54 protein-coding genes and 1 pseudogene (1 of these 55 cut by a window edge) are annotated in these 56,189 nt (G+C 70.1%); 13 read left to right on the forward strand and 42 right to left on the reverse strand.

Annotated elements, in window-relative coordinates; genetic code table 11:
- Positions 1–136 precede the first annotated feature (136 nt).
- The 8 genes from ACNPQM_RS05700 to ACNPQM_RS05735 all read right to left on the reverse strand — a co-directional run bounded on the left by ACNPQM_RS05700 (position 137) and on the right by ACNPQM_RS05735 (position 9,080).
- Positions 137–1,393: a M20 family metallopeptidase gene (locus tag ACNPQM_RS05700; protein ID WP_418083120.1), complete on the reverse strand. Its 1,257-nt coding sequence runs from the start codon at positions 1,391–1,393 to the stop codon at positions 137–139.
- The gene (locus tag ACNPQM_RS05705) at positions 1,390–2,136 is read right to left on the reverse strand and encodes a trimeric intracellular cation channel family protein (protein WP_418083222.1); all 747 of its coding nucleotides are present in this window, start codon (positions 2,134–2,136) and stop codon (positions 1,390–1,392) included. The genes ACNPQM_RS05700 and ACNPQM_RS05705 overlap by 4 nt, the downstream gene beginning before the upstream one ends.
- A gap of 130 nt (positions 2,137–2,266) precedes the next feature.
- Positions 2,267–4,051, reverse strand: a complete 1,785-nt coding sequence (locus ACNPQM_RS05710; protein ID WP_418083122.1) for a CocE/NonD family hydrolase — start codon at positions 4,049–4,051, stop codon at positions 2,267–2,269.
- A gap of 18 nt (positions 4,052–4,069) precedes the next feature.
- Positions 4,070–5,011: an MBL fold metallo-hydrolase gene (locus tag ACNPQM_RS05715; protein ID WP_418083123.1), complete on the reverse strand. Its 942-nt coding sequence runs from the start codon at positions 5,009–5,011 to the stop codon at positions 4,070–4,072.
- A gap of 34 nt (positions 5,012–5,045) precedes the next feature.
- The gene (locus ACNPQM_RS05720) at positions 5,046–5,969 is read right to left on the reverse strand and encodes an alpha/beta hydrolase (protein WP_418083124.1); all 924 of its coding nucleotides are present in this window, start codon (positions 5,967–5,969) and stop codon (positions 5,046–5,048) included.
- 4 nt (positions 5,970–5,973) lie between these two features.
- Complete coding sequence (locus ACNPQM_RS05725; protein WP_418083125.1) at positions 5,974–7,086, reverse strand: FAD-dependent oxidoreductase; 1,113 nt, start codon at positions 7,084–7,086, stop codon at positions 5,974–5,976.
- Positions 7,087–7,099: 13 nt separating this feature from the next.
- Positions 7,100–8,056 (reverse strand): phosphotriesterase family protein, encoded by a 957-nt coding sequence (locus ACNPQM_RS05730; RefSeq protein ID WP_418083126.1) that lies wholly within the window; start codon positions 8,054–8,056, stop codon positions 7,100–7,102.
- A gap of 49 nt (positions 8,057–8,105) precedes the next feature.
- Positions 8,106–9,080 carry a phosphotriesterase gene (locus ACNPQM_RS05735; RefSeq protein WP_418083127.1) on the reverse strand — a complete coding sequence of 325 codons (975 nt, stop codon included), beginning with the start codon at positions 9,078–9,080 and terminating at the stop codon, positions 8,106–8,108.
- Positions 9,081–9,328: 248 nt separating this feature from the next.
- Here ACNPQM_RS05735 and ACNPQM_RS05740 point away from each other — a divergent pair, with 248 nt between their 5' ends.
- From ACNPQM_RS05740 to ACNPQM_RS05755, 4 genes are read left to right on the forward strand one after another with little or no spacing between them, the layout of a single operon-like run.
- The gene (locus ACNPQM_RS05740; RefSeq protein WP_418083128.1) at positions 9,329–10,501 is read left to right on the forward strand and encodes a cytochrome P450; all 1,173 of its coding nucleotides are present in this window, start codon (positions 9,329–9,331) and stop codon (positions 10,499–10,501) included.
- A complete protein-coding gene (locus ACNPQM_RS05745; RefSeq protein ID WP_418083129.1) occupies positions 10,498–10,686 on the forward strand; it encodes a ferredoxin in 189 nt (62 codons plus the stop codon). The genes ACNPQM_RS05740 and ACNPQM_RS05745 overlap by 4 nt, the downstream gene beginning before the upstream one ends.
- Entirely contained in the window at positions 10,683–11,825 is a 1,143-nt protein-coding gene (locus tag ACNPQM_RS05750) for an NAD(P)/FAD-dependent oxidoreductase (RefSeq protein WP_418083130.1), read from the forward strand. Before ACNPQM_RS05745 ends, ACNPQM_RS05750 begins: the two co-directional genes overlap by 4 nt.
- Positions 11,826–11,835: 10 nt before the next feature.
- On the forward strand, positions 11,836–12,759 hold the full coding sequence (locus ACNPQM_RS05755) for a LysR family transcriptional regulator (protein WP_358859961.1): 924 nt from the start codon (positions 11,836–11,838) through the stop codon (positions 12,757–12,759).
- Positions 12,760–12,765: 6 nt separating this feature from the next.
- On the opposite strand, the gene ACNPQM_RS05760 is transcribed toward ACNPQM_RS05755, so the two are convergent.
- From ACNPQM_RS05760 to ACNPQM_RS05795, 8 genes and pseudogenes are all read right to left on the reverse strand, one after another.
- The gene (locus ACNPQM_RS05760) at positions 12,766–13,374 is read right to left on the reverse strand and encodes a TetR/AcrR family transcriptional regulator (RefSeq protein WP_358859962.1); all 609 of its coding nucleotides are present in this window, start codon (positions 13,372–13,374) and stop codon (positions 12,766–12,768) included.
- Positions 13,375–13,467: 93 nt separating this feature from the next.
- Positions 13,468–14,136: a 3-oxoacid CoA-transferase subunit B gene (locus ACNPQM_RS05765; protein WP_418083132.1), complete on the reverse strand. Its 669-nt coding sequence runs from the start codon at positions 14,134–14,136 to the stop codon at positions 13,468–13,470.
- Complete coding sequence (locus ACNPQM_RS05770) at positions 14,136–14,828, reverse strand: 3-oxoacid CoA-transferase subunit A (RefSeq protein ID WP_418083133.1); 693 nt, start codon at positions 14,826–14,828, stop codon at positions 14,136–14,138. The genes ACNPQM_RS05765 and ACNPQM_RS05770 overlap by 1 nt, the downstream gene beginning before the upstream one ends.
- Positions 14,829–14,854: 26 nt before the next feature.
- Positions 14,855–14,989: pseudogene (locus tag ACNPQM_RS05775) on the reverse strand (3-oxoadipyl-CoA thiolase); the annotation flags it as partial.
- Entirely contained in the window at positions 14,986–16,254 is a 1,269-nt protein-coding gene (locus ACNPQM_RS05780; protein WP_418083134.1) for an FAD-dependent oxidoreductase, read from the reverse strand. The pseudogene ACNPQM_RS05775 and the gene ACNPQM_RS05780, both read right to left, overlap by 4 nt.
- A 13-nt stretch (positions 16,255–16,267) precedes the next feature.
- Positions 16,268–16,903: a maleylpyruvate isomerase N-terminal domain-containing protein gene (locus ACNPQM_RS05785; protein ID WP_418083135.1), complete on the reverse strand. Its 636-nt coding sequence runs from the start codon at positions 16,901–16,903 to the stop codon at positions 16,268–16,270.
- The gene (locus ACNPQM_RS05790) at positions 16,900–17,727 is read right to left on the reverse strand and encodes a fumarylacetoacetate hydrolase family protein (protein ID WP_358859967.1); all 828 of its coding nucleotides are present in this window, start codon (positions 17,725–17,727) and stop codon (positions 16,900–16,902) included. Before ACNPQM_RS05790 ends, ACNPQM_RS05785 begins: the two co-directional genes overlap by 4 nt.
- 2 nt (positions 17,728–17,729) lie before the next feature.
- Positions 17,730–18,899: a cupin domain-containing protein gene (locus ACNPQM_RS05795; RefSeq protein ID WP_418083136.1), complete on the reverse strand. Its 1,170-nt coding sequence runs from the start codon at positions 18,897–18,899 to the stop codon at positions 17,730–17,732.
- 69 nt (positions 18,900–18,968) lie between these two features.
- Between ACNPQM_RS05795 and ACNPQM_RS05800 the strand changes: the two genes are divergently transcribed.
- Together ACNPQM_RS05800 and ACNPQM_RS05805 are read left to right on the forward strand one after the other, a co-directional pair.
- Positions 18,969–19,745, forward strand: coding sequence for an IclR family transcriptional regulator (locus ACNPQM_RS05800; protein WP_418083137.1), 777 nt, complete (start codon positions 18,969–18,971; stop codon positions 19,743–19,745).
- Between the two features lie 209 nt (positions 19,746–19,954).
- Entirely contained in the window at positions 19,955–21,601 is a 1,647-nt protein-coding gene (locus ACNPQM_RS05805; protein ID WP_418083139.1) for an MFS transporter, read from the forward strand.
- A gap of 119 nt (positions 21,602–21,720) precedes the next feature.
- Here ACNPQM_RS05805 and ACNPQM_RS05810 read toward each other — a convergent pair whose 3' ends face one another.
- From ACNPQM_RS05810 to ACNPQM_RS05820, 3 genes are all read right to left on the reverse strand, one after another.
- Positions 21,721–23,313 (reverse strand): MFS transporter, encoded by a 1,593-nt coding sequence (locus ACNPQM_RS05810; protein WP_418083140.1) that lies wholly within the window; start codon positions 23,311–23,313, stop codon positions 21,721–21,723.
- 185 nt (positions 23,314–23,498) lie between these two features.
- Positions 23,499–23,969, reverse strand: coding sequence for a MarR family winged helix-turn-helix transcriptional regulator (locus tag ACNPQM_RS05815; protein ID WP_418083141.1), 471 nt, complete (start codon positions 23,967–23,969; stop codon positions 23,499–23,501).
- A 508-nt stretch (positions 23,970–24,477) separates the two neighbouring features.
- On the reverse strand, positions 24,478–24,645 hold the full coding sequence (locus ACNPQM_RS05820; RefSeq protein ID WP_418083142.1) for a hypothetical protein: 168 nt from the start codon (positions 24,643–24,645) through the stop codon (positions 24,478–24,480).
- Positions 24,646–24,823: 178 nt separating this feature from the next.
- Here ACNPQM_RS05820 and ACNPQM_RS05825 point away from each other — a divergent pair, with 178 nt between their 5' ends.
- The gene (locus ACNPQM_RS05825; protein ID WP_418083143.1) at positions 24,824–26,131 is read left to right on the forward strand and encodes a protein kinase domain-containing protein; all 1,308 of its coding nucleotides are present in this window, start codon (positions 24,824–24,826) and stop codon (positions 26,129–26,131) included.
- A gap of 299 nt (positions 26,132–26,430) precedes the next feature.
- On the opposite strand, the gene ACNPQM_RS05830 is transcribed toward ACNPQM_RS05825, so the two are convergent.
- From ACNPQM_RS05830 to ACNPQM_RS05845, 4 genes are all read right to left on the reverse strand, one after another.
- A complete protein-coding gene (locus ACNPQM_RS05830; protein WP_418083144.1) occupies positions 26,431–27,789 on the reverse strand; it encodes a class I SAM-dependent RNA methyltransferase in 1,359 nt (452 codons plus the stop codon).
- A 101-nt stretch (positions 27,790–27,890) separates the two neighbouring features.
- A complete protein-coding gene (locus ACNPQM_RS05835; RefSeq protein WP_418083145.1) occupies positions 27,891–29,936 on the reverse strand; it encodes an APC family permease in 2,046 nt (681 codons plus the stop codon).
- Between the two features lie 120 nt (positions 29,937–30,056).
- Entirely contained in the window at positions 30,057–31,094 is a 1,038-nt protein-coding gene (locus ACNPQM_RS05840) for a 1-aminocyclopropane-1-carboxylate deaminase (RefSeq protein WP_418083146.1), read from the reverse strand.
- A gap of 63 nt (positions 31,095–31,157) precedes the next feature.
- Complete coding sequence (locus ACNPQM_RS05845; protein WP_418083147.1) at positions 31,158–31,850, reverse strand: GntR family transcriptional regulator; 693 nt, start codon at positions 31,848–31,850, stop codon at positions 31,158–31,160.
- Between the two features lie 306 nt (positions 31,851–32,156).
- Here ACNPQM_RS05845 and ACNPQM_RS05850 point away from each other — a divergent pair, with 306 nt between their 5' ends.
- Both ACNPQM_RS05850 and ACNPQM_RS05855 read left to right on the forward strand, forming a co-directional pair.
- Positions 32,157–32,825: a potassium channel family protein gene (locus ACNPQM_RS05850; protein ID WP_358860377.1), complete on the forward strand. Its 669-nt coding sequence runs from the start codon at positions 32,157–32,159 to the stop codon at positions 32,823–32,825.
- Entirely contained in the window at positions 32,825–33,502 is a 678-nt protein-coding gene (locus ACNPQM_RS05855; protein ID WP_037701202.1) for a potassium channel family protein, read from the forward strand. Before ACNPQM_RS05850 ends, ACNPQM_RS05855 begins: the two co-directional genes overlap by 1 nt.
- An 84-nt stretch (positions 33,503–33,586) precedes the next feature.
- Here the strand turns inward: ACNPQM_RS05855 and ACNPQM_RS05860 are convergent, their stop codons facing one another.
- From ACNPQM_RS05860 to ACNPQM_RS05915, 12 genes are all read right to left on the reverse strand, one after another.
- The gene (locus ACNPQM_RS05860) at positions 33,587–34,348 is read right to left on the reverse strand and encodes a DUF3159 domain-containing protein (protein ID WP_358860378.1); all 762 of its coding nucleotides are present in this window, start codon (positions 34,346–34,348) and stop codon (positions 33,587–33,589) included.
- A gap of 3 nt (positions 34,349–34,351) precedes the next feature.
- Positions 34,352–34,759: an OB-fold nucleic acid binding domain-containing protein gene (locus ACNPQM_RS05865; protein ID WP_345514291.1), complete on the reverse strand. Its 408-nt coding sequence runs from the start codon at positions 34,757–34,759 to the stop codon at positions 34,352–34,354.
- Positions 34,760–34,887: 128 nt separating this feature from the next.
- Complete coding sequence (locus ACNPQM_RS05870; RefSeq protein ID WP_358860379.1) at positions 34,888–35,580, reverse strand: response regulator; 693 nt, start codon at positions 35,578–35,580, stop codon at positions 34,888–34,890.
- Between the two features lie 52 nt (positions 35,581–35,632).
- Positions 35,633–38,176, reverse strand: coding sequence for an ATP-binding protein (locus tag ACNPQM_RS05875; protein WP_418083148.1), 2,544 nt, complete (start codon positions 38,174–38,176; stop codon positions 35,633–35,635).
- A gap of 259 nt (positions 38,177–38,435) precedes the next feature.
- Positions 38,436–39,185 (reverse strand): ABC transporter ATP-binding protein, encoded by a 750-nt coding sequence (locus ACNPQM_RS05880; protein ID WP_418083149.1) that lies wholly within the window; start codon positions 39,183–39,185, stop codon positions 38,436–38,438.
- Positions 39,186–39,354: 169 nt separating this feature from the next.
- Positions 39,355–40,023, reverse strand: a complete 669-nt coding sequence (locus tag ACNPQM_RS05885; RefSeq protein ID WP_358860405.1) for a potassium-transporting ATPase subunit C — start codon at positions 40,021–40,023, stop codon at positions 39,355–39,357.
- Positions 40,024–40,039: 16 nt separating this feature from the next.
- Positions 40,040–42,184 carry a potassium-transporting ATPase subunit KdpB gene (gene kdpB / locus ACNPQM_RS05890; protein ID WP_418083150.1) on the reverse strand — a complete coding sequence of 715 codons (2,145 nt, stop codon included), beginning with the start codon at positions 42,182–42,184 and terminating at the stop codon, positions 40,040–40,042.
- The gene (kdpA, locus tag ACNPQM_RS05895; protein ID WP_358860382.1) at positions 42,181–43,845 is read right to left on the reverse strand and encodes a potassium-transporting ATPase subunit KdpA; all 1,665 of its coding nucleotides are present in this window, start codon (positions 43,843–43,845) and stop codon (positions 42,181–42,183) included. The genes kdpB and kdpA overlap by 4 nt, the downstream gene beginning before the upstream one ends.
- Positions 43,846–43,852: 7 nt before the next feature.
- Positions 43,853–43,942, reverse strand: coding sequence for a K(+)-transporting ATPase subunit F (gene kdpF, locus ACNPQM_RS05900; protein WP_358860383.1), 90 nt, complete (start codon positions 43,940–43,942; stop codon positions 43,853–43,855).
- A gap of 333 nt (positions 43,943–44,275) precedes the next feature.
- A complete protein-coding gene (locus ACNPQM_RS05905) occupies positions 44,276–45,049 on the reverse strand; it encodes a DUF3710 domain-containing protein (RefSeq protein ID WP_358860384.1) in 774 nt (257 codons plus the stop codon).
- Between the two features lies 1 nt (position 45,050).
- A complete protein-coding gene (gene dut / locus ACNPQM_RS05910) occupies positions 45,051–45,584 on the reverse strand; it encodes a dUTP diphosphatase (RefSeq protein ID WP_358860385.1) in 534 nt (177 codons plus the stop codon).
- Positions 45,584–46,168: a PaaI family thioesterase gene (locus ACNPQM_RS05915; protein WP_358860386.1), complete on the reverse strand. Its 585-nt coding sequence runs from the start codon at positions 46,166–46,168 to the stop codon at positions 45,584–45,586. The genes dut and ACNPQM_RS05915 overlap by 1 nt, the downstream gene beginning before the upstream one ends.
- A gap of 58 nt (positions 46,169–46,226) precedes the next feature.
- On the opposite strand from ACNPQM_RS05915, the gene ACNPQM_RS05920 reads away from it, so the two are divergent.
- A complete protein-coding gene (locus ACNPQM_RS05920) occupies positions 46,227–46,685 on the forward strand; it encodes a DUF3093 domain-containing protein (RefSeq protein WP_358860387.1) in 459 nt (152 codons plus the stop codon).
- 115 nt (positions 46,686–46,800) lie between these two features.
- Here the strand turns inward: ACNPQM_RS05920 and ACNPQM_RS05925 are convergent, their stop codons facing one another.
- The 4 genes from ACNPQM_RS05925 to ACNPQM_RS05940 all read right to left on the reverse strand — a co-directional run bounded on the left by ACNPQM_RS05925 (position 46,801) and on the right by ACNPQM_RS05940 (position 50,392).
- A complete protein-coding gene (locus ACNPQM_RS05925; protein ID WP_418083151.1) occupies positions 46,801–47,781 on the reverse strand; it encodes a hypothetical protein in 981 nt (326 codons plus the stop codon).
- 12 nt (positions 47,782–47,793) lie between these two features.
- On the reverse strand, positions 47,794–48,090 hold the full coding sequence (locus ACNPQM_RS05930) for a DUF4193 domain-containing protein (RefSeq protein WP_003965732.1): 297 nt from the start codon (positions 48,088–48,090) through the stop codon (positions 47,794–47,796).
- 406 nt (positions 48,091–48,496) lie between these two features.
- Entirely contained in the window at positions 48,497–49,732 is a 1,236-nt protein-coding gene (locus tag ACNPQM_RS05935; RefSeq protein ID WP_358860389.1) for a sensor histidine kinase, read from the reverse strand.
- Positions 49,733–49,738: 6 nt separating this feature from the next.
- Positions 49,739–50,392 (reverse strand): response regulator transcription factor, encoded by a 654-nt coding sequence (locus ACNPQM_RS05940; protein ID WP_358860390.1) that lies wholly within the window; start codon positions 50,390–50,392, stop codon positions 49,739–49,741.
- Between the two features lie 360 nt (positions 50,393–50,752).
- Between ACNPQM_RS05940 and ACNPQM_RS05945 the strand changes: the two genes are divergently transcribed.
- Positions 50,753–50,926, forward strand: coding sequence for a hypothetical protein (locus ACNPQM_RS05945; RefSeq protein ID WP_358860391.1), 174 nt, complete (start codon positions 50,753–50,755; stop codon positions 50,924–50,926).
- A 100-nt stretch (positions 50,927–51,026) separates the two neighbouring features.
- Here the strand turns inward: ACNPQM_RS05945 and ACNPQM_RS05950 are convergent, their stop codons facing one another.
- Positions 51,027–51,845 carry an inositol monophosphatase family protein gene (locus ACNPQM_RS05950; RefSeq protein ID WP_418083152.1) on the reverse strand — a complete coding sequence of 273 codons (819 nt, stop codon included), beginning with the start codon at positions 51,843–51,845 and terminating at the stop codon, positions 51,027–51,029.
- A gap of 219 nt (positions 51,846–52,064) precedes the next feature.
- Positions 52,065–53,192 (reverse strand): ferrochelatase, encoded by a 1,128-nt coding sequence (locus ACNPQM_RS05955; protein WP_418083153.1) that lies wholly within the window; start codon positions 53,190–53,192, stop codon positions 52,065–52,067.
- A gap of 178 nt (positions 53,193–53,370) precedes the next feature.
- On the opposite strand from ACNPQM_RS05955, the gene ACNPQM_RS05960 reads away from it, so the two are divergent.
- Entirely contained in the window at positions 53,371–54,618 is a 1,248-nt protein-coding gene (locus ACNPQM_RS05960) for an MFS transporter (RefSeq protein ID WP_418083223.1), read from the forward strand.
- Complete coding sequence (locus ACNPQM_RS05965; protein WP_418083154.1) at positions 54,575–55,897, forward strand: D-arabinono-1,4-lactone oxidase; 1,323 nt, start codon at positions 54,575–54,577, stop codon at positions 55,895–55,897. Before ACNPQM_RS05960 ends, ACNPQM_RS05965 begins: the two co-directional genes overlap by 44 nt.
- Before the next feature lie 16 nt (positions 55,898–55,913).
- Here the strand turns inward: ACNPQM_RS05965 and ACNPQM_RS05970 are convergent, their stop codons facing one another.
- A protein-coding gene (locus ACNPQM_RS05970) for a hypothetical protein (protein WP_418083155.1) crosses the window boundary here: on the reverse strand, positions 55,914–56,189 show its end. The gene runs 840 nt beyond the window's last position; only the last 276 of its 1,116 coding nucleotides appear in the window; the start codon falls outside the window, past its right edge; its stop codon occupies positions 55,914–55,916.

The following is a 56,189-nucleotide window of genomic DNA, read 5'->3' on the forward strand; positions in this document are numbered from 1 at the left end:
GCTCAGATGGGGAACAGGGTGGTCGGCACCCTGAGCGTCAGGCGAGCGTCACGGGTGTTACAGGGTGACTCTGCCGGGCGAACCGCTCATGCCGGTACCTCGTCGGTACCGGCACGCCGGAAACGCCGAGTCCGCGTCAGCTGCCGAGCCAGGCGAGCGCAGCCACCGTCATGGCGCTGACGCCGGTGTCCAGGGTGGGTTGAACGACGGGGGCGAAGGCAGGGCTGTGGTTGACCGGGACGTCCTGGGCGATGGTGCCCTTCTTGGCTGCCTCGGCATACAGCTCCGCGTCGATGCCTCCGATGCCCCAATAGGTGAACGGCGCGCCGAACGCCTGGGGAATCTCGCTCATGTCCTCGCTGGCGGTCTGCAGGTCGACGGTGTGCGCGTCCTCGCCGAAGTGGGCGGCGAACGCCTCGGCGACGCGTCGGGTCGCTTCCTCGTCGTTGACGGTGGGTGGGAAGGCGGCCGTTCGCACGATCTCGGGTGCCTTCGGCGACCCGGACGCCTCGCTCTCGGTCCGGACCATGCGTTCGATCGCCTTCAGGACCTGGCTGCGCGTGTCATCTTCGTAGGTACGGACGTTGACCTCGATGACGGCGCTGTCGGGGATGACGTTGGGGCCGGTGCCGGCGTGGATGCTGCCTACGGTGACGACGGCGGGGGTGGTGGCGGCGAGTTCCCGGGAGACGATTGTCTGCAGGCGGACGACGATCATGGCGGCCATCACCACGGGGTCGACGGCGGCCTGGGGCATGGAGCCGTGAGCCCCTCGGCCGTGGACGGTGATGCGCAGGCTGTCCGCGGCCGACAGGAGGGGCCCGGGGCGGGTGCCGACGTAGCCGGCCGGATAGGGCAGGACATGCTGGGCGAGTACCACGTCAGGCCGGGGCGCCCTTCCCGTGAGGCCGTCGTCGATCATGGCGCGGGCGCCGTCGCCGTTCTCCTCCGAGGGCTGGAAGAGCGCCACGAACGTACCGCGCCAGGCGTCCTTGGCCTGGGCCATCAGCTGTGCGCAGCCGAGCAGAGCGGTCACGTGCACATCGTGCCCGCAGGCGTGCGTGACCGGCTGCCCGGTTCCGTCCGGGCCGGTCAGGGTCACAGTGGAGGCGTAGGGCAGACCGGTCTGCTCGCGTACCGGAAGGGCGTCCATGTCCGCGCGGGCCATGACGGTGGGTCCGTCGCCGTTGGCCAGTACGCCGATCACGCCCGTGCCGCCGATGCCGTCGGTGACCTCGTAACCGAGGTCCCGCAGAGCGTCGGACGCCTTCCTCGCCGTGCGGTGCTCCCGCAGGCCGAGTTCAGGATGCCTGTGCAGATCCCGGTAAAGGTCCTCGAGATCGGAGCGGATACCGGCGAGACGGGACAGCACTGCACTGTTTCGGTCGGTCACGGCGTCTCCTTGCGCGGGTGGGACTGCTCTTCTTTCCCGTTCGGGGCGGCGGCGTCGGTGCTGTGCCGCAGCATCGCGGCCGGCTTGGACCGGGGCTGCCAGTCCAGGCTGGTGGGCAGGTTCCAGCCGAACCGCACGGCAGTGAGCCGGAAGGCCAGGGCCAGGGTGATGCCCAGGCCGACGCCGATCGCCGGCACGCCGAGGTACACACAGATCACCGTGGTTCCGGCGACCGCAAGGGCGACGGTGGCGTACAGACCGTTGCCGCCGAAGACAGCCGGCACCCGGCCGAGGACGACATCGCGCAGGGCGCCCCCACCGACGGCGGTCACGGTGCCCAGAAGGACGGCCGGAAGCCATCCCAGACCCACGGCGAGCGTCTTGTTGACCCCGGTGACCGCCCAGAACCCGAGGACTGCGGCGTCGAGCGCGGTGAAAAGCCGGGTCCAGGACGCCTCGCTGATCCTGATGAGAAAGACCACCACGGAACCGGCGACGGCGGTCGTCAGGTAGGCGTAGTCGGTCAGCGCGACCGGCGTACCGTGCTGCAGCAGTACGTCCCTGATCATGCCTCCGCCGAGACCGGAGATGATGCCCACCACCAGGAACCCGAACAGGTCCAGGCCGGCCGTGCGGGCCACGGCGCCTCCCAGCAGCGCGCACGAGAAGACACCGGCAAGGTCGAGATAGCGCGTCGCGACCGTGATTCCGGCGGGGATCAGGGAAGCCGACATCACACTCATGGTGGACACGATGCCGAGCCTAGTGACCCGGTGTCCGCACGGCACGCGCAGGCCGCCACGGACAGTTGCCGTCCGTGCCGCCCACGCGGCCGCCGGGGGTACGGCGGTCCCCCGGTCTGCGTCGGCCTCGTCAGGAGCCGCTGCGCCGGTCTCCGTCTTCGTTGCGCGCGGAGCCCGATCGCGTCACGTCCGGCGCCGTGACCGTCGTGAACGGCAGCACCAGCCGGGAGGGGTGTGCGGCGTCGCGGTAGATCTTGTGGGTGACGGGGCGGCCCACCGGCAGGTGGAAGGCGTCCGGCGGCAGCAGCGCGTTGTGCGCGTCGGCCAGCGGCTCGTCGTTGGAGAGCTCCGCGACCAGTTTGTGGCCCGGCAGGAACGTCGCCGCGAACGGGTAGACGCGCAGCACGTACTCCTCGATCTTCCCCGGCTCGACCGGCACCGCGCGGGTGTGCGGGTGGTAGGGGTCGCCCTCGGTGGTGCGCCCCTCGTCGAGCTCGCGGTGCGAGGCCTTGAGGTAGGCGGTCGTGATGAGCTGTCGCTTGCCTCCCGGGGCCTCGTCCCACATGCGCAGGATGAAGTTGGTGTCGGGCTGGTCGATCTCCGCGAAGAGGTGCGCCGCGCCCTGGCCGATCATCTCGGTGGGCTCGGTGAACGGCTCGGTGCTCCAGCTGAGCATCTCCACCTTGTCGGTGACCGTGAGCGGCGCCTGGTAGAAGCCGTCGGGGACGGCGTGCTCGGCGCCCATGGGCTCGGGCTCGAAGGAGAGCTTGTGGCGCGGGCGGAGGTAGAGCGGCTTGTGCTCCACGTCCTTCGGCGGCCACTGGGCCCCGGTGACGTACTGGCGTGAGCCCTCGACGTGCACGGTGACGGCGGGCTCGTCCATGATCCCGTTGTCGATGCCCTTGATCCAGTAGTCGTACCAGCGGAACATCTTGTCGTGCTCTTCGATGAAGGGGCGCGACTGCATGGGCGGGTACGGGCCGATGTCCAGCTTCTTGGGGCCCTTGAGGCGGTTGAAGACCTCGATGGTGCCGTCCATCGTCCAGCCGCGGCCCTGGTCGATCTGGAGCCAGACCGGGATGTCGATGTTCGGCGCGAGGGTGACGGGGTTGCGCTCCTCGTACCACTCGCCGTCGACCTCGTTCATCACGATGTCGAACCAGGCCTCGTGGTTCTTCGGGTAGTTCAGCACGTGGACCAGATTGGGCCAGGCGGCCACGTCCGGGTCCTGCAGGCGCTCGGCGACCCGCTTCTTGATCTCTTCGGGCGAGCAGGTCTCGAGCATGCGGGACTTGACGCCGTCGGTGAAGGCCCAGCCGGAGTCGCCGCCGCGCCCCTCACGGGCGGCGCGCGGCATGAACCACATGACGCCGCCGTGGTAGGTGGTCTCGTAGAAGTCGTAGTGGCCGCCGCTGACGAAGATGGCCTTGAGGCTCGGCGGACGCTCGGCCGCCGCCAGCACCTGCATCGAGCCGAAGTAGGAGATGCCGATCATGCCGACGTTGCCGTCGCACCACGGCTGCGCGGCGACCCACTCGATGAAGTCGTACGCGTCCTGGCCGAGCGAGACGCCACCGGCATTGTAGTTGCCGATGTGCTCGCCCTCGGAGGCGCCGGAGCCGCGCAGGTCGCCGATGACGTGGACGTAGCCCTCCTGGACGACGCGCGCGATGTCGCCGGCCTCGATGCAGCCGTCCCACATGGGGCTCGGCCGGCGCTGCGGCGGGGTCGTCAGGGCCAGGGCCTGGAGCTCCTTGCCGTACGGGCTCAGGGCCACCAGCGCGGGCCGCGGTGTGTCGTCCGCACCGCTGTACGCGTCGGCCACCAGCGTGACGCCGTCGCGCATCGGCACCTGGAGATCCTTGCGGACGGCGATCGACTGCTCGCCCGCCCGGATCGTGTGAAGGTCAGTCATGGGTGTGAAACTCCTGTGTTACGCGTTCTGTTCGAGGTGCGTGCGGTAGCCGGCCATGGAAGTGAAGAACGGCGACGGCTCGAGCGCGGGGTCACCGGTGTAGCCGAGCTCCTCGGCGGCACGGGCGAACGGGGAGTACGGCGAATCCGTCTCCCGCAGGCCCGCCTCCAGGCATCCGCAGGCGGCCGCGGCGACACGGGCCTCGATGTCCAGGCTCTGGGTGATGGCCTCCTGGGCCTGCGCCTCGTCGAGCTCGACGCCGTACGGTGTGCCGTCGACGCGGCGGTAGGGGTGTCCCAGGTAGAGGTGAAACGGGCGGATCTCGTCCCGCAGGTACTCCAGGCCGGCGCGGTAGGCGACCGGGTCCGTGTAGCCCGGGAAGCCGTTCGCCGCCCCGTGGACCTGGACGGCGTCTCCGGTGAACACCGAGCGTTGTCCGTCGACGACGTAGGCGACCGATCCGGGTGTGTGGCCCGGTACGGAGTGCACCGACACGGTGACATCACCGCCGAGGGAGAGGGTCTCGCCTCCCTTGACCAGCAGGGAGGGCTCCATCTCGCCGGAGATGACGGCCTCCGTGGCGGCCGTCACCTTCGCCTCGCCCTCGGGGTCGTCCAGGTACCGGCCCCGTCCCGCGAGGTACTCCTCCACGTGGGCCCGGCGCGAGCGGAGCATCGGTGCGTCGGACTCGTGGATGACCACCTGGGCGCGCCGCCCGGTGAGCTCCCACAGGGCGTACGCTCCGCCGACGTGGTCGATGTGACCGTGTGTCAGCAGGATCCAGCGCACGTCCTCGATGCGGCGTCCGATGGCCTCGAGCGCGGGAGCCATCCCTTCGGCGGGCGACGAGGCGATGCCGGTGTCGACGATCGCCGGCTCGGGTGCGTCGATGAAGAAGCTGTAGAGACCGAACCGGCCCCAGGGCGAGACCAGGGGGTGGACGGTGACTGGGTGCGTCATGCTTTCCTACTCCGCTCGTGCACGGGCCGGCCGGTCAGCTGCGGCCGAGGAAGTCGCGTGTCTGCGTGAAGACCGCGTGATACTCCGGGATCCAGGAGAAGTGCTGGACGAACCCGTGGCCCGCTCCCTCGTACCGGCTCACTGTCGCTTCCACACCGGCTTCGCGAAGCCGCTCGCCGTACAGCTCGCCCTCGTCGCGCATCGGGTCGTGCTCGGCGGTGACGACCAGCGCGGGCGGCAGACCGGTGAGGTCGGTCCGCTTGATCGGCGACACCAGCGGGTCCGCGGGGTCGGCGCCGCTGTCGAGGTAGAAGGCGTTGAAGGGCTTCAGCCCCGCCGTCTCCAGGCCGTAGCCCACCGCGTTCTCCCGCAGCGACGGGTAGCGGTCGACGTCGAAGTCCAGGTCGAGCGAGGGGTAGTAGAGGATCTGGTGGGTGATCCGGTCGAAGCCGTCGTCGTGCGCCCTGGCGGCGACCGCGGCGGCGAAGGTGCCGCCGGAGCTGTCACCGGCGACGGCGAGGGTCGTACCGTCCCAGGCCAGGCCCGTACCCTCCTCGGCGGCCCAGCGCACGACCGCGTAGCAATCGTCGAGACCGGCCGGGAAGGCCGCCTCGGGCGCCAGGCGGTAGCCGACGGAGACGACCTTGAGCCCGGTCTCCTTGGCCAGCGAGCGCGCGACGTGGTCGTGGGTCTCCAGGCTGCCGAGGAAGAACGCGCCGCCGTGGAAGTAGACCAGCACGCCGTAACTGTCGGCCTCGACAGGGGTGTAGATCCGCACCGGTACCTCGCCGGAGGCCGTCTTCGCCGTCACGTCGTCGACCGCGTGGAGCGGCAGGGGCTCCTCCAGAGGGGTGACGTGCGCCTCGTCCGCGGCGCGCATGGCGACCGGGTCGAGCGGGCCCTCGGGCGGGGCGGGCAGGCTCGCGATGAATTCGGCGATCTCGGGATGCAGCGTCATGGTGTCACTCCTGCCCGGCAGCGGCGGGCTTCTGGCCGGGGAAGACGTCGTTGATCTCGTCCTCGGTCCACCCCTGGCGCGAGATGCGCTGCAGCTCGTCGGTCACCGGCTTGCGGGTGGCCTGGTACAGGGCCAGCGCCTCCTTCACGGAGTCCGCCTGCCGCAGGGCGTCGGCGAGCGCGCCGCCGTCCTCGATGGCCGAGTTGGCGCCCTGGCCCTGGTGGTGCAGCATCGAGTGGGCCGCGTCGCCGACGAGGACGACGGAGTCCGATTGCCACGTGTCGACCGGGTCGATGTCGTAGACGGCGCGAATGTTCACGGTGTCCATGTCGAGGTCGCGCGTGATGCTCACGAGACGCTCGTCGAAGCCCTCCACCGTCTTCAGCATGTCGTCCTTCGAGACCTGCGGGTTCCAGGTGCCGTCCGGGCAGAGGGCGGTGATGTCGAACGACACCTGGCCCCGGTGGCGGAGCGGCAGCAGGTAGATCTTCGTGCCCTTGCCGATGTACATCCGAAGGTTGTCGTCGACGACCATCCCGTGGGCGGCGTCGACGGGGATGACCGCGCGGTAGGCGTGCTCGCCCGAGAACACCGGGCCCTTCTCGCCGAACAGCTGCCCCCGCACCACCGACTTGATGCCGTCGGCGCCGACGACCAGGTCGGCCTCGACGGTCTTGCCGCCCGCGAAGGTGAGGACGGAGCTGTCCCCCTTGTCCTCGATGCTCTCGAGCTTGTGGCCGAGGTGCACCATGCCCGCGGGGAGGACGCCCAGAAGCGCGTCGATGAAGTCGCCGCGGTGGATCAGGTGGGTATGGGTCTGCTCGCCGTCGACCGGCCACGTCTCTTTCATGATCGGGTCGCCGGTGGCCGTGAGGATCTCGAAGTACTCGCTCGGCGAGGTCACCTTCGCTATCGCGTCGAAGATCCCCCACTGGCGGAACCGGTTCATGGTGACGGGACGCAGACCGATACCGGCGCCCACCTCCCGGATCTGGTTGGCCTGCTCGTAGACGTCGACCTCGGCGCCGAGCAGGCTCAGGGCCTTGGCCGCCGCAGCGCCGCCGTATCCCGCTCCGACGATGGCGATCTTCAGGTTCTTCAGGTCTGAGGACTGCATGGTGGTTCTCTCTTTACTTCTGCAGGGTGAGGAAGTCGGCGGGGTTGTCGACGAAGACCGTCTTGATGGCGGCCTCGTCGAGACCGGCGGCGCGGAGGTCCGGGATGAGGTCCTCGAAGATGTAGTTGACGGTGTGGCCCTTGACGCCCGGCCAGCCCAGCGGGCTGCAGTTGGCGTCAGCGGAGGCGAGGACCTGCTTCAGCCGCCGGCCCCCGTCGATGAACCGCAGGAAGTGGTCCAGCCGCTCCTTGCGGGGGCGGGCCCAGAACGGCGGGTCGGGCAGCTCGGTCTCGTAGCCGAAGGTGTCGAAGCCGATGCGGCCGCCCTTCTCCGCGATCCAGACATCGCGCGTCCTGTCGGCGTTCACGCCGTCGTCGACGTGCCCGAACAGGACGCGGTCCAGCGGCAGGCCCTCCTCGTCGAAGACGGCGATCGCGTTCTCGGCGTCGATCGCGAGGTGGGTCAGGATCGGCACGCCCGTGGTGAGCGAGGCGCGGGCCGCGGCGCGGTAGATCCGCTTGTCCAGGTCCGTCATGCGGCCGCCGCGGCTGACACCGACCTTGATGACACCGGCGAGGCCGCCGGTGCTGCCGATGCCGACGGTGATCTCGTGGACGAACTGCCGCATCAGATAGTCCACGTCGGCGTTCGCGAAGTGCGGCAGGGCGGTGTCGCCGCCGACGAAGCCGGTGCAGGCGACGATGTGGACGCCGGTCTTCGCGGACAGCGACTTGTAGTGGTCGACGTCACGGCCGTTGCAAATGCCGGTCGCGTCGACGAAGGTGCCGCCGCCGTACTCGTGGAACGCGCGCAGCTTCGGGACGGTCTCCTCGTACCGCTGCTCGGGGGTCTTCCACCACTTGGTGTCCAGTTCGGAGCCGGGCATGCCGTACCCGATGTGCTCGTGGACGGCCACGAGTCCCAGCTCCTCGGCCGGGACCGGCCCCAGGACCGTGTTCACTCTCGACACAACACTCACCTTTGAGTAAGAGACTTGATGGTCGTTCGTGCCGGCGCGCTCAGCGCACCGACAGCAGGTCGCGCGGGTTCTCCACGAGAATCCGCCGCGCGTCCTCGTCGCTGAGACCCTGTGTCTTCAGGAGCGGGACGAAGGTGGTCAGGACATAGCTGTACGGCAGGTCGTTGCCGGGGTGTCCCTTCGTCACGCCGGTAGCGCTGCTCGACAGCAGGATCCGGTCGGCGAAGCCGGCCTTCACCAGGTCGGCGACCAGAGCGGCACGCTCGGCGTCGGTGACGTGTTCCCCGTCCTCCACGCCGACGTGGTCGAGGGCGACGTAGGCGCCTCGCCGGGCGACCTCCAGGGGTGCTCCGGCGGCGACGGCGTCCTTGCGGTCGAGTCCGCCAACGACCACACGGTCGGCCGCCAGCTTCTCGTCCAGGACGACGTCCAGGTCGTGCAGGGCGTCGCTCCCGTAGCGGATGGAGACCGCGACGCCAGTGGTCAGAGCGGTCCGGGCCGCACCCCGGAACAGGCTCTCGTCGGTCGCGGTCATGCCCTCGCGGGTCGCGGTGGTGGCCACCAGGCCCGCCGCGCCGCGGCGCTCCACCCGCGGGACCACCATGCCCTCGGTGACCTCCTTGGTGAAGAGGTCGGCGAACTTCTCGGCCGGCCACGGCGTCGGCGGGTTGGTCTGCGGCGTGAGGAAGTAACCGCCAAGCAACTCCTCGGGGCCCTGCCCCGTCGAGGCGACGATGTGCACGCCGGTCGTGCGGGCGAGGGTCTCGTACAGCCGGACGTCCCGGCCATGGAACATGCCGGTGCTGTCGACGATCGTGCCGCCGCCGTGGGCGCGGAAGTCCTTCAGCTTCGCGGCGAGGGTCTCGAAGATCTCGGCGCGGTCGATGGTGATGTCGAAGGCGTGCTCGGCGCCGGGCACCACCGACAGCAGCGCCCCATGGACCGAGACGACACCCAGCTCGGCGGCCGGCACCGGGCCCAGGACGGTGTTCACGGTGTTGCTTTCGACGCTCATGCCTTGCCTCACATGTCCGGTGTGGGGTGCCTGCGCACCCTGTGGCTGCGGTCACGGTAACCATTCGCTTTACATGCCGTCAATGAAATGAACGCCACGAAAAAACAATTCGCTGAGGGTTGCGCGAACGCGACCTTCCTCCTTGCGCGCGGGTATTGTCGAGTGCATGACACATGCACGGTGTGCATGTAGGACCATGTAAAGCATTCACTTGTTCGATATGGGGGGCGGACACTTCACTGTGGGGCATGAGCACCCCGCCTACCTCCGACGTCGACCTCTTCGCCGACGAAGTCGTCCTCGATCCCTACCCCGTCTACGCCGAACTCCGGGAACGGGGCCCCGTCGTCCACCTCCCGGAGAACGACGTCTACGCGCTGACGCGGTACGACGCCGTCCGTGGCGCCCTCGCCGACTGGGAGTCGTTCTCCTCGACCTCGGTCGCATTCAATCCGATGGCCAACGAGGCGCTCACCGGCACTTCGCTCGCGTCCGACCCGCCCGTGCACACCCAGCTGCGCGCCACGCTCACCGAGAATCTCTCCCCGCGTGCGCTGCGCGGTCTCAAGGCCGGGATCGAGACGAAGGCGGACGCCCTCGTCGCCGAACTCGTCGAGAAGGGCTCCTTCGAGGCCATCGACGCGCTAGCCCGGGCCTTCCCGCTGGAGGTCGTCGCGGACCTGATCGGCTTCACCGGTCACGTGCGCGACAACATGCTCCGCTGGGGACAGGCCGCCATGCAGGTCCTCGGCCCCATGAACCAGCGCACGGCCGAGAACTTCCCCGTCGCCGGCGAGCTCTACGCCTGGTGCTCCCAGGTCGAGGCCGACGACCTCGCGGAAGGGTCCGTGGGCCGCGGCATCTTCGAGGCCGAGGCCCGCGGCGCCATCCCGGCGGACACGGCCGGCCACATCATCCACCAGTACCTCGGAGCCGGCGTCGACACCACCATCGCGGCGATCGGAAACATCGTCGCCCTCTTCGCCCGGCATCCCGGCCAGCTCGCCCTGGTCCGCGAGAACCCGTCATTGGTCCCTGCGGCGTTCAACGAGGTGCTGCGCTTCTGGGCTCCCGTCCACGCCTGGGGCAGGCGTGTCACGAAGGACGTCACGATCGAAGGGACGGTCGTCCCGACGGGCGCACAGGTCGCCATCCTGTTCGGCGCCGGCAACCGCGACCCCCGGCACTACGAGAACCCGGACGCCTTCCTCGTCGAGCGCAATCCGGTCGACCACCTGTCGTTCGGCTACGGCCCGCACGGCTGCGCCGGCCAGGGGCTCGCCCGTCTGGAGGCCCACGCCGTGATCGAGGCGCTCTCCCGGCGTGTCGAGCGCCTCGTCGCCGGACCCGAGGTCCGCGTCCCCAGCAACACCACCCGGAGCATCGAGGAGCTCCCCGTCCTGGAGGTGATCCCCGCATGAAGATCGTCCTTGACCGCCCCCGCTGTGAGGGCCACGGCCTGTGCGAGGAGGCCGCGCCGCAGCTCATGCACCTCGACGACGAGGGCGAACTGGTCCTGGACCGCGAGGAGGTCGGTGAGGCCGACGCCGCCCTGGCGAACGCCGCCGTCCGGGTGTGTCCGGTCGCGGCGCTGAGGGTCGCATGAGCACCGGCACCCTGAAGCGCGTCGTCGTCGTCGGCAACGGGATCGCCGGGCTCACCGCGGCCGACACCCTCCGCGAGGCCGGTTTCGACGGCGAGCTGACCATCGTCGGCGACGAACGGCACCCGGCATACAGCCGCCCGGCCCTGTCGAAGGCGCTCCTTCTCGACGGTGACGACATGTCGTCGCACGAGCTGCCGCCGGCCGGCCACGGGGCGATCGAGCTGCTCGGCGTGCGGGCGACAAGCCTCGACCTCGACCGCCGGCTCGTCACGCTCGACGACGGTACGGCGCTGCCGTACGACCGCGTCGTGCTGGCCACCGGTTCCCGGGCTCGACGTCTCTCCGATCTGGCCGGGGAGCTCACCCTGCGCGGGCTCGACGACGCGCTGTCCCTGCGCGGCCGGCTGGCGGCCGGGCCGTCGGTCGTCGTGGTCGGCGGCGGCCCGCTCGGCATGGAGATCGCGTCCTGCTGCCTGGCTGCCGGCTGCGAGGTCACGCTCGTCTCCCAGGGCGCGCCGCTGATTCTCCAGCTCGGCCCGTATCTCGCCGACGTGTTCGTCAAGGCCGCGCTGGGCCAGGGGCTCACCGTCGTGGAGACCGCGGCGGCCCGGCTCGAGGGGAGCGACGGAAGCACCCGGGTCGTCCTGGACGAGGGCGGGGTCCTCGAGGCCGAGGTGATCCTCACCGCCGCCGGCGACGTGCCCAACATGGAGTGGCTCGCCGACTCGGGACTCACCGCCAAGGGCGCCATCCCGGTCGACGCGCGCGGTCTCGTCCGCCCCGACGTGGCGGCCGTCGGCGATCTCGCGGCCTTCCCCACCCCGCAGGGCCTGCGCCGCATCCCTCTGTGGAGCAGCGCGATCGAGCAGGCGAAGGTCGCGGCGCGGGCACTCGTCCGCGGCGACGAGGCTCCGCCGTTGCAGTTCCAGCCGTACTTCTGGACGGAGCAGTTCGGTCTGAGCCTGAAGGCGGTGGGCAACCTGCCGGTGCAAGGGAATCCGGAGTACGTCGACGGAGGACCCGGCGGCGGTCCGGCGCTGATGCGCTGGTCGCACCAGGACGGCACCGGTGACGCCGTGGCGCTCAACTACCGGATCCCGATCCCCCGGCTGCGCCGGATGACCCGGGCGGCCACGTAGGGTTCGTCGCATGAGCGCAGAGGAACGGGGCCCCACGGGTTCGGGCCTGGACCGGCTTGCATCGGTCAACCTGAACCTGCTGGTGCCCCTCCTCGCGCTCCTGGAGGAACGTTCGGTGACCAGGGCCGCGGAGCGGGTCGGTCTGTCCCAGCCGGCCATGAGCCACGCCCTGACGAGAATGCGGCGCATGCTGGGGGACGACCTCGTCGTCCGGCAGGGGAGCGGGGTCACGCTGACTCCGCGCGCACTGGAGTTGGTGGGGCCGCTGCGCAGTGCCCTGCAGCAGACGGCGCGCATCGTGAACTTCCCCCTCTTCGACCCCGCGACGGACCGGCGGCTCATCACGGTCGCCATGACGAACAGCACGGCGTTCGTCGTGGGGCCGCGGCTGACCCGGCTCGTCACCGAGCGCGCTCCGCACGCCACGCTGCGGCTGCGGACGATCACGGTGCCGACCGAGGCGACCTTCACCGATCAGGGCGTCGACGTCGTGCTCATCTCCGAGGGGCACTTCTCGCCGTATCCGCGCGAGCGCCTGTACAACGACCGCTGTGTGGTGGTGGCCTCCCCGGACACCCCACCGGACGCCGACGCGCTCGAACTCCTGACGACACAGCCGCACATCGTCGTCGACACCGACCGGCGGGTCTTTCCCTACTCCGTGCTGGAGGACAAGGGCATCCCCTATCGGGTCGGCCAGCTGAGCTCCGACTTCCTGCTGGTGCCCTTCCTGGTCGCCCGCGCCGGCGGCGTCGCTCTCCTGCGCTACCAGGTCGCCGCCGCCATGCGCACGCTCGCCGACCTGCGGATCGAGGAGTTCCCCTTCCCGCTTCCCGGACTCGGGATCGACATGGTCTGGAACCCCCGGCTGGCCGATCAGCACTTCGTCGAATGGCTCCGGGCGCTGCTCCTCGACGTCGCGGCGGGGCTCTGACCCCGGTCAGCTCAGCAGCCGCACCCAGCTGGCACCGAGCTCGTCGAGCATCTTGTCGCGCGTGATCTTCCAGTCGGCACCGTCCCAGTGCTGGGCGACATAGTCGAGCTGGGACATGGCGAGAACGCCCCGGAAGTGGCGTTGGTGGGGTTCGAGGCGCCCGGCCGCCGTCAGCCCGTCCTCGATGTCGCTGATGGCCTCCTCCAGCCACCGCTCGACCAGGTCGGGGAGTTCCGGATCGATCACCGCGGCATCGCGGCCGATGCGGATGATCGGCCGGATGGCCGGCCAGCTCTCGGCGGTCCGCCGCAGCCACGCCATGATCGCCTCCGGCGTCCCCTCGGCGACAGTGGCCACCAGATCCCGCGCCGTGGAACCGTGTTCGGGAGAGCGGACGCGCTGCAGCACCTCGTTGAGCTGCTCGTCGATCAGTGCCCTCATCAGCTCACTGCGCGAGGGGAAGTACGCGTAGAAGGTCACGCGCGTGGTGCCCGCGGCGGTCGCGATGTCGTCGACCGTGGTGGCTGCGTACCCCTTCGTCTTGAACAACTCGAGTCCCGACTCCAGCAGCAGACGGCGGGTCATCTGCTTCTGTGCCTCACGAAGGTTCGCCATGCCCGAGATCCTAACGCCGTCACTGCACGGCGAACGCACACACCGGACATTTGCTTTACGCACCACATGTGATCTTTATCTGCTGTAAGGGATTCAGGCGTGCAACTTCACGGAGAGCCGCTCCCTCAGTTCCGCCACCGTGAGGCCGTACGTCTCCAGGACCCGGACCCCGTCCGGGCCGACGACAAAGACGCCGTGGTCGGTGTAGACGCGGTGGACACAGCCGGGTCCGGTGAGCGGGTACGTGCACGCGGGGACCAGCTTGGGGGCGCCGTCCCGGGTGAACAGCTTCATCATCACCAGGACCTGCCGTGCTCCGACGGCAAGGTCCATCGCACCGCCCACGGCGGGGATGGCATCGGGGTCACCGGTGTGCCAGTTGGCCAGGTCACCGTGCTGGGACACCTGGAACGCCCCGAGGACGCACACGTCCAGGTGGCCGCCGCGCATCATCGCGAAGGAGTCGGCGTGGTGGAAGTAGGCCGCCCCCGACAGCTCGGTGACCGGCACCTTCCCGGCGTTGGTGAGATCGGGGTCGATCTCGTCGCCGGTCGCGGCCGGGCCCATGCCGAGCATGCCGTTCTCGGTGTGCAGCACGATCCCCGCGTCCGGCGACAGGTGCTCGGCGATCCGGGTCGGCTGCCCGATGCCGAGGTTGACGTACGAGCCGGTCGGAATGTCGCGTGCGATGCGGGCGGCGAGTTCGTCGGTGGTGAGCGGGCCCCGGCCGGTGTGCTCCACGGTGGTGGCTGCGGTCGTCATCAGCGGGCTCCTTGCACGGTCAGCCGGCGGGCCTCGGCCCGCACCAGGCGGTCGACGTAGATGCCCGGGGTGACCACGGTCTCCGGGTCGATCTCCCCGACGGGCACGATCTCGGTGACCTGGGCGACGACCGTGCCGGCCGCGGTGGCCATGACGGGGCCGAAGTTCCGGGCGGTCTTGCGGTAGACGAGATTGCCCGTGCTGTCCGCCCGGTGCGCCGAGACCAAAGCCACGTCGCCCTTGATCGGGTACTCCAGGACGTGGACGCGTCCGTCGATCTCCCGCGTCTCCCTGCCCTCCGCCAGCGGGGTGCCGACGCCGACCGGGCTGTAGAAGGCACCGATGCCCGCCCCGGCGGCCCTCATCCGCTCGGCGAGGGTGCCCTGCGGTACGACCTCCAGCTCGACCCGGCCGGCCCGGTACAGGTCGTCGAAGACATAGGAGTCGCTCTGCCGGGGGAAGGAGCAGATCACCTTGCGCACCCGGCCGGCCTTCAGCAGCGCGGCCAGGCCCACGTCCCCGTTGCCGGCGTTGTTGGACACCACGGTCAGGTCGCCGGCGCCCTGCCGGATGAGGGCGTCGATGAGGTCGAACGGCATGCCCGCCAGACCGAATCCGCCCACCAGGACCGTCGAGCCGTCCGCGATGCCCGCCACGGCCTCGTCGGCCGTGGCGGCGATGGTCGTGGTCATCCCTGGCTCACCTCGTCGGTCACGTTCTCCAGGCCCGGCGCCTTGGCCAGCAGGCCGGTCAGCGCGGTGGCGGCGAGGTCGTCGGGGCGCGCCCCGGCGAGGGCCCCGTTGAACCGGCCGAACGGGGTGCGGGCCGCCGCGTACAGGTAGGCGTCGCTCATGCAGCATCACCCGCAAGCACCGATTCCTCGACGGCCGCCGAGGACAGCGGAACCGGCGTGAACATCTCCGGCTCCTCGTCCGGCGTCAGCGCGGTCGGCCCGTACAGCCAGTCGGTGAATGCGTAGTCGTAGGTGTCGCGGGCGCGCAGCAGCACGTTGCGCTGCGCGCGGGCGACTCCGTCGAGGTGCCACAGCTCGCCCCACTTGCGGGAGGTGGTCAGCACGCGGCGGCAGTGCTCCGGGCGGACGGCCTCGTAGGCGGCGAGCGCGGTGCCCCAGTCGACCGTGCCGTCCTCGGCACGGTTGCGGGCGACGTGCTCGCCCAGCACCCAGCCGTCCTCGAGGGCCATGATCGCGCCCTGTGCGATGTACTGCAGCGGTGGGTGCGCGGAGTCACCGAGCAGCGCGATCCGGCCCTGCACCCAGTTCATGACCGGGTCACGGTCGAACATCCGCCACCACTTGTCCCGCCACATGAACGGCAGGCCGTCCTGGACGAAACCGCAGGTCTTGGCGAAGGCGGCGTCGAGCTCGTCGGGCGTGCCCCAGTCCTCCCGGCCGGCCAGCGCCTTGGGCGACTCGAAGACCGCGACCTGGTTGAGCATCTCGCCGCCGCGCAGGCCGTAGTGGACGAAGTGGCAGCCGGGGCCGACGTACACCACGACCTCGCTGAGGTCGACGGACTTCACCCGCGGCTGCTCGGCGGGGACGGTGCCGCGGTAGGCGACGTACGCCGAGGAGACCGGCTGGTCGTCGACGAACAGCTTGCGGGCCGGAGAGTGCAGGCCGTCGGCCGCGATCACCATGCCGGCCTGGTGGGTCTCGCCGGAGGCGACGGTCACACGGGCGCCGCCGTCGGTGTTCTCGTACGAGGTCACGCGTGCGGCGTTGATCAGCTCGACACCGGCGCGTTCGCAAGCACGCAGCAGCAGGCCGTGCAGGTCGCTGCGGTGGATGACCAGGTACGGGTAGCCGTAGCGCCTCTCCAGGGCGCGCAGGTCGAGCCGGGTCAGCTCGTCGCCGTCGACGGCGTCGCGCATGACCATCGCGTCCGGGACGACGCCGAGGCTCTTGGCCTCCTCCAGGAGACCGTAGTCGTCGAGGATGCGGGTGCAGTTGGGGGCGAGCTGGATGCCGGCGCCGACCTCGCCGAAGGCGGGGGCGCTCTCCAGCAGGCGGACGCTCTGGCCCTGGCGGGTCAGCGAGAACGCCACGCCGAGGCCGCCGATGCCGCCGCCGACGACGATCACATCAGGGTGTGACATGGGATGCACTCCTTTACAGCCACGGGCCGAGCTCGGGGGCGTCGGCAAGCGAGTGGGGACGGCCGGCCAGCCAGGCGGTGACCTCGGACAGCGGGCCGTCGGGGAGCTCGGTCAGCCCGCGTTTGGCGCTGATCTCGGCGACCAGGGCGGTCAGGAAGCCCTTCGGAAGGTCGGCGAAGGTGACGACGTCGGTGCCGAGGTCGACGGCGTGGACGCACACCTCGCGGGCGCGCATCCACGGGAGTTCGGTGGCCGGGACGGTACGGCCCTGCGCGGTGACGACCTTGTGCTGCCACTGCTCGTCGGTGAGCCCGTCCAGTCCCTGCGCGAGCCGGTGCGCGGAGCCGGTCAGCCAGGATCGGAGCTCGTCGGCCGACAGGGTGGGGCCCTTGGCGATACCGGCGGCGCGCTCCTCGGCGGAGGCGTACATCGGCGTCTCCTCGCCGGTGGCCGCCCAGTGCACCAGGTTGCACAGGGCGTCGGCGTTGGCGGCGATGTGCGCCACGAGGTGCCCCCGGGTCCACTCCGGCAGCACGCTCGGGGCCGCGAAGCCGGTCTCGTCGAGGCCCGCGACGGCGTCGAGCATCAGCTCGGTGCCCGTGCGGGCCCACGCGCGCGCGTCGGCGAAGGTCCGCGTGACCTCGGTCATGCCGCGACCACCTTGTTGGTGCAGGCGCCCAGGCCGGCGATCTCGGTGACGACGGTCTGGCCGGGGAGCAGGAACACCTTGGGGTCGCGGGCGTTGCCCACGCCCGCCGGGGTGCCGGTGGCGATGATGTCGCCCGGGCGCAGGGTGATGACGGTGGAGATGTACTGCACCAGGAAGACCGGGTCGAACAGCAGCGTGCCGGTGTCGTCCTGCTGCATGACCTGGCCGTCGACGACCGTCTTCACTTCGAGCGCGGGGCGGACGCCGCCGACCTCATCGGGGGTGACGACGTAGGGGCCGACCGGGGTGGAGGCCTCCCAGATCTTGCCCTGGGTCCACTCGATGGTGCGGAACTGCCAGTCACGCACCGAGATGTCGTTCATGACGGTGAAGCCCGCGATGGCGTCCGCGGCCTGCTGCTCGTCGGCGCGGCGCACCTGCTTGCCGATCACGACGGCCAGCTCGACCTCCCAGTCGAACGCCTCGGTCTCGGCCGGCTTGACGATGTCGTCGTGCGCGCCCAGCAGGGTGTCGGCGAACTTCGGGAAGAGCGTCGGGTAACTCGGCAGGTCCCGGCCCATCTCCTTGATGTGGTCGGTGTAGTTGTGGCCGACGCAGACGACCTTGGACGGGTTCGGGACGACCGGCGCGAAGTCCGCCGACTCGGCCGGGTAGGTGGTGCCGGACGCGGCAGCGGCCCTGGCCTGCCAGCCGTCCTCGGCGAACAGCTCGCCCAGGTCGGGGTACCCGAGGTCGACAAGGGTCTCGCCGTCGAGGCGGACCGCCCGGGTCCCGTCGGCGGTGCGGATGGTGGCGAGCTTCATGGTCAGGCGTCCTTCTGGGTGCGGTCGTTGCGGTGGAGCTTGAGCGCCTCGAAGACGGGCGCGTCGGAGAAGCGGAAGAGGTCGAGGGCTCCCTCGTCGGAGTCGGTCGTGCCGGCCTCGGACCTGGCGGCGAACGGCTCCCAGGACGGGACGACGAACAGGTCGCCGCGGGTGACCGTCCAGGACTTGTCGCCGACGCTCACCACGCCGGAGCCGTCGAAAACCTGGTAGACCGACGACCCGGTCTCGCGCACCGGCGCGGTCTCCGCGCCGCGGGCGATGCGGTGGAACTCGGCGCGAATGGTCGGCAGCACGTCGGAGCCGTCGTGCGGGTTGGCGTAGCGCACCGCGGCGTGGCCGGGCTCGACGGTGCCGCCGAAGCCCTCTTTCTCCAGCAGCAGTTGGTCCCGCAGGGCCGCGTTGGTGTACTCCCACTTGTACGACAGCAGCGGGCTGCCCGGCGTGGCGGGTACGGCCGACAGCGGGCGCAGGCCGGGGTGGCCCCACAGGCGCTCGGAGCGCGACCGCTCGGGGGTGATCCGCTCCGCGTCGCTGATCTCGTCGCGGCCGAACTCGAAGAACTGCGCCTCGGTGACGTACTGGAAGGGGATGTCCAGACCGTCGATCCAGGCCATCGGCTCGGAGGTCGCGTTGTGGTGGGCGTGCCAGTTCCAGCCGGCCTGCGGGAGGAAGTCACCGCGGTTCATCGGCACCGGGTCGCCGCCGACGACCGTCCACACACCCGAACCCTCGACGACGAAGCGGAAGGCGTGCTGGGTGTGGCGGTGCTCGGGGGCGTCCTCGCCGGGCATGAGGTACTGGATGGCCGCCCACAGCGTCGGGGTGGCGAAGGGCCTGCCGGCGAGGGTGGGGTTGGCCAGCGCGATGGCCCGGCGCTCACCGCCGCGGCCGACCGGGACCAGGTCGCCGGCCTGCGCGGCGAGTTCCCGCAACCGCTCCCAGCGCCACAGGTGCGGCACGGCGCGCGAGCGCGGGTGGGCCGGCATCAGGTCGCCGATCTCGGTCCACAGCGGGACAAGGAGTTCCTGCTCGAAGCCCCGGTACAGCTCTTCGAGCGCCGGGGTGACCTCGGGCTGCCCCTCTACGGAGACGGCCTGGAGCCGGACCGGGGAACCGGTGGCGGTGTCTTGGGCTATGGAGGTCTCAGTCACGGCATCAGCGTGCGCCGCGTCTGGTGAGGGAACATGGAGATTCTGGAGAGCAGAATCAGGGGACCCGCCATGGACAAGCCGCTGAAGACACCGCCGCCCTACCCGATCGCCAGCGTGGACCACGCGCTGCGGGCGGCGACCATCCTGCAGATGGAGGGCGGCGCGACCGTCTCGCAGATCGCCGAGCGGCTGGGCGTCGCCCGGTCCACCGCCCACCGGATCCTGGCGATGCTGGTCTACCGGGACTTCGCCGTGCAGGACGAGGACCGCCTCTACCGCGCGGGACCGGTGCTGGAACTCGCCGCGCACTCCCAGTCCCTGGTCTCACGGCTGCGCGCGGCGGGCCTGCCCCACCTGCACCGGGTCGTCGATCTGCTGGACGAGACCACGAACCTGATCGTGCGCACCGGGGACACGGCCCGGTTCATCGCCAGTGTCGAGTGCCGGCAGGCACTACGGGTCGGCTCTCGGGAGGGCATGGTGTTCCCGGCACACCGCACCACGGCGGGATTGCTCCTGCTCGCCGACCTCTCCGACGAGGAACTGGACGAGGTGTACGCCCCCGAGCGCTACCGCGACCGTCCGGCCGACCGACCGGACCTCGCCCGCCTGCACACAGAGCTGAAACGGCTGCGGCGCAACGGGTTCGCCGTCAACAAAGAACGGTCCGAGCGGGGTCTGATCGCCGTCGGCGTACCGGTGCGTGATCGGAACGGCACCGTCCTGGCCGGCCTGTCGGTGTCGATGCCCGGCGTGCGCTACGACCCGCACCGCCTGCAGCCTCTGGTGGCGACTCTGGACGCCGCCGCGCGCGCCCTGGAGACGGACCTGGCCGAGCGGTTGTGAGCCCTCGGGTCGCCTTACATCAAGACCATTCATTTTAAGTTGCGCGTATTTCATTGACGCGACGTAAAGCGAAGTGTCATTCTCCACGACACCACGCCGGACTCGCGACGTGCCCCCTCCCCCACCGCGTGCGCCGAGCCGAGCGCTTTCACGCTCTCGGGGCTCCCGTTTCCGGGACGCCCGCCTTTCCCCAGCCAGGGAGAACAGCAATGACACTCAACAACGGGACGACCACGCCCCAGGGCCCAACCGCGGGGGCCGCCCGGAGACCGGGCTACGCGGGAACACTGGCTGCCGCCTGCGGTGCGGTCTTCGTGGCCCAGGTCGCGAACGCGCTGCCGGCCTCGCTGCTCGGGCTCTTCCAGCAGGACCTGAACACACACGGATCCCAACTGACGTGGATCACCGCCGCGTTCATGATCGCGGTGGTCTGCTTCGAGTTCACCTTCGGTGTCCTCGGTGACCTCTTCGGGCGGCGAAGGCTCGTCGTGGCCGGCACGGCCCTGGTCGCCACGGGCAGCACCGTGGCCGCGCTCGCGCCCACCGTGCAGGTGCTGTGGATCGGCGCCGCCCTCAACGGGCTGGGCGCCGGCGCCATGTTCCCCGGCTCGCTCACCGCGATCACCGCCGTCACCCGCACCCTGCGGGAACGGGCGCACGCGGTGGCACTCTGGAGCGGTTTCCTGTCCGCCGGCGCCGCCGTCTCACCTCTGCTCGGCGGCATGTTCGCCAAGGTCGGGTCGTGGCGTGGTTCCTTCGGGGTGCTCGTCGGACTCGCCCTGGTCAGCATGGTGCTCACCCTGGTGCTGGCCACGGAGTCGAATGCGCCCGAGGGCCGCACATTCGACGTAGCCGGTCAGATCACTTTCGCCGTCGGTCTCATCCTGGTGCTGTACGGAGCCGTCGAGGGGCCCGAGTCGGGCTGGACCACCCTTCCCGTCATGCTCGCCTTCGTCTTCGGCATATGCTTCCTCGCCGGATTCGTCGTGGTGGAGCTGGGGGCCGAATCCCCGATCCTCGACCTGAGGCTGTTCCGCAACCGGGCCTTCACCGTGTCGTCCGTCGCCGCGGTCATCGGCATGCTCGCCTTCCTCGGCGCCTGCTTCGCGATGAGCATGTGGCTGGGTCCCGTGCAGCACCAGGACCCGATCCGCGTCGGGATCCCCTTCCTGCTCCTCCAGGGGCCCGCCTTCGTACTCATCCCGGTCGTCTCGCGCCTCCTGCACCGGGTCGCCGCGTCCTGGCTGCTGACCTCCGGGTTCGTCCTGATGGCGGTCGGCTGCCTGCTGTTCACCCGGCTGGACGTCACCCACCCGGGACTCGGCGCGTTCGTCGCCCCCGCCCTGCTGATCGGCGTCGGTTTCGCCCTGACCGTCAGCTCGGTGACGGCCGTGGCGCTGAACAGCGTGCCCCTGCACCTGGCTGGCATGGCCAGCGCCACCACCAACATGCTGCGCGACCTCGGCTTCGCCCTCGGCCCGGTCGTTGTCAGCGCGGTCGCCCTCTCCAACGCGGGGTCGGCGTTTGCGGCGAACCTGTCCGGCGCGGACCTGCCGGGCGGTCAGGAGGCAGCGGCACGCGAGATCGCCGGGGCCGGAGGGCCCATCGCCGTGAACAGCCTGCTGCCCGGCGCCCCGGGATCCGCGGCGCACGGTCTGGCCCTGGACGCCCTGGGCAGCGGCTTCAGTACCGCGTTCCTGGTGTGCGGTGTGGCAGCCGCCGTCGCCGCGGTCCTGACCGCCTTCGGCATGATCGGGCTTCACGCCCGCCGTTCCGCCGAGGACGAGGCGCCCGCACCGCCGGCTCCGGGAAGCGACGGCGGAGCGGAATCGGCTCCGGCCGTCCTCCATCCCTGACCTCAGCGACTTCTCAGGACGTCACCGGGGCGATCGACGCGCACCACCCCGTCTGCCGCACACCGGGCGCGGCAGACGGGCGGTGTGCCCGGCTTCGGCCCACCTCCCCCCACCCGTCATCAGCCGTCGGTGGCAGGCGAGTTGGCGCCGCGGCGCAGGCCAGCGGCGGCGAGCAGGGCACCCGCGACGCACAGGACGGCGGTGACGAGAACGGCGGCGTGCACCCCGTTCATGAAGGCGTTGCCACTGCCCTCGGCAACGGCGGCCTTCAGCTGTGCGGGCATGCTGCCCGTGACCGGCGCCACGCCCATCGCCACGGCGTCCTTCGCCGCCTCGAAGCCATGTGCCGCAGAGGCCTCCGCTCCGGCGCCGGTCAGCTCGCCGACGAGCGTGGAGCCCACGCGGCTGCTGATCAGCGAGACCAGCACGGACGTGCCGAGGGCGCCGCCGATCTGCAGCGCGGTGGACTGCAGGCCGCTCGCCACACCCCCGTCCTTGACGGGCGCGTTGCCGACGATCGCGTCCGAGGACGCCGACATCACCATGCCCACACCCAGACCGAGCAGTACGAACGGCGGCCACATGGCCGCGTACGAGGAGTGCGCGTCCCAGGTCAACATCCACAGGGACGCCACCGCCTCCAGCAGCATGCCCGCCGGCATGGACAGACGTGCGCCGAACCGCCCGGTCAGCGCCGCGCCCAGCGGTGCCGCGACCACGGAGGCCAGACTCAGCGGCAGGGTACGCACGCCCACCTCGACCGGGGTCAGGCCCCGGACGTTCTGCAGGTACAGCATCAGGAAGAAGATGACGCCGAGCAGCACGAAGAAGTTGATAGCGGTGACGAGGGTGCCGATGGTCAGCGCCGGGCTGCGGAACAGCCGCATGGGCAGCAGCGGGTGCCGGACACGGGTCTCGTACCAGCCGAAGAGCACCAGCAAGACCAGCCCGGCGGCGAGGGAACCCAGCGTTCCTCCCGAGGTCCAGCCCCAGCTCTCGCCCTTGATCACGCCGAAGACCACGGCCACCAGGCCGAGCGCCAGCAGGATCACGCCGGCGATGTCGAAGCGGTGGCGGCCGGTGGATTCCTTGCTCTGCGGCAGTACGAACGCGCTGAAGACCAGGGTCGCGACACCGATGGGCGCGTTGATGTAGAACACCGACTCCCAGTTGACGTGCTCGACCAGCAGGCCGCCGACGACCGGTCCGAGCGCGGTCGAGCAGGAGGCCACCATCGCCCACAGGCCCACCGCCAGGCCGAACTTCTCCGGCGGGAAGACCGCACGCAGCAGGCCGAGCGTGTTGGGGATCAGCAGCGCGGCGCAGAGTCCCTGCAGCGCACGGAAGGCGATCACGCCTTCGACGGAGCCGATCAGGCCGATCATGACGGAGGTCACGACGAAGCCCGCGACTCCGGTCATGTAGTACGTGCGCCGCCCGAACCGGTCACCCAGCTTGCCGCCCAGGATCAGGGCGGCGGCCATGGCGATGAGGTAGGAGTTGGTGACCCACTGCAGGTCGGCGGTGGACGCGTGCAGGCTGCGGCCGATCTCCGGGTTCGCGATCGAGACCACGGACCCGTCGAGGTTGACCATGAAGAGACCGATCGCGACAGCGATCAGCGTCAGCCACGGATTGGAGCGCGGGCCCCGCTCGGTGCGCAGTGGCGACGCAGTGGGCAGGGTTGAGTGGTCCACGGAGGTGGAGGGCATGCAAGTGCCTTGTCTGTGGTGAGAACGTCGACAAGTCGACGCGATGGATCAAGGCCTTCGGCACGGGCGGAGACACGGCGGCGTGCGGCCACCAACGGGGGGAAGGGCGGCGGGGCAACGGCGTGGTCGACGTGCGGGCTGCGCACGGGACCGAGCGCTCGCGCCGGAGAACCGGTGCCGGAAGGTCAGTCGGCGGAGTAGAAGCGCCGGGTCAACGCCAGCAGCGCGCCACAGGCCGAACCGAGGGCGTCCTGCTCCCCGTCGGTGAGGGTCTCCAGCAGACGCGCCATGTGGGCTTCCTTCAACCCCTGCGCTTCTGCGAGTCGCTCCGCGGCCAGCGCCGTCGGGTGCAGATGAGCGACCCGCTTGTCAGCAACGTCCCGTCTGCGTTCCAGCAGCCCCAGCTCGGCGAGCTGGGAGACAAGGGCACTGACGTTGTTCGGCTTCATCAACAGGGCGTCCGCCGCGTCACGGACCGTGATGCCCGCGCGCTCCTCGACAAGCCGCAGCAGAGCGAGCTGCCCCTCCGACAGCGTCGGGTGCGGGAAGTCCAGGGCCACCCGCCGCTCGAGCACCCTGTTCAGCACAGGCAGAACCGCCACGAGCACGGAGGCCACGTGGTCGTTCTGCCGGCCGGAGGTGGGGGAGTCGAGCACACATCGACTATAGGTACGATCACATACCTATGTCAACATACAGAACTCCTTGCCGGAGCCAACGGAGCACAGCGGTCGGCCGCCCGCCGACGGCGGTACGAAGCCGCACGGCCCTTGTCGGCCGGATCCAGAGCGACCAGGCGCGCCGTTTGCCTCGTACGCGATCGGTCCTCGTACGAGAACGGCGGACGCCGCTGATGTTGAGGACAGATAGCCGGTGGCGGCCACGACGACGCCGATGCCGCGATGGACGGCGGTGTCATTCATGCGATTCCTCACTGGCACGGGTGACGGCGCATGCGACTCCCGCCGCCCCTCCCCCGATACGAACCACTGCGCGAATCCCGGACACCGGCCCGCCCACCGCTCGCACGTAACCGCCTCCGTGTGCTCGGCAGTCTCCCGAGCAGCGGCCCCACCTACCCCTGATCCTCCGTCTTCCCGATCAGCAGCGCGATCCGCCCGCCGAGAGTGATCAGGTCCTGGATGAACCGCTCCAGATACTGGATCAGCGGTCCATGTACGTGAGGAACGCCTCGACTTCGATGTCGTGCAGATCAATGGTGCGCCGGCGCGGCCCCATGAAGACACGGGCGTTGTCGGCGAGGTCGGCAAAACGCGCGGACAGGGCGACGTGAGCCTTCGCCGGATCCGGCTCGTCCTCCGCCGCGATCACCAGCAACGCCCGCAAAAAAGCGCGGCCATGCCGACGACCGATCTTGGCGGCTCGTCAGGTCCCTCCTGCCACGGCCGGTAGGCTGGGGCGGCTGCGGCCCCCACCGTCACCCGAGCCCACGTGGTGAGTGACCTCCTGCGGCGGTCGAGACGTCTCACGGCATGAGGATGAAGCACAGGTGCTGATAGCGGGCCGATACCGGCTGCACGATCCGATCGGACGCGGCGCGATGGGAGAGGTCTGGCGAGCCTTCGACGAGACCCTCGGCAGACCAGTGGCCGTCAAACTCCTGCTCCCCCAGGACACGGACCCGACGGCCGCCTCACGTTTCCGCCTGGAGGCACAGACCGCGGGGAGCCTCAACCACCCCTATGTGGTGGGCGTCTTCGACTTCGGCGAGCACGAGGACCGTCTTTTCCTGGTGATGGAGCTGGTTGAGGGCGACAGCCTCGCCCGGCACCTCACCACCGCCGGCCCGTTGCCCGCCGAGCAGGTGGCGCGGATCGCCGCGCAGGCCGCCGCCGGGCTCGCCGCCGCCCACCAGCAAGGCGTCGTGCACCGCGACATCAAGCCCGCCAACCTCCTTCTGGACGCCGACGGTTCGCTCAAGATCGGTGATTTCGGAATCGCCCGTTTCGTCGACGATCCGGCCGCCGCCCTCACCACGACGGGACAGATCGTCGGCACGAGCCTCTACCTCGCCCCCGAGCGTGCCCTCGGCCGGCCCGCCGGTCCGGCCTGCGACGTGTACGCCCTGGGCTGTGTGATCTACCAGCTCCTCACCGGCCGCCCGCCGTTCCAGGCCGATACCGCTGTCGCGATCCTCCACCAGCACCTGGACGCCTCCCCCGTGCCGCCCCGGCAGCTGGGCGCGGACATTCCGGCCGCCTTCGAGAACTACCTCCTGGCTCTCCTCGCCAAGCAGCCGCAGGACCGGCCCATCGCACAGCAGGTCGCTGACTGGTTCGCCACCGGCGCCTGGCAGGGCCGATCCGCTCCGATACCTGCCCCTGCGACGGGGACCGCATCCGCGCCGTCACCAGGACATGACGCCCCCTCCGGACGGCTGCCGCACACCACTGCGGCCGGCCCCGCGACCACCTACGCCTTGCCCTCCTCCGCCGGGCACACGCGTCGGTCACGTGCGCCTCGGCGCCGGGTCGGGCCGGGTATCCGCGGACTCGTGGCGCACCGGCCGAGGGTCGCGGGCGTGGCCGTCGGGGCGGTGACCTTTCTGGCCGCGATGCTCGCCGGGGTGCTGTGGTTCTCGCCGGGCCGCAGTTCGGCAGAGGCCCCGCAAACCGACACGCCCGGCGCCACGAGCCCCACGACGGCTCAGGAGCCGACCGACCCCCCGTCCGACACACCCGACCCTTCGTCCACCGCATCGCTACCGGCGAGCACCGCAGACCGTCCGGAGCAGAAAACCGAGAAGGAGCAGAGGGGAAACAAGCACGGGAAGCACAAGGAGGACGAGGACGACTGAGCGACCGACCACGGAAGCGTCACAGCACCCGCCAGGACCCCGGCATCCTGCGCAGCCCCGCGGCAAGCAGCAAGGCCGTTGTTACGGCGGGCGGCACAGGACGTGCAGGACGGGGTAGGCCAGCAGGTTCTGGAGGAGTGGGCGGCCCCGGGCCACGTCGGGCCGTATGCCGCGCCGCGGAGTACGGGCGGCGCCGAGGAGCGGCGTTCGCAAGGATCGCGACCCGCGCCACCTTCCGCACCTCCAGAAACTGGTCGACGCGACCCGCCTCTGACCGGAAGAGTCAGAAGAACAGCAGGTCAGACGCCCCTTGTGAGCGGTTCGAGAATCGCCACGCACTCCACATGATGCGTCATCGGGAACAGATCGAACGCCCGCAGCGTCCGCACCTTGTAGCCGCCCTCCCGGAAGTACGCCAGGTCGCGGGCGAGTGCCGCCGGGTCGCAGGCGACGTAGGCGATGCGGCGGGCGCCGAGGCCGGTCAGGTGCTTCACCGTCTGCTTGCCCGCGCCCGCGCGCGGCGGGTCGAGGACGATCAGGTCGCACTCGGTGATGCCGGTACGCGGCAGAACCTGCTCGACCTTGCCGTGCTCGATGCGGACCCGCTCCAGGTCCTTCAGGTTGTGCCGGGCATCCTCGACGGCGCGCTTGCCGGACTCGATGCCGAGCACCGCGCCCTTCTCGCCGATGCGCTGGCCGAGGGCTCCGGCGAACAGGCCGACGCCGCAGTAGAGGTCGAGGGCCATGTCGTTCTTGCGGGGCAGCAGGCCCTGCATGACCGCGCGGACCAGCGTGTTGGCGGCCTGCGGGTGGACCTGCCAGAAGCCGCCGGAGCCGACGCGGTACGTGCGGTCGTCGGCGCGTTCGCGGACGAAGCCGCGGCCGTGGACCCGGTGGATGCCGCCGTCGCGCTCGTCGACGCGCAGGACCGAGACCGGCTTGTCGAGCTCGACGAGCGGCAGCCGGGCGCCGGGCTTCGGGGCGAGGATGACCTGGCGGTCGTTGGAGCCGGTGGCGGTGATGGCTTCCACCGAGGCCATGCCGGTCCAGTCGCGCTTCTCGATGCCGAGTTCGGAGACTCCGGGCGCCGCGATCATGCAGTGCTCGATCGGTTCGACGTCGTGCGAGCGGTGCTTGCGCAGGCCGGCCCGGCCGTTCTCGTCGATGGCGTACTGGACGCGGGTGCGCCAGGCCGGCACCTCGCCCGCCGGGAGCTTGTCGCCCTCGGCCGGCATGACGGTGCCGTCCCAGCCCGCCTCTTCGGGGGTGAGGCCCGCGAGGCGCTGGAGCTGTTCGGCGATGACCTCGCCCTTGAGCCGCCGCTGGGCGCCCGGCTTGGCGTGCTGCCAGTCGCAGCCGCCGCACTTGCCGGGGCCGGCGTACGGGCAGGGGGCCTCGACGCGGTCCTTGGACGGTTCGATGATGGTGACGGCGTCGGCCCGCAGGAAGCGGGAGTCCTTCGTGCCGTCGGTGACCCGGGCGACGACCTTCTCGCCGGGGAGGGTGTGCCGCACGAAGAGGACCTGGCCCTCCGCGGTACGGGCGATGCAGTGGCCGCCGTGGGCGACGGGGCCCACCTCGACCTCGTACTCCTCGCCGATCAGCGAGTCCCCGGTCTGCGAGTCCTCGGCCGGCGACGAGGTGGATTCGTTCTGCATGACGGGATGGCTCCAGAGATCAAAGGAAAAACGGCCGGACAACAACCCACGAGTCTACGCGGGTGGCGTCCGGCCGCTTACCAAACGGCGGGCGGGGAGGGTCAGCTCTTGCTGGTCTCCTTGTTCCTTCGTTCCACGGGGCCCCGGCGCACCGAACCAGGAGCGTTCCAGTCCGCGCGCTTCCTGGCGCGCTTCTTCGCGGCCTCGGAGGATTCCAGCTGGTACGGGACGGACGTCACCATGACACCGGGGGTGAACAGCAGCCGCCCCTTGAGGCGCAGGGCGCTCTGGTTGTGCAGCAGATGCTCGTACCAGTGGCCGACCACGTACTCCGGGATGTAGACGCTGACCACATCACGCGGGCTCTCCCGGCGGAGGCTCTTCACGTAGTCGATGACCGGGCGGGTCACCTCGCGGTACGGGGAGTCGAGGATCTTCAGCGGGATGTTGATGCCGCGCCGCTCCCAGTCCTCCTTGAGCGCCTTCGTCTCGGCCGGGTCGACGCTGATGGAGAGCGCCTCGAGCTGGTGGGAGCGGATCAGCTTGGCGTACGCGAGCGCGCGCAGCGTGGGCCGGTGCAGCTTGGAGACCAGGACGATGGAGTGGACCCGGGAGGGCTTCATGGTGTCGTCGGACGGGACCTCCTCGGCGGAGATCTCCTCGGCGACGCGGTCGTAGTGCCTGCGGATCGCGGTCATCGTCCCGTAGAAGATCACCATGCCGAGCAGCGCCACCCAGGCGCCGTGGGTGAACTTCGTGGCGAGGACGACGACGAGCACCAGGCCCGTGAAGAAGGCGCCGAAGGTGTTGATCGCCCGGGAGCGGATCATGTGGCGGCGCTTGGCCGGGTCCTTCTCGGTGCTCAGATGGCGGTTCCAGTGCCGCACCATGCCGGTCTGGCTGAGGGTGAAGGAGACGAACACACCGACGATGTAGAGCTGGATCAGCCGGGTGGAGTCGGCTCCGTAGACCCAGGTGAGCAGGATGGCCGCACCGGCCAGCAGCACGATGCCGTTGGAGAAGGCGAGCCGGTCACCGCGGGTGTGGAGTTGGCGCGGCAGGTACCGGTCCTGGGCAAGGATCGAGCCGAGCAGCGGGAAGCCGTTGTACGCGGTGTTGGCGGCCAGGAAGAGCACGAGGGCGGTGGCCGCGGCGAGGACGACGAAGAGGAACGAACCGTCGCCGAAGACGGCGGCGGCGACCTGGGAGATCACCGGGTCCTGGACGAAGCCCGGACCGACGGGCACGCCGTTGTGGATCAGGTCCGTCGCCGGGTTCTCGGCCATCTTCACATCGGTGGCCATGGCCAGGCCGATGATGCCGCAGAACATCGTGACGGCCAGCAGCCCCATCATCGCGAGGGTGGTCGCGGCGTTCTTGCTCTTCGGCTTGCGGAAGGCGGGGACACCGTTGCTGATCGCCTCGACGCCGGTCAGCGCCGCACAGCCGGAGGAGAACGCCCGCAGCAGCAGGAAGACGAGGGCGAAGCCGGCCAGCCCCTCGCGCTCGGGCCTGATCTCGAAGTTCGAGGTCGGGGCGTGCATGGTGTCACCGAGGGCAAGACCGCGGAACGCACCCCAGGCGATCATGATGAAGACGCCGGCCACGAAGAGATAGGTGGGAATGGCGAAGAGCTTGCCGGACTCCTTGACGCCCCGCAGGTTCATCAGCGTCAGCAGCACGATGGCCCCGATCGCGCAGAGCGTCTTGTGCTCGACGACGAACGGGATCGCGGAGCCGAGGTTCTCCACACCGGAGGCGATCGACACGGCGACCGTCAGGACGTAGTCGACCAGCAGGGCGCTGGCGACGGTCAGACCGGCCTTGGGCCCGAGGTTGGTGGTAGCGACCTCGTAGTCGCCACCACCGCTCGGGTAGGCGTGCACGTTCTGCCGGTACGAGGCGACGACCGTGAACATCAGGACCACGACAGCGAGGGCGATCCACGGGCTGAAGTTGTACGCCGACACGCCCGCGACGGACAGCACCAGGAGAACTTCTCCTGGTGCGTACGCCACCGAGGACAGCGGGTCGGATGCGAAGACGGGGAGGGCGATGCGCTTGGGGAGGAGCGTCTCCCCCAGCTTGTCGCTGCGCAGCGCCCGGCCAATCAGGATCCGTTTGGGCAGGTCGGTCAGTTTGGACACGCAGAGGATCGTAAGCGTTCCGTATGGAGGCCGCTGACGCACCACCCCCGTGGCCCTGCAATCTCCTGCACATAGCCGAGAACGCCACGGAATCCTTAACGGAATCCTTGCACTCGCCGCCTACGAGAACAGCGCGCTGTAACCGTTCAGTGCCGGTTGGCCACCGAGATGGGTGTAGAGGACGGTGGCGTTCCGGTCGATCTCGCCGCGCGCCACGAGGTCGACGGTGGCGGCCATCGACTTTCCCTCGTAGACGGGGTCGGTGATCATGCCCTCGGTACGGGCGGCCAGCCGCATGGCGTCGAGGGTGGCGTCGTCGGGGATGCCGTACGTCCCTGCGTGGTACCGCTCGTCCAGTTCGATGTCGTCGACGGTGAGTTCCCGCCCCACACCGATGAGCCGCGCGGTGGCGGCGGCGATCCTGGCGATCTGGTCGCGGGTACGGGCGGGCTCGGCGGAGGCATCGACGCCCAGGACGCGGCGGGGACGGCCGCCCGCCTCCTCGATGGCGGCGAAGCCCGCGACCATGCCGGCCTGGGTGGAACCGGTCACCGAGCAGACGACGACGGTGTCGAAGAAGACGCCCAGCTCGCGTTCCTGCTCGGCCACCTCGTACGCCCAGCCCGCGAAGCCGAGTCCGCCGAGCGGATGGTCGGAGGCACCGGCCGGGATGGCGTACGGACGTCCCCCGCCCTCCTCGACCTGGTGCAGCGCCTGCTCCCAGCTCTCCTTGACGCCGATGCCGAACCCGGCGCGCACCAGGCGGACATCGGCGCCCGCGAGACGGCTGATCAGGATGTTGCCGACCTTGTCGTAGACGGCGTCGGGCCACTCCACCCAACTCTCCTGGATGAGCACGCACTTCAGGCCCGCCCGGGCCGCGACCGCCGCCACCTGACGGGTGTGGTTGGACTGGACGCCGCCGATCGAGACGAGCGTGTCGCAGCCCTTCGCCAGGGCGTCGGCGACGAGGTATTCGAGCTTGCGGGTCTTGTTGCCGCCGTACGCGATGCCGGAGTTGCAGTCCTCGCGTTTGGCCCAGACCGCGGCGCCGCCGAGGTGAGCAGTGAGGCGGTCGAGGCGGTGCACGGGCGAGGGACCGAAGAGGAGCGGATAGCGGGCGTAAGAGGAGAGGGAGGAGGAGGCGGAGGTCGTCATGGGACTCCTGACGTCATGGGGTGGCGGGTTCGGCGGGCTTCTGCTGTTCCTGCGGTCAGCCGGTCAGGGTGCGCCGGCCGGTGTCCCGTCGGCGGGTTCGTCGCCGGCGGGTTCGTCGGCCAGTTCTTCGAGGGCGCGCCAGATCTCCGCGGTGATCCGGGCGGCGGCCTCCGCATCGCGCGCCGCGCACGCCTCGATCAGCCGGTCGTGCAGTCCGGCCGAGCCGTGCGCAGCGCTCTGCGTGCCGAACTGCCGCCATTCCAGGCGCCGGATCAGCGGTGTGTAACGCTCGACGGTGGCGGCGACGGCGCGGTTGCCGCAGGCGGTGACGAGGACGTCGTGCAGCTCGTCGTCGGCGCGCAGCGCGCCCGCGACGTCACCGCCCCGCGCCGCCGCCCGGAAGCGGTCGTTCGCCGCGCGCATCGCGGTGATGTCCGCCTCGGTGAGCAGGGGTACGGCGGTGCGGGCGGCAAGCTCCTGCATGGCGCGGACGACGGCGGCAGCGTCGCGTACGTCGCGCGGGACGAGCCGGGTCACCCGTGTGTAGCTCTGCGGCTTGCTCTCGACGAGGCCTTCGCCGGTGAGCCGGGACAGGGCGTCGCGGACCGGGGCGCGGGAGAGTCCGAGCCGTTCGGCGAGGTCGGCGTCGCGCACGGACGCGCCGGGTGGGATCTCGCCACGGACGATGGCGTCGCGGATGGCCCCGTACGCGGTGTCCCGCAGCAGAGTCCGTTGGACGGGCCGGAGAGTCTCCATGAACTGACATGTTAGATGTCTGTGATGGCGAGACTCAAGAGTTCGGCCCCGGGGCCCGATGTCCTGTGCTGGGCACAACGCCGGTGGTGGGCGCCTGCCCCGGCGTTTCGCTTTACCACCCCTTTGCAGGCACCGCCACCGTGAAAGCACACTCGAATGAGGCAACGCGTCCATGGCCGCATAAGCTCATCCCGGGCAACGCCGGAAAACGTTGCCCCGTTGTTTGCCCGGCAAGCTGAAGAAAGAGTGTGAGCAGGGTGTTTTCGCAGGTCAGCCGGACGACCAGGACTGCGAGGTAGGCGCAAGGTGCACATCGTCATCATGGGCTGCGGGCGAGTAGGAGCCGCTCTCGCGCAGACCCTGGAGCAGCAGGGGCACACCGTCGCCGTGATCGACCGGGACCCCACGGCGTTCCGACGCCTCGGGTCCGGATTCGGCGGACGGCGGGTCACCGGCGTCGGTTTCGACCAGGACACCCTCCGTGAGGCGGGAATCGAGGAAGCCGGTGCGTTCGCCGCGGTGAGCAGCGGCGACAACTCGAACATCATCGCCGCCCGGGTGGCCCGCGAGATGTTCGGCATCGAGAACGTCGCGGCGCGGATCTACGACCCGCGGCGCGCCGAGGTCTACCAGCGCCTCGGCATCCCCACGGTCGCCACCGTGCGCTGGACCGCGGACCAGATGCTGCGGCGGCTGTTGCCGTCGGGCGCCGAGCCGCTGTGGCGGGACCCGAGCGGTGGTGTCCAGCTCGCCGAGGTGCACACCACGCCGTCGTGGATCGGGCACAAGATCAGCACCCTGCAGGAGGAGACGGGCGTCCGCGTGGCGTTCCTCACCCGACTGGGCGAAGCCATACTGCCTTCGTCGCAGACGGTGCTGCAGGAGGGCGACCTGGTCCACGTGATGATGCGAACGGACGAGGTCGCGAAGGTCGAGGCGGCCTTCGCCGAGGGTCCTGAGGAGGGCGGTCACTGATGCGTGTCGCGATTGCCGGGGCCGGCGCGGTGGGCCGTTCCATCGCGGGCGAGCTGCTGGAGAACGGCCACGAGGTGCTGCTCGTGGACAAGGCGCCGACCGCCATCTCGGTGGAGCGGGTGCCGATGGCCGAGTGGCTGCTCGCGGACGCCTGCGAGATCACCTCGCTGGACGAGGCGGCGCTCCAACGGTGCAATGTCGTGATCGCCGCGACCGGCGACGACAAGGTGAACCTGGTCGTCTCGCTGCTCGCCAAGACGGAGTACGGCGTGCCGCGGGTCGTCGCCCGGGTCAACAACCCGAAGAACGAGTGGTTGTTCAACGAGTCGTGGGGCGTCGATGTCGCGGTCTCCACGCCGCGTCTGATGTCCGCGCTGGTCGAGGAAGCGGTGAGCGTCGGCGATCTGGTCCGGCTGCTGCGCTTCAGCCACGGCGACGCCAACCTGGTCGAACTGACGCTGCCCCCGGAGTCGGCGCTGGCCGGCACCCAGGTCGGCGATGTGGCGTGGCCGGAGGACACCTCGCTGGTCACCATCATCCGCGGTACGCGGGTGCTGACGCCGAGTTCCGAGGAGACGCTGGAGGCCGGTGACGAGCTGCTGTTCGTGGCCGCTCAGGCGCGCGAGGAGCAGCTGGAGGACCTCCTCTCGGTGCGTCGCGAGATCAGCGGCGGCTGACGGCGCCGTCCCGTATTCCTGTACGCCGAAGGGGCCCGGAACCGTATGCAGCGGTTCCGGGCCCCTTCGGCTGTCGCGGACCGGTCAGACCTCGTGGTGACGGACGGCCGCGGCGGCTTCCGCCTTGCGGGCCTTCTCGGCCTGTTCCTCCGCCTCCATCTCGGCGAAGACGTCGATCGGCGGCGGCGCCTTCGCGAGGAAGACCCACGTCAGATACACCGCGAGCAGGAACGGCGGGATCTTGAGGGCGACCAGGACCCAGCCGAGCTGCGCGGTGTCGGCCCACCAGTAGAGCGGGAAGAGGATCGCGCACTTGGCGAGCAGGATCAGCCCCCAGGCCCAGCTGGCCTTGGCGTACGCCTTCTTGCGGCCGGGGTTCCTGGTACGCCAGGAGAGGTTCTCCTTGAAGACCGGGCCCAGCATCAGCCCGATCAGCGGCACCCCTGCGAGGGTCGTGACGAGGTAGGCAACGGCCAGACCCAGCGTGTAGAGCATCCCGGGCAGGTAGAAGTCCTTGGCATTGCCCGTCATCATCGCGAAGACCACACCGAAGGCCACGCCGAAGACCCCGCTGAAGGCGTGCTTGACGGTGTCCCTGCGGATCAGCCGTACGGCGACGAGGAGCAGGGACACGGCCAGCGCCGCGATGGCCGAGGTGTGCAGGTCCTTGTTGACGGTGAAGACCGTGACGAAGAGCAGCCCGGGTAGGACTGTCTCCACCATCCCTCGGAGGCCGCCGAATGCCTCGAAGAGGGCTGCTTCGGTGACCGCCTTGGCGTCGGCCTCCTGCTGGGCGGTCGGGTTGGTGCGGTCCGTGTCGGACGTCGGCTTGTCGAGAGACGTCACCGGCTACTCCTTGCCGAGCGGTCGGAGTTCGTATTTGGGGTTGAACAGCACCCGGCGCCCGTGACTCATGGCGATCCGGCCCGAGGCGATGAGCTTGCGGCCCGGCTCAATGCCCACGATGGAGCGCCGGCCCAGCCAGACCACGTCGAGCGGTGCGGTGCCGTCGAAGAGCTCCGCCTCCAGGGCGGGCACTCCGGCGCGCGGCCGCAGGGTGACGGTCCGCAACGTACCAGTCACCTTGACGATCTGGCGGTCGGTGCAGTCGGAGATCCGCGTGCAACCCGATGCCTGCGAGTCCTCCTGCAGCTCCTCCGACTCCAGGTCCTGCTGGGAGCTGGACAGCCGGTCGAGCATCCGGCGGAAGCGGCCGGACGGCCTCTCCGCCTTCTCGGGACGTGGAACAGCACTCATACCCGAAGGGTACCGGGCCACGGCGGTCCGGGCGGTTATCCGTTCTTTCACTCGAACGGCATACCCAGCAAGGCTCGTTCTTGACGCCCGCGGCGCGCCGGCCGCCGTCGGTCCGGTGCGCTCGGGCGTCAGCCGCGTTCGAAGCGGTAGCCCATGCCCGGCTCGGTGACGAAGTGCCGGGGGTGCGAGGGATCCGCCTCCAGCTTGCGCCGGAGCTGTGCCATGTAGACCCGCAGATAGTTGGTCTCGGTGCCGTACGAGGGCCCCCACACCTCCTGCAGCAGCTGCTTCTGGCTCACCAGCCGGCCACCGTTGCGGACCAGGACCTCCAGCAGATGCCACTCGGTCGGGGTGAGCCGCACGTCGCGTCCCTCGCGGTGGACCTTCTTGGCCGCCAGATCCACGGTGAACCCTTCGGTCTCGACCATCACGACGTCGTCGGCGCTGTCCTGGCCGACCGGCTCGGCCCGCCGTACCGAGGCACGCAGTCGGGCCAGCAGCTCGTCCATGCCGAACGGCTTGGTGACGTAGTCGTCGGCCCCGGCGTCCAGCGCCTCGACCTTCTCGTCGGAGGTGTGACGGGCGGAGAGCACCAGGATCGGTACCCGGGTCCAGCCGCGCAGCCCCTTGATCACCTCGACACCGTCCATGTCCGGCAGCCCGAGGTCGAGGATGACGACGTCGGGGTGGCGCGCGGCGGCGAGCTGCAGGGCGGTCGCACCGTCGGGCGCGGCGTCCACCTCGTACTTGCGCGCCTTCAGGTTGATCACGAGGGCGCGTACGATCTGCGGCTCGTCGTCGACCACAAGCACCCGGGTCATCGGGGACCTGCCTTTCTGCTGTACAGAACTGCTGACTGAGGCGTTACGAGGATCATGAGGCGACCTGCGCCGGCAGGTCGGGGCCGGCCGGAACGTATCCCGACACCGCTTGGAGCGTCAGGACCATGGTCATGCCACCGCCGGGGGTGTCCTCAGCCCCGAGGGTGCCGCCCATGGACTCCACGAAGCCGCGGGCGACGGCGAGTCCGAGGCCGACCCCGGCGCCGCGCGGGGCGTCGCCGTAACGCTGGAACGGCTCGAAGATCCGCTCCTTGCCCTCGTCGGGGACGCCGGGCCCGCGGTCGGCCACCCGTAGCTCGACCCGGGAGCCCAGCGCGCTGGCGGCCACCGTGACGCGTTCCCCGTCGGGGCTGTACTTGACGGCGTTCTCGACGATGTTGGCGACGGCCCGTTCCAGCAGCCCCGGGTCGACGGCGACCATCGGCAGCGACTCCGGGATGTCCAGGTCGACGCTGTCCTCCGGTACGCCTCCGAGCGCCATCGGGACCACCTCGTCGAGGTCGATCTCGCGGATCAGCGGGGTGACGGTGCCGGTCTGCAGCCGGGACATGTCGAGGAGGTTGCCCACCAGGTGGTCCAGGCGGTCGGCGCCGGCCTCGATGCCTTCCAGGAGCTCCGCCTGGTCCTCGTCGGACCAGGCGACGTCGTCGGAGCGCAGGGAACTGACGGCGGCCTTGATGGCGGCCAGCGGGGTCCGCAGGTCATGGCTGACGGCGGCCAGCAGCGCGGTCCGTATCCGGTTGCCCTCGGCGAGCCGGCGGGCCTCCTCCGCCTCCCCGACCAGTCGCTGCCGGTCGAGCACGACGGCGGCCTGGGCGGCGAACGCACCGAGCACGCGACGGTCCTCGGCAGGCAGCACCCGGCCGGACAGCGCGAGCGCCATGTGGTCGCCGACCGGCATGTCCACATCGGCGTCCTCGGGGCGGGCGACCGGCCCGGGGCCGACGCTGCCCGCACAGGTCCACGGGTCGACGTCGCTCTTCCGCTCCAGCAGCGCGACGGACTCCATCGCGAAGGTCTCACGGACCCGCTCCAGCAGGGCGTCCAGCGTCGTCTCGCCACGCAGGACGCTGCCCGCGAGGAACGAGAGGATCTCGGACTCGGCGCGCAGCCGGGCCGCCTGATGGGTACGGCGGGCCGCCAGATCGACGACGGAGGCCACCGCCACCGCGACCGCGAAGAAGATCACGATGGCGACGAAGTTCCTCGGATCCTGGACCGTCAGGGTGTGGGTCGGTGGGGTGAACCAGTAGTTCAGCAGCAGAGAGCCGACGGCTGCCGAGGCGAGGGCCGGCTGCAGCCCGCCGATCAGGGCTGCAGCGACGGTCAGAAAGAGGAAGAGCAGGACGTCGTTGGCGAGCCCCGGGCCGTTCTGCATGCCGGTCAGCAGCACCGTGAGGAGGGCCGGGCCGCCGACCCCGACCAGCCAGCCCCAGACGATCCGGGCCCGGCCCAGCCGGGCCCCGCGGGCGATCGGCAGTCCGCGGCCCTTGGCGACCTCTTCGTGCGTGACGATGTGGACATCGAGGTCGGGGCCGGACTCGCGGGCGACGGTGGCTCCGACGCCGGGCCCGTAGATGTACTGCCAGGCCTTGCGGCGGCTGGAGCCGAGCACGATCTGGGTGGCGTTGACACCGCGGGCGAATTCGAGGAGCGCCGAGGGTATGTCGTCGCCGATGACGTGGTGGAACGTACCGCCGAGGTCCTCGACGAGGGTGCGCTGGACGGTGAGTTCCTTGGGCGACGCGGAGGTCAGTCCGTCGCTGCGGGCGATGTAGACGGCGAGGATCTCGCTGCCGGAGCCCTTGGCGGCCATACGGGCTGCGCGGCGGATGAGCGTACGGCCCTCGGGGCCACCGGTGAGTCCGACGACGATGCGTTCGCGGGCCTGCCAGGTGGAGCGGATGTTGTGTTCGCCGCGGTACGCCTGGAGGTACTCGTCGACCCGGTCGGCGACCCAGAGGAGGGCGAGCTCGCGCAGGGCGGTGAGGTTGCCCGGGCGGAAGTAGTTGGACAGGGACGCGTCGATCCGGTCCGGCTTGTAGATGTTGCCGTGGGCCATCCGCCGGCGCAGCGCCTGGGGCGACATGTCGACCAGTTCGAGCTGGTCGGCGCGGCGGACGACCTCGTCGGGGACGGTCTCGCGCTGCCGTACGCCCGTTATCGACTCGACGACGTCGCCGAGCGACTCCAGGTGCTGGATGTTGACGGTGGAGATGACGTCGATGCCGGCCTGGAGGAGTTCCTCGACATCCTGCCAGCGCTTGGCGTTGCGGGAGCCCGGCACATTGGTGTGGGCCAGCTCGTCCACCAGGGCGACGGCCGGGGCACGTTCCAGGACCGCGTCGACGTCCATCTCGGTGAAGACGGCGGACCGGTACTCGATCTCGCGGCGCCGGATCTGTTCCAGGCCGTGCAGCATGACCTCGGTGCGCGGCCGGTCGTGGTGCTCCACGAATGCCACGACACAGTCGGTGCCCCGCTCCACCCTGCGATGGGCCTCGGAGAGCATCGCGTACGTCTTGCCGACACCCGGTGCCGCACCCAGGTAGATCCGAAGCTTGCCGCGTGCCATGGCCCCATTGTCTTTCAGAACGGCTGCGGCCGGTGCGGCAGCCGTTCTCGAAGTTACCCCGAAGTTTTACGGCGCATGAGGCTCAGGGGCGGGCAGAAGGCCGAATTGACAGAATTCTGATGCGTCGGACCGGGCGGATTGCGCATATCCCGAAAGTGAGCAGCAAAAGGTGCCCGGGACGAACCCGGGCACCCGTCCAGGGCGTGGTTCGAAAGTAGCGTCGCCCGGCAGACGGGGCTTTCGAAACACGCCCTGGCCCTTACGCGTACTCGGCGATGTGCCCGTCGCTCAGCTCCAGCACCCGGTCCGCCAGCCCCAGCAGCTGCGCATCGTGCGTCGCCACCAGCGCGGTCACCCCCTCGCTCCGTACCACCGCGCGCAACAGCTCCATCACGGCGAGCCCCGTCTCCGCGTCGAGCTGGCCCGTCGGTTCGTCCGCGATCAGCAGTGCGGGCCGGTTGGCGAGCGCGCGGGCGATGGCGACTCGCTGCTGCTGGCCGCCCGAGAGTTCTCCGGGCCGCTGCGCACCGTGGTCGCCGAGCCCGACCAGGGAGAGCAGCAGGGCCACCCGGTCCTCCCGCTCGCGCGGATCCGCATTGCGCAGCCGCATCGGTACGCCGACGTTCTCCGCGGCAGTCAGGATCGGGATCAGACCGAACGACTGAAAGATGAAGCCGATCCGGTCCCGGCGCAGCTCCAGCAGCCCGTTCTCGCCGAGCTCGGAGAGATCCGTGCCGTCGACGGTGATCCGGCCGCGGTCGGGGCTGTCGAGGCCGCCGACCAGGTTCAGCAGGGTTGTCTTGCCGGAGCCGGAGCGCCCCTTGAGTGCGACGAGCTCGCCACGCGGCACCTCGAAGGAGACCCCGCGCAGCGCGTGGACGGCGCCCGCGCCGGTTCCGTACGAGCGGTGCAGGTCCTCGATGCGGACCATCGGCCCGCGGGCCGGGTCCTCGGCGACGGCCGTGCCGCCCTGTCCGCCGGTGCTCGTTCCGCTCGTGCTGTCGGTCATGCGCTCCCCCATGCGTGGTCGGTCCCGTCGGCCGCCAGTATGTGCACGAGGCACACGGCTGGGCAATGGCCTACGGGACAGGTCTTGGCCCCCGGGCGGGTACGGTGCCGGGCCGCAGTGGCCCCTACAGTACGGCCACGGCGACCCGGCACATCCGCCGACGAAGGGATCAGCCCCCGTTCACCAGTTCCTTGAGCGCGATGTTGAGCTGAAGGACGTTGACTCGCGGCTCGCCCACGAAGCCGAGGATCCGGCCGTCGGTGTGCTGCTTCACGAGTTTCTCGACCTGGTCGACGCCAAGGTGGTTCCGCTCGGCGACGCGGCGCACCTGGAGCTGCGCGTACGCCGGGGAGATGTCCGGGTCGAGACCGGACCCGGAGGAGGTGACGGCGTCGGCCGGCACGTCCGAGGGCTTGACCGGGTGCCCGGGTACGGAGTTGTCCTTGACGACGGCGGCCTTGGCGTCCGTGACCCAGTCGATCAGATCCTTGTTGTCACCGGACCGGTTGGTCGCGCCGGACAGGATCAGCTTGTACTGCGTGTTGACGCTGTTGGTGCCGAGGCCGTTGGACGGGCGCGGCTGGAACCACTTGAGGTCCGGGGCCGGGGTCTCCTGGCCCTTCTTCAGCGGCAGGTCGTAGCGCTGACCGATCAGTTCGGAGCCGACGACCTTGCCGTTCGCCGTGATCTCGGAGCCGTTCGCCCTGCCCGGGAAGAGGCCCTGGGCGACGCCGGTGACGGCGAGCGGGTAGATCACGCCGCAGACGATCGTGAGGACGAGCAGGGCGCGCAGCCCGGCCCAGAGCAGCCGAACGGTGTTTCCCGCGGAGTTGTTCATGGAGGTCATGACGCGATCAGCCGATTCCGGGAATGAGGGAGAGGATCAGGTCGATGATCTTGATGCCGATGAACGGGGCGATCAGGCCGCCGAGTCCGTAGATCCCGAGGTTCCGCCGGAGCATCGAGTCGGCGCTGCTCGGCCGGTAGCGCACCCCCTTCAGGGCGAGCGGCACCAGCGCGATGATGATCAGTGCGTTGAAGACGACGGCGGACAGGATCGCGGACTCCGGCGAGGACAGGTGCATGATGTTCAGCTTGTCCAGGCCCGGGTAGACCACCGCGAACATCGCCGGGATGATCGCGAAGTACTTCGCGACGTCGTTGGCGATCGAGAAGGTGGTCAGCGCACCGCGGGTGATCAGCAACTGCTTGCCGATCTCGACGATCTCGATGAGTTTCGTCGGGTTGGAGTCCAGGTCCACCATGTTCCCGGCCTCCTTGGCGGCCGAGGTACCGGTGTTCATGGCCACGCCGACATCGGCCTGGGCGAGCGCCGGCGCGTCGTTCGTGCCGTCACCGGTCATCGCGACGAGCTTGCCGCCGGCCTGCTCACGCTTGATGAGGGCCATCTTGTCCTCGGGCGTGGCCTCGGCGAGGAAGTCGTCGACCCCCGCCTCCTCGGCGATCGCCTTCGCGGTCAGCGGGTTGTCGCCGGTGATCATCACCGTACGGATACCCATCCGGCGCAGCTCGTCGAACCGCTCCCGCATCCCTTCCTTGACGACGTCCTTGAGGTGGATGACCCCGAGGATCCGGGCACCCCGCTCGTCGTCGACGGCGACCAGCAGCGGTGTACCGCCCGCCTGGGAGATCCGGTCGGTGAGCGTGCGGGCGTCCGGCGAGACGGTGCCGCCCTGTTCCTCGGCCCAGGCGGCGACCGAGCCGGTCGCACCCTTGCGGATCCTGCGCCCCTCGACGTCCACACCGGACATCCGGGTCTGTGCGGTGAAACCGACCCACTCGGCCCCGACGAGCTCACCCTGGTGGCGCTCGCGCAGCCCGTACTTCTCCTTGGCCAGGACGACGACGGAGCGGCCCTCGGGTGTCTCGTCGGCCAGCGAGGAGAGCTGGGCGGCGTCCGCCAGTTCGGCCTCCGTCACGCCCGTGACCGGGACGAACTCGGCGGCCTGCCGGTTGCCGAGCGTGATGGTGCCGGTCTTGTCGAGCAGCAGGGTCGACACGTCGCCGGCGGCTTCGACGGCGCGTCCGGACATGGCGAGGACATTGCGCTGGACGAGGCGGTCCATGCCGGCAATGCCGATCGCGGAGAGCAGCGCGCCGATGGTGGTGGGGATGAGGCAGACCAGCAGCGCGGTCAGCACGATCAACGACTGGCGCCGGCCCGCGTAGACGGCGAACGGCTGCAGGGTGACGACGGCCAGCAGGAAGACGATGGTGAGGGACGCGAGCAGGATGTTCAGCGCGATCTCGTTGGGCGTCTTCTGCCGGGCCGCGCCCTCGACCAGGTTGATCATCCGGTCGATGAAGGTCTCACCGGGCTTGGTGGTGATCTTGATGACGATGCGGTCGGAGAGCACCTTCGTACCACCGGTGACGGCCGAGCGATCGCCGCCCGACTCCCGGATGACCGGTGCCGACTCCCCCGTGATGGCGGACTCGTCGACGCTGGCGACGCCCTCGACGACGTCACCGTCGCCGGGGACGATGTCACCGGCCTCGCAGACCACCAGGTCACCGATGCGCAGACCGGTGCCGGGTACGCGCTCCTCGTTCTTCCCGACGAGCCGGCGCGCGACCGTGTCGGTCTTGGCCTTGCGCAGCGTGTCGGCCTGCGCCTTGCCGCGGCCCTCGGCGACCGCCTCCGCCAGGTTGGCGAAGATCGTGGTGAGCCAGAGCCACGCGGCGATCGTCCAGCCGAACCAGTCGGTCGGGTCCAGGGCGGCGAGGACGGTGGTGAGCATCGAACCGACCAGGACCACGAACATCACCGGCGACTTGACCATCACCCGCGGATCGAGCTTCCGGACGGCGTCGGGGAAGGACTTGAGCAGCTGCTTGGGGTCGAACAGCCCCGCGCCGACGCGTCCCTCGGTCCGGTGACCGGTGGTCGGGTCCTGGTGCGGTGCCAGGTCCTTGGTGACAGTGGACATCGCGTCCTCATGCATCGATTCGTCGCGTTGAGTAGGTGTGGTGGTCATGACGCCAGCCCTTCGGCCAGCGGCCCCAGCGCCAGGGCCGGAAAGTAGGTCAGACCGGCGACGATCATGATCGTGCCGACCAGCAGTCCGCTGAAGAGCGGCTTGTGGGTGCCGAGCGTGCCGACGGTCGCCGGTACGGGCCGCTGCTCGGCGAGCGAGCCGGCCAGGGCCAGGACGAAGACCATGGGCAGGAACCGGCCCAGCAGCATCGCGAGCCCGATCGTGGTGTTGAACCACTGGGTGTCCGCGTTGAGCCCGGCGAATGCCGAACCGTTGTTGTTGGCGCCGGAGGTGTAGGCATAGAGGATCTCGGAGAAGCCGTGCGCACCTGAGTTGGTCATCGAGTGGACCGGAGTGGGCAGGGCCATCGCCGCCGCGGTGAAGCAGAGCACCAGTGCCGGGGTGATGAGGATGTAGCAGGCCGCGAGCTTGATCTCGCGGGTGCCGATCTTCTTGCCGAGGTACTCGGGCGTGCGGCCGACCATCAGGCCCGCGATGAACACCGCGATGATCGCCATGATCAGCATGCCGTAGAGGCCGGAGCCGGTACCGCCGGGGGCGATCTCGCCGAGCTGCATGCCGAGCATGGTGATGCCGCCGCCGAGGCCGGTGAACGAGGAGTGGAAGGAGTTCACCGCTCCGGTCGAGGTGAGCGTCGTGGCCACGGCGAAGATCGACGATCCGCCGACCCCGAAGCGGGTCTCCTTGCCCTCCATCGCCCCGCCCGCGATGTCGAACGCGGGTCCGTGGTGGGCAAACTCGGTCCACATCATCAGCGCGGTGAAGCCGAGCCAGATGATGCCCATCGCCGCGAGGATCGCGTAGCCCTGCTTCAGCGAGCCGACCATCCGTCCGAAGGTGCGGGTCAGCGAGAACGGGATGACCAGGATCAGGAAGATCTCAAGGAGGTTGGAGAGCCCGTTGGGGTTCTCGAAGGGGTGCGCCGCATTGGCGTTGAAGTAACCGCCGCCGTTGGTGCCCAGCTCCTTGATGGCCTCCTGCGAGGCGACCGCACCGCCGTTCCACTGCTGCGAGCCGCCCATGAACTGGCCGACCCCGTGGATTCCGGCGAAGTTCTGGATGGCGCCGCACGCCACGAGCACGAGCGCGGCGATCACGGCGATCGGCAGCAGGATCCGTATCGTGCCGCGCACCAGGTCGGACCAGAAGTTGCCGAGCTCACCGGTGCGGGAGCGGGCGAAGCCCCGTACGAGCGCCACCGCGACGGCGATGCCGACGGAGGCCGAGACGAAGTTCTGCACCGCGAGGCCGCCGGTCTGGATGACATGGCCCATGGCCTGCTCGCCGTAGTACGACTGCCAGTTGGTGTTCGTAACGAAGGAGGCCGCCGTGTTGAACGCCTGATCGGGATCGATCGAGGAGAAGCCGAGCGAGCCGGGCAGACTGCCCTGGAGCCGCTGCAGCAGGTACAGGAAAAGGACGCTCACCGCGGAGAACGCGAGGACGCCGCGGAGATAGGCGGGCCAGCGCATCTCCGTGTCGGGGTCGGCGCCGATGACCTTGTAGATCCACTTCTCGACCCGGAGGTGCTTCGTCGAGGAGTAGACGCCGGCCATGTAGTCGCCGAGCGGACGGTAGGCCAGGCCCAGCGCCACGACGAGCGCGAGCAGCTGGAGCACACCAGCGAGGACGGGGCTCATATCGGGCTCAGAACCTCTCCGGGTACAGAAGGGCGAGGACGAGATAGCCCAGCAGGGCGGCGGCCACGATCAGGCCGACGATGTTCTCGGCAGTCACAGCTTCGCCACCCCCTTGGCGACGAGAGCCACCAGCGCGAAGACCGCGATCGTGGTGACGACGAAGGCCAGATCGGCCACCGTGTGCTCCTAGATGAGGTTCGAATTCTCGGACCTCATGAGCAAACCCCCGCCCGAAGCCCCCGCGGCCTGCGTTGATGGCTTCCTTACGGCGAAGGGCGCGCCCTTGACGGCGCCCATACGTGCCCCATACGCACCCCATACACGCGCCGGTGAGTGTGCTCCGCAGGCATGCAAAAGCCGGTGGGCCGCACCTCCCTCGAAGGGAAGTACGGCCCACCGGCCGAAGCTGTCACACGCCCCGGGAGGCGGTTCAGCGCACCTCGGTGATCTCGGGCCCGCGCTGGAGCTGGCCCATGCCACCGGAGAACTTCGAGCTCTCCTGGTCCTCCTGCTGCACACCGTCGGGCACCATCTGGGCGTCGCTGGGGAGCTTGAGGACGATCGGGTCGCGCGGGGCCATCGGGCCCTCGCCACGGACGACCACGGTGTCCCGGAAGATCGTCTCCAGCAGCCCGGCGGCCTGCGGCTGCACGGCGCCCTGGCCGGAGATCACTCCGCGCAGGAACCAGCGCGGCCCGTCGACGCCGACGAAGCGCACCAGCTGCACGCCGTTCGTCCCGTCCGGAAGCTGCACGGGGACCTGTGCCCGCAGCTCCCAGCCCAGCGGTCCCTCGACCTCGTCGATGATCCCGCCCTGCTGGGTGATGCCGGTGGCGATCTCCTCGCGGACCTCGCCCCAGATGCCCTCCTTCTTGGGGGCGGCGAAGGCCTGCAGCTGGATCGCGCTGTCGCGCAGCACGACGGTGGCGGCGACGATCGCGTCACCGGCGACCTCGACGCGCAGCTCCATTCCGTCGACCCCGGGCACGAAGATGCCGCCCAGGTCGACCCGGCCCTCGCCGGGCTGGGAGACCTCGTCGACGTCCCACGGCCCGTCCGGCCGCGGCGCCGGCGGCAGATTCACCCGGCGCGCTCCGCTCTCGGCGGCGTCGGTGTCGTCCAGCTCGTCGACGACCTGCTCGGCCTCGCGCGCTTCGTCCGCCACGTCCTCGGCGGAACCACTCTTCTTGCGACGTCCGAACACGTCACTGTCCTTCCCGGTCGGGTACGACCGAAGCGTAGCTGTTCCCGCCCTGGGTGATCCCGCCCCTGACGCCGTCAACATCACCCGTGGCATGCCCTCCGGTGGAACCGAAGCCGCCCTCGCCCCTCGCCGAGCCGGGCAGTTCCGACACCTCGTGGAAGCGCACCTTCTCGACCTGCTGGACGACCAGTTGGGCAATCCGGTCGAACCTCTCGAACCGCACGGTCTCGCGCGGGTCGAGATTGATGACGATGACCTTGATCTCTCCACGGTACCCGGCATCAACCGTCCCCGGGGCATTGACAAGGGCAACTCCGCAACGGGCCGCGAGGCCGGACCGCGGATGCACGAACGCGGCGTACCCGTCGGGCAGCGCGATCGACACGCCGGTGGGCAGCATCGCGCGTTCGCCCGGGGCGAGCTCGGCGGCCTCGGTGGTCACCAGATCGACCCCGGCGTCGCCCGGGTGTCCGTACGCCGGAATCGGCACCTCCGGATCGACCCGGCGGAGCAGTACGTCGACAGGACGGCGCATCAGGGATTCACCTCGAAGGCACGGGCGCGCCTCACCTGGTCCGGGTCGGCCATCGCCGCCTGGATCTCGGCGGGGCGACCGTTCTCGATGAAGTGGTCGACCTTGACCTCGATGAAGAGGGCCTCGGCGCGGACCGCGACGGGCCCGTCCGGGCCGCCGATCCGACCGGTCGCCCGGGAGTAGATCTTCCGGCCGTGGACGGCGGTGACCTCGGCATCGAGGTGCAGCACGGTGTCGACCGGCACGGGGCGCACGAAGTCGGTCTCCAGCCGTCCGGTCACCGCGATCACCCGCAGCAGCCAGTTCAGTGAGCCCAGCGTCTCGTCCAGCGCCGTGGTCAGGATGCCGCCGTGCGCCAGGCCCGGGGCGCCCTGGTGGGCGGCCTTCACCGTGAAATCGGCGGTGACGCTGACACCCTCGCCGGCCCGCGCCTGGAGGTGCAGCCCGTGAGGTTGTCCTTCACCGCAGCCGAAACAGTGTTCGTAGTGCGCGCCGAGGAGCTCACCGGGTACCGGGGCGTCGGGATGCCGGACCGGTTTCACCGCGTCGGCCGGTGGCTGAAGAGCCGCAGATGTTCCACTCACAGGCGCAGACCTTACCCGCGCGGCCAGCCGCAGGTCGCGCCGTGCCAAGCTAGGGTTCATGCAGCCTTCCACCCCGCCTTTCGACGAACGCCTGACCGCACCCCGTTCGTGGTGGTTCATTGCCTTCCTGATGGGGATCGCCTGCGCCCTGATGCTGCTGCCGCTGGGAACCCTGCCGCTGCTGGCCGGCCTGGTCGGCGGCACCGCGCTGGCCTCGCTCACGGTCAGCTCGTACGGCTCCGCCCGGATCCGAGTGGTGGCGGGCGCCCTGGTCGCGGGTGACGCCCGGATCCCGGTGACGGCACTCGGCGAGGCGGAAGCGCTGGAGGGAGAAGAGGCGCGCGCCTGGCGCACGTACAAGGCGGACACCCGTGCCTTCATGCTGCAGCGCAGCTACATCCAGACGGCGGTGCGGGTGGAGGTCACCGACCCGGAGGACCCGACTCCGTACGTCTATCTGTCGACCCGCGAGCCGCAGGCGCTGGTAGCGGCGCTCGCGGCGGTACGGGCCGCATAGCCGTTTCGCGCCTCCGGGGGCCGCCGGGCGGTCCTTGCGGCCTCCCCCGCGGCAGGGAGTGAATCAGCGGAGCCGCAGGGCGTCGGGAGCCCACTCCCTGGCGTGCGGAAGGCCGTCAGCCCTCGGTCCCCTTCGGGAGGTCCTTGTACGGCTTCCGCGGCCGCTCCAGGGGCGGCAGCTCCGGGAGCCGGTCCCAGGGGACCTGGGCCTTGCGCAGGTCTTTCCTGACCCGGTCGGCGAGCTTCTTCGTGTCGCGCCGGTTCATGATCGCGCCGATGGCGGCGCCGGCCAGGAACGGGATCAGGTTCGGCAGATCGCGCATCATCCGCTTCACGACCTGCTGGCGCAGCTCCCGCTTCATCCGGCCGCCGAGCGCCGCATCGATCGTCGCCGGATGGGTGACATCAATGCCGCGCTCCTCCGTCCACGACGTGAGGTACGCGGTGCTGCGCTGGGTGAGGCCGCCCGGCGGGCGCAGGCCGTAGACCTCGTGCAGTTCGGCCACGAGCTTCATCTCGATCGCGGCCACACCGGTGATCTCCGCGGCCAGCTCGGTAAACATGGCGGGCGGTACGGGCAGCATGGCCACCGCGCCGATACCGGCGCCGACGGTGGCAGTGCCCTTGCTCGCGCCTGCGACGAGCTTGTCGGCGAGCTCCTCCGGGCCGAGGCCCGGGAACTGCCTGCGCAGGGTGGCGAGGTCGCGCACAGGGACGCGGGGAGCGGTCTCGATGATCCGGTCGGCGATGTAGCCGACGGCCGTCCTGGCGCTCTCCCCGCCCTTGCGTACACCCCGTTTGACTGCTTGCAGACGGCCTGCCCCGGTCACGGGCTCCGTCCTGCCGGTCTGCTCGGCCTCGTCGGCCGTGCCGGCTGCCGGTATCGCTCGGCCCGTTTCCGCGGCGATGGCGGCTTCCACTGCTTCGAGCGAGGCCGAACGGCCTCGCTCGTCGTCAGAAACGCCTGCGGAGGGTGGCAGGGCGGACCGCTCGGCAAGGGCTGCTACATCCTCTGCCGGGCCTGTACCGCCCTGATTCGCCTCCGACGGCTCCTTGCGTCGCAAGCGCCGCTTCCGGAACGGTGTGTCGCCTGCCACGTCCGACCGGACCTAGTCGCAGTCGCGGCAGATCGGCTGGCCGTTCTTCTCGCGGGCCAGCTGGCTGCGGTGGTGCACGAGGAAGCAGCTCATGCAGGTGAACTCGTCGGCCTGCTTGGGCAGGACCCTGACGGCGAGTTCCTCATTGGACAGGTCCGCTCCGGGGAGCTCCAGTCCTTCTGCCGCGTCGAACTCGTCGACGTCGACGGCGGACGCCGTCTTGTCGCTCCGACGGGCCTTGAGTTCCTCAAGGCTGTCCTGGTCGACGTCGTCATCGGTCTTGCGTGGGGTGTCGTAATCCGTTGCCATGTGTCGCTCTCCCCCTCTGGGTGTCTGCGGTGTCTCAGCGCACGTAACGCGTGAGAGGCCGGACTTGTGCCCGACCCGAGGCGGAGATTTTGCCTCACATCAAGGTCTGTTACTCAATCGACACCCGAGCGGACCTCTCTGGAGCGGTCGGCTTGGGTGGCGAAGGGGACCGTACACGGTCCGAATGCCGCGCTTCACGGGCGCCACCCCGTGTACTTCCCGTGATATCGACCCCCGAAAACCCCGGCTTTTGCCGGATTTTGGGCGGGAGTCCTGGTCACGGAGTGTGGAACGCCCGAGATTCGCACCTGTGATCGATCACACACGGACCCCTCGGGCGCGGGTCCCGAAAATTCCGCTCAAAGCGAACGAATTAATCCCTGTGCGTGTTGCTCGAATCAGCCTCTCAGACCGGCAGGGTGACGCGCATCACGAGACCACCACCCTCACGGGGTTCCGCGATGATACGGCCGCCGTGAGCACGCGCCACGGACCGCGCGATCGACAGGCCGAGCCCGACCCCCTTGTCGCTGCCCGTTCGCTCCGTACGGAGCCGTCTGAAGGGCTCGAAGAGGTTGTCGATCTCGTACGCCGGCACCACGGGGCCGGTGTTCGAGACCACCAGCAGCGCCTGGCCGGGCTGCAGCTGGGTGGTGACTTCCACCCAGCCCTCCTCCCGGAGGTTGTAGCGCACGGCGTTCTGTACAAGGTTCAGCGCGATCCGCTCCAGCAGGACACCGTTGCCCTGGACGACGGCGGGCACGATCTCCTCACGGATCTCCACGCCCTTCTGCTCGGCCTCGGCCCGCGTCTGGTCGAGCGCGCGCGTGGCGACCTCCGCGAGGTCGACCGGCTTGCGCTCGACGATCTGGTTGTCGCTGCGGGCGAGCAGCAGCAGCCCCTCCACCAACTGCTCGCTGCGCTCGTTGGTGGCCAGCAGGGTCTTGCCGAGCTGCTGGAGCTCGGGCGGAGCCTGCGGGTCGGACAGGTGGACCTCGAGCAGGGTGCGGTTGATCGCGAGCGGGGTGCGCAGCTCGTGCGAGGCGTTCCCGACGAACCGCTGCTGCGCGGTGAAGGCCCGCTCCAGCCGGTCGAGCATGTCGTCGAAGGTGTCGGCGAGCTCCTTGAGCTCGTCGTCGGGACCGTCCAGCTCGATCCGCCGGGACAGGTCTGTCCCGGCCACCCGGCGGGCGGTGCGGGTGATGCGGCCCAGCGGGGAGAGCACCCGGCCCGCCATGGCGTAGCCGAAGGCGAAGGCGATGACGCTCAGACCGACGAGGGCCAGCAGCGAACGGTTCAGGAGGGTGTCGAGCGCCTGCTGGCGCTGATGGTTGACACACGAGTTCATGGCCGCGTTGACGGCAGCCGGTGACGACCCCTCTCCGGAGAGGTTGCACAGATCACTGGAGACCTGGCCGCTGACGACCTTGAACGGCAGCTCACTGCCCACGTGCAGGGCCTGTGCGGCCAGCATGTAGATGATCGAAAGCAGCAGGATGCCGGCGATCAGGAACATCCCGCCGTACAGCAGCGTGAGCCGTATCCGGATGGTCGGGCGCAGCCAGGGGTACGGGGGCTCCAGCTGTTTGGGGTCCCAGGTGGGTTTCGGGGGCGCTGTCGGGGGCGCCGGGATGGTGGACACCAGGCCTCAGATCCGGTAACCGGAGCCGGGCACGGTGACGATGACCGGCGGTTCCCCGAGTTTGCGGCGCAGGGTCATGACCGTCACCCGGACCACATTGGTGAACGGGTCGGTGTTCTCGTCCCAGGCCTTCTCCAGCAGCTGCTCCGCGGAGACGACCGCGCCCTCACTGCGCATCAGCACCTCCAGCACCGCGAACTCCTTCGGCGCGAGCTGGATCTCCTGCGCGTCGCGGAAGACCTCGCGGCGGTTGGGGTCCAGCTTGATGCCGGCGCGCTCCAGGATGGGCGGCAGCGCGACCGTCGTGCGGCGCCCCAGGGCCCGTACCCGCGCGGTCAGCTCGCTGAAGGCGAACGGCTTCGGCAGGTAGTCGTCGGCGCCGAGCTCCAGGCCCTCCACCCGGTCGCTCACGTCCCCGGAGGCCGTGAGCATGAGCACCCGGGTCGGCATGCCCAGCTCGACGATCCTGCGGCAGACGTCGTCGCCGTGCACCAGGGGGAGGTCCCGGTCCAGCACCACGACGTCGTAGTCGTTGACCTCGATGCGCTCCAGGGCCGCCGCACCGTCGTACACGACGTCGACCGCCATGGCCTCCCGGCGCAATCCGGTGGCCACCGCATCGGCGAGCAGCTGCTCGTCCTCCACGACGAGTACACGCACGGCGCTTTCCTTCCTTAGAAACTTCAGAACGTTCACCTGAGCCCACGGACCGTGATCGGCCCGGCTCAACAGCACTATCTGTCCGGCACCATCCTGCCTGCAACGCGTATAAACCGGCGGTAAGGCGGCGCGGCACGACCTGCGGCTTCGGGGAATTCACCGGATTTCCGGGCCAGTTGAGGTTTCTCTGAGCCAGGGCCTGGGGAGGACGAATTCACACCCGCGATCACGCCATGCATGTGGCGCACCACGGCCGCTCCGTCCCCGGAGAGTGCGTGATCATCACCCGCCCTACCGCCCCTGGCGGAGGGAAACCCGGGCACACCCCCGTGCCACCGACCCACGATGAGGGGGCGCACCATGGACGCTTTCACCGCAGGTCTGCTGCAGCGAATCAAGACCACCGAGTCCGACCTGACCAGGGCCCTCGAGACGGGCGACGACTTCCTCGCGGATGTCGAGCAGGGAGAGCTGGACGACCTGCACCGCCTCGCCGCCGAGCACGGCGTCGAAGTCGGCGCCACGACCGTCTGAGCAGTCGGCACAGGCCCCGGCAGCCTCCATGGCGCCGGGGGTTCTGTGCTGTCGTGAACGCCCGCCACAGCGCGCCCCAGGCACTTCGCGGCCGGGCGCGTCAGTCGTGCCAGGCGCCCAGATCCTCCAGGAGGATCTGCAGGGGCTCGAAGACACCCGGTGACGCGGCCACGGTCAGGTCGCCGTCGGCGGGCAGTCCGGGCCGGCCGCCGGTGCGGGCGCCGGCCTCCCGGGCGATCAGGTCACCGGCGGCGAGGTCCCAGGGGTGGAGCCCGCGCTCGTAGTAGCCGTCCAGTCGGCCCGCGGCGACATCGCAGAGATCGACGGCGGCGGAGCCGCTGCGCCGGATGTCGCGGAGTTTCGGGATCAGCTGCTGGGCGACGTCCGCCTGGTGTGCACGGACGTCGGTGACGTAGTTGAAGCCGGTCGAGACCAGCGCCTGAGCGAGCGGCGGTGCGGGCCGGGTGCGCAGCGCGGTGCCGTCGCCGTAGGCGCCGCCCTTGGCGTACGCACCGCTGCCGAGGACCGCGTGGTATGTCTCGCGGCGCATCGGGGCCTCCACCACGCCCACGACACGCTCGCCGTCCCGTTCCGCCGCGATGGAGACGGCCCAGGTCGGCTGACCGTAGAGGTAGTTCACTGTGCCGTCGAGCGGATCGATGACCCAGCGGATGCCGCTGCTGCCCGCGGAGCTGGCACCCTCCTCGCCGAGGAAGCCGTCCTGGGGGCGGTGCTCGGCGAGGAAGCCGGTGATCAGCTTCTCGGCGGCGATGTCCATCTCGGTGACGACGTCGATGGGACTGGACTTGGTCGCGGCCACCCCGAGATCGGCGGGGCGGCCGTCGCGGAGCAGCGCACCGGCGCGCCGGGCGGCCTCCAGGGCAAGGCCGAGCAGTTCGGACAGGACGGGGTCGGCCACAGAGGGACCAGGGCTCACAGGGGTCACAGAGGTACAACGCTCCTAGGGCGTGTTTCGAAGGTAGCGCCGTCCGGCCGCAGGGCGGGCCGAGCGGCGTCCGGTGCGTGCGATCGCAAGGCGGAGGGCCGCCCCGATACCGGTCGTATCGGGGCGAGCCCGACAACGCGGCGAGCGTGCGTGCCAGGCGTCGCCCGGCAGGCGGGACTTCAGGGACACGCCCTAGGCGTAGGGACTGTCGGCGCCCGCCGCGGCAGGCTTGAGGGCACGGGCCGGGCAGCAGCCGACGGGACAGAGATCGTGGCTCGGACCGAGCGCCCCGAGCGCACACCGCTCCACCGTGCGTCCCCGGTCGGTGGCGGCGCGCTCCAGGACCAGCTCGCGCACGGCCGCGGCGAACCGCGGGTCCGCACCGACCGTCGCGGACCGCCGCACCGGCAGACCGAGCTCGGCGGCCTTCGCGGTGGCCTCGGTGTCGAGGTCGTACAGGACCTCCATGTGGTCCGACACGAAGCCGATGGGGGCCATCACCACAGCGGGCACGCCCGCCCCGTGGAGCGCCTCCAGGTGGTCGCAGATGTCGGGCTCCAGCCAGGGGATGTGCGGGGCGCCGCTGCGCGACTGGTAGACGAGCTGCCAGGGATACGCGACGCCGGTCTCCTCGCGCACCGCGTCGACGATCACCCGGGCGACGTCGAGATGCTCGGCGACATACGCGCCGCCGTCGCCGTGCGCCTCCTCGGGGCCGGAGGTGTCGGCGGCAGAGGTGGGGATGGAGTGTGTGGTGAAGGCGAGGTGTGCCCCGGCCCTGTCCTCTTCGGGAAGCTCGGCGAGCGACGTGAGGACACCCTCCACCATGGGCCGGACGAAGCCCGGATGGTTGAAGTAGTGCCGGAGCTTGTCCACGCGCGGCACCGGCAGCCCCTCGTCCTCCAGCACGGCCAGCGACTCGGCGAGGTTCTCGCGGTACTGGCGGCAGCCTGAGTACGAGGCGTAGGCGCTGGTGGCGAGGACGGCGATGCGGCGGTGTCCGTCGGCAACCATCTCGCGCAGGGTGTCGGTGAGGTAGGGCGCCCAGTTGCGGTTGCCCCAGTACACCGGCAGATCGAGTCCGTGGTCAGCGAAGTCCTTGCGCAGGGCGTCCAGCAGGGCCCTGTTCTGGGCGTTGATCGGACTGACGCCGCCGAAGAGGAAGTAGTGCTTTCCGACCTCCTTCAGCCGCTCCTCGGGGATGCCGCGGCCGCGGGTCACGTTCGCCAGGAACGGGACCACGTCGTCCGGGCCCTCGGGTCCGCCGAAGGAGAGCAGCAGCAGGGCGTCGTAGGGAGCGGGAGCGCGCAGTTCGGACATGGGACGATCCTGCCACCCGCCGGTGGCAGGGCTCCAACCGACATCGACCGGCGTGCCCTTGCCCCGGCATCCGCCCCGGCGCCGGACGCCGTGCGCCGCCCGTAAGCTGTATCGGCCATCTTCACGCATGACACACGACCCTGACACCTCGTGTGACCTCGCCGTACCGGAGCCCTCCTTGCCCAGTCCCTACCGCGCGATCTTCGCCGCCCCCGGCACCAAGCGGTTCTCGGCTGCCGGATTCCTCGGCCGGATGCCGCTGTCCATGATGGGCATCGGTGTGGTGACCATGGTTTCCCAGATCACCGGCCGTTACGGTCTCGCGGGCGCGCTCTCCGCGACGCTGGCGATGTCGGCGGCGGTGCTGGGACCGCAGGTCTCCCGGCTGGTCGACCGGCACGGGCAGCGCCGCATCCTGCGCCCCGTCACCCTCGTCGCGCTGACAGCGGTGGCCGGGCTGCTGATCTGCGCGCAGCAGCGGCTGCCGGACTGGACCCTCTTCGTGTTCGCCGCCGGGGCCGGCTGCGTGCCCAGTGTGGGGTCGATGATCCGGGCCCGCTGGGCGGAGATCTACCGGGGCTCGCCGCAGCAATTGCACACGGCGTACTCGTGGGAGTCCATCGTCGACGAGGTGTGCTTCATCTTCGGGCCGATCATCTCGATCGGTCTGTCCACTGCCTGGTTCCCGGAGGCGGGTCCACTGCTGGCCGCCGGGTTCCTGCTGGCCGGCGTCGTCTGGCTGACCGCCCAGCGCGCCACCGAGCCGGTCCCGCATCCGCGCGAGCAGCACACCGGCGGCTCGGCGCTGCGCTCCCCGGGTCTCCAGGTGCTCGTGGGCACCTTCGTGGCGACCGGCGCGATCTTCGGCGCGGTCGATGTGGTGACCGTGGCCTTCGCCGACGACCAGGGGCACAAGGCCGCGGCGAGCCTGGTGCTGGCCGTGTACGCGCTGGGTTCCTGCCTCGCCGGAGCCGTGTTCGGACTGCTCCGCCTCAAGGGGAGGGCGTCCACCAGGTGGCTGGTGGGGGTGTGCGCCATGGCCGTGAGTATGATCCCCCTCCAACTGGCCGGGAACCTGCCGTTCCTGGCCGTGGCGCTCTTTGTCGCGGGTCTCGCCATCGCACCGACGATGGTCACCACCATGGCCCTCGTCGAGCAGCACGTACCGCGCACCAAGCTGACCGAGGGCATGACCTGGACCAGTACCGGGCTCGCGGTCGGTGTGGCGCTCGGCTCGTCGGCCGCCGGCTGGGTCGTCGACGCGTCCGGGGCGAAGGCGGGGTACGCGGTGCCCGTCGTGGCGGGAGCGCTCGCGGCCGCGGTGGCGTTCCTGGGGTATCGCCGGCTTGCCAAGCCGGCTCCTACGGGAAGGCGCGGGGAAGATGACCGACACCTACGCACGGACGACGACGAGCGCGTGGCGTAACTGGGCGGGGAATGTCACCGCGCGTCCGGCCCGGGCCGTCTCCCCCGCCTCCGTGGACGAGCTCGCCGAGGCACTGCGCCGGGCGTCCGAGGACGGCCTGAGGGTGAAGCCCGTCGGCACCGGGCACTCCTTCACCGCGACCGCCGCCACCGACGGTCTGTTGATCCGCCCCGATCTGCTCACCGGCATCCGCGAGATCGACCGCACGGCGATGACGGTGACCGTCGAGGCCGGCACCCCGCTGAAGCGGCTCAACGTCGCGCTCGCCCGGGAGGGCCTGTCCCTCACCAACATGGGCGACATCATGGAGCAGACGGTCGCCGGGGCCACCTCGACCGGCACCCACGGCACCGGCCGCGACTCGGCGTCCATATCCGCCCAGATCCGCGCCCTCGAACTGGTCACGGCGGACGGCACGGTGCTGACCTGCTCCGAGAAGGAGAACGCCGACATCTTTGCCGTCGCCCGGATCGGGCTCGGCGCACTCGGTGTCATCACCGCGATCACGTTCGCCGTGGAGCCGGTCTTCCTGTTGACGGCCCGCGAGGAGCCGATGACCTTCGACAAGGTCACGGCCGACTTCGACGAACTGGTCGCCGAGAACGAGCACTTCGAGTTCTACTGGTTCCCGCACACCGGCAACTGCAACACCAAGCGCAACAACCGCAGCGCGGGCCCCGCCGCTCCGCCCGGAAAGGTCAGCGGCTGGATCGAGGACGAGCTCCTCTCCAACGGGATCTTCCAGGTGGCCTGTTCGCTCGGGCGGGCGGTCCCCGCCGCCATCCCGTCGATCGCCAAGCTCTCCAGCCGTGCCCTGTCGGCCCGTACGTACACCGACGTCCCGTACAAGGTCTTCACCAGCCCGCGCCGGGTCCGCTTCGTGGAGATGGAGTACGCCCTGCCGCGCGAGGCCGCGACGGAGGCGCTGCGCGAGGTCAGGGCGATGGTCGAACGCTCGCCGTTGCGGATCAGCTTCCCGGTGGAGGTCCGCACGGCCCCTGCGGACGACATCGCGCTCTCCACGGCCTCGGGCCGGGAGAGCGCGTACATCGCCGTCCATCTGTACAAGGGCACGCCCTACCAGGCGTACTTCACCGCGGTCGAACGGATCATGACGGCGCACGGCGGCCGCCCGCACTGGGGCAAGGTCAACACCCGCGATGCGGAGTACCTGGCCGGGGTGTACCCGCGGTTCGGCGAGTTCACCGCCATGCGCGACCGGCTGGACCCGGACCGGCTCTTCGCCAACGACTATCTGCGCCGGGTCCTGGGCGACTGACCGCCGCGTCGGCCGGTCACCGGCCGGCGCCCGTGCCTGTCGTGGCCGGTGCCTCCTGCCCCGGTGCGACGCCCGCACCGGTGGGGTTCGGGGCGACGCTGCCGGAGTCGCCGGGCGCCGTCGGAGTGGGCGTGGGAGCCGGAGCCGTCGCGCCACCCGAGCTCGACGGCGTGGGTGCGGGCGTCGGCTCGGCCGTGGAGCGGTCACCCTGGCCGGTGCCCGGATTCGGGCTCTGCCCGCCCTGCGAGTCCGCGCCCGGCGTCCCGCCGCTCTCCTGACCCGGCGTCCGCCC

The organism is Streptomyces sp. NPDC056231, from assembly GCF_048270745.1.
Classification (GTDB): domain Bacteria; phylum Actinomycetota; class Actinomycetes; order Streptomycetales; family Streptomycetaceae; genus Streptomyces.

Excerpts from the sequence above, each read along its gene's own strand:
- ACNPQM_RS05930 (WP_003965732.1), bottom strand. The coding sequence starts at position 48,090 with ATGGCAACGGATTACGACACCCCACGCAAGACCGATGACGACGTCGAC.
- ACNPQM_RS05920 (WP_358860387.1), top strand. The coding sequence starts at position 46,227 with ATGCAGCCTTCCACCCCGCCTTTCGACGAACGCCTGACCGCACCCCGT.
- ACNPQM_RS05780 (WP_418083134.1), bottom strand. The coding sequence starts at position 16,254 with ATGTCACACCCTGATGTGATCGTCGTCGGCGGCGGCATCGGCGGCCTC.
- ACNPQM_RS05770 (WP_418083133.1), bottom strand. The coding sequence starts at position 14,828 with ATGACCACGACCATCGCCGCCACGGCCGACGAGGCCGTGGCGGGCATC.
- kdpB (WP_418083150.1), bottom strand. The coding sequence starts at position 42,184 with ATGACCACCACACCTACTCAACGCGACGAATCGATGCATGAGGACGCG.
- ACNPQM_RS05810 (WP_418083140.1), bottom strand. The coding sequence starts at position 23,313 with ATGCCCTCCACCTCCGTGGACCACTCAACCCTGCCCACTGCGTCGCCA.
- ACNPQM_RS05760 (WP_358859962.1), bottom strand. The coding sequence starts at position 13,374 with ATGGCGAACCTTCGTGAGGCACAGAAGCAGATGACCCGCCGTCTGCTG.
- ACNPQM_RS05875 (WP_418083148.1), bottom strand. The coding sequence starts at position 38,176 with ATGGCACGCGGCAAGCTTCGGATCTACCTGGGTGCGGCACCGGGTGTC.
- ACNPQM_RS05740 (WP_418083128.1), top strand. The coding sequence starts at position 9,329 with ATGAGCACCCCGCCTACCTCCGACGTCGACCTCTTCGCCGACGAAGTC.
- ACNPQM_RS05865 (WP_345514291.1), bottom strand. The coding sequence starts at position 34,759 with ATGAGTGCTGTTCCACGTCCCGAGAAGGCGGAGAGGCCGTCCGGCCGC.
- ACNPQM_RS05745 (WP_418083129.1), top strand. The coding sequence starts at position 10,498 with ATGAAGATCGTCCTTGACCGCCCCCGCTGTGAGGGCCACGGCCTGTGC.
- dut (WP_358860385.1), bottom strand. The coding sequence starts at position 45,584 with ATGCGCCGTCCTGTCGACGTACTGCTCCGCCGGGTCGATCCGGAGGTG.
- ACNPQM_RS05805 (WP_418083139.1), top strand. The coding sequence starts at position 19,955 with ATGACACTCAACAACGGGACGACCACGCCCCAGGGCCCAACCGCGGGG.
- ACNPQM_RS05720 (WP_418083124.1), bottom strand. The coding sequence starts at position 5,969 with ATGACGCTGCATCCCGAGATCGCCGAATTCATCGCGAGCCTGCCCGCC.
- ACNPQM_RS05750 (WP_418083130.1), top strand. The coding sequence starts at position 10,683 with ATGAGCACCGGCACCCTGAAGCGCGTCGTCGTCGTCGGCAACGGGATC.
- ACNPQM_RS05715 (WP_418083123.1), bottom strand. The coding sequence starts at position 5,011 with ATGACGCACCCAGTCACCGTCCACCCCCTGGTCTCGCCCTGGGGCCGG.
- ACNPQM_RS05840 (WP_418083146.1), bottom strand. The coding sequence starts at position 31,094 with ATGACGACCTCCGCCTCCTCCTCCCTCTCCTCTTACGCCCGCTATCCG.
- ACNPQM_RS05705 (WP_418083222.1), bottom strand. The coding sequence starts at position 2,136 with ATGAGTGTGATGTCGGCTTCCCTGATCCCCGCCGGAATCACGGTCGCG.
- ACNPQM_RS05885 (WP_358860405.1), bottom strand. The coding sequence starts at position 40,023 with ATGAACAACTCCGCGGGAAACACCGTTCGGCTGCTCTGGGCCGGGCTG.
- ACNPQM_RS05955 (WP_418083153.1), bottom strand. The coding sequence starts at position 53,192 with ATGTCCGAACTGCGCGCTCCCGCTCCCTACGACGCCCTGCTGCTGCTC.
- ACNPQM_RS05855 (WP_037701202.1), top strand. The coding sequence starts at position 32,825 with ATGCGTGTCGCGATTGCCGGGGCCGGCGCGGTGGGCCGTTCCATCGCG.
- ACNPQM_RS05785 (WP_418083135.1), bottom strand. The coding sequence starts at position 16,903 with ATGACCGAGGTCACGCGGACCTTCGCCGACGCGCGCGCGTGGGCCCGC.
- ACNPQM_RS05800 (WP_418083137.1), top strand. The coding sequence starts at position 18,969 with ATGGACAAGCCGCTGAAGACACCGCCGCCCTACCCGATCGCCAGCGTG.
- ACNPQM_RS05725 (WP_418083125.1), bottom strand. The coding sequence starts at position 7,086 with ATGCAGTCCTCAGACCTGAAGAACCTGAAGATCGCCATCGTCGGAGCG.
- ACNPQM_RS05870 (WP_358860379.1), bottom strand. The coding sequence starts at position 35,580 with ATGACCCGGGTGCTTGTGGTCGACGACGAGCCGCAGATCGTACGCGCC.
- ACNPQM_RS05880 (WP_418083149.1), bottom strand. The coding sequence starts at position 39,185 with ATGACCGACAGCACGAGCGGAACGAGCACCGGCGGACAGGGCGGCACG.
- ACNPQM_RS05790 (WP_358859967.1), bottom strand. The coding sequence starts at position 17,727 with ATGAAGCTCGCCACCATCCGCACCGCCGACGGGACCCGGGCGGTCCGC.
- ACNPQM_RS05710 (WP_418083122.1), bottom strand. The coding sequence starts at position 4,051 with ATGACTGACCTTCACACGATCCGGGCGGGCGAGCAGTCGATCGCCGTC.
- ACNPQM_RS05755 (WP_358859961.1), top strand. The coding sequence starts at position 11,836 with ATGAGCGCAGAGGAACGGGGCCCCACGGGTTCGGGCCTGGACCGGCTT.
- ACNPQM_RS05765 (WP_418083132.1), bottom strand. The coding sequence starts at position 14,136 with ATGACGACCGCAGCCACCACCGTGGAGCACACCGGCCGGGGCCCGCTC.
- kdpA (WP_358860382.1), bottom strand. The coding sequence starts at position 43,845 with ATGAGCCCCGTCCTCGCTGGTGTGCTCCAGCTGCTCGCGCTCGTCGTG.
- ACNPQM_RS05845 (WP_418083147.1), bottom strand. The coding sequence starts at position 31,850 with ATGGAGACTCTCCGGCCCGTCCAACGGACTCTGCTGCGGGACACCGCG.
- ACNPQM_RS05965 (WP_418083154.1), top strand. The coding sequence starts at position 54,575 with ATGACCGACACCTACGCACGGACGACGACGAGCGCGTGGCGTAACTGG.
- ACNPQM_RS05945 (WP_358860391.1), top strand. The coding sequence starts at position 50,753 with ATGGACGCTTTCACCGCAGGTCTGCTGCAGCGAATCAAGACCACCGAG.
- ACNPQM_RS05735 (WP_418083127.1), bottom strand. The coding sequence starts at position 9,080 with ATGAGCGTCGAAAGCAACACCGTGAACACCGTCCTGGGCCCGGTGCCG.
- ACNPQM_RS05830 (WP_418083144.1), bottom strand. The coding sequence starts at position 27,789 with ATGCAGAACGAATCCACCTCGTCGCCGGCCGAGGACTCGCAGACCGGG.